Source organism: Allostigmatella hybrida (genome assembly GCF_020103775.1).
Classification (GTDB): domain Bacteria; phylum Myxococcota; class Myxococcia; order Myxococcales; family Myxococcaceae; genus Hyalangium; species Hyalangium aurantiaca.
Genome location: NZ_JAHXBH010000036.1, coordinates 1 through 55,966, shown reverse-complemented (window position 1 = coordinate 55,966; position 55,966 = coordinate 1). Strand labels below are relative to the sequence as shown.

General features: G+C 69.6%; 47 protein-coding genes, 7 tRNA genes, 1 other RNA gene and 4 pseudogenes (1 of these 59 cut by a window edge). 34 read left to right on the top strand and 25 right to left on the bottom strand.

From position 1 onward, the window contains the following. Positions 1–1,990, bottom strand: partial view of a tetratricopeptide repeat protein gene (locus KY661_RS33135; protein ID WP_225413995.1) — the 5' portion only. Its footprint begins 1,595 nt before the window's first position; 1,990 of the gene's 3,585 nt are visible here — the first part of the coding sequence; it begins with the start codon at positions 1,988–1,990; its stop codon lies beyond the left edge, outside the window. 95 nt (positions 1,991–2,085) lie between these two features. Between KY661_RS33135 and KY661_RS33130 the strand changes: the two genes are divergently transcribed. Next, the gene (locus tag KY661_RS33130) at positions 2,086–2,505 is read left to right on the top strand and encodes a hypothetical protein (protein ID WP_225413994.1); all 420 of its coding nucleotides are present in this window, start codon (positions 2,086–2,088) and stop codon (positions 2,503–2,505) included. Positions 2,506–2,774: 269 nt separating this feature from the next. On the opposite strand, the gene KY661_RS33125 is transcribed toward KY661_RS33130, so the two are convergent. The 5 genes from KY661_RS33125 to KY661_RS33105 all read right to left on the bottom strand — a co-directional run bounded on the left by KY661_RS33125 (position 2,775) and on the right by KY661_RS33105 (position 7,743). Next, positions 2,775–3,698 carry an SDR family oxidoreductase gene (locus KY661_RS33125; protein ID WP_075004721.1) on the bottom strand — a complete coding sequence of 308 codons (924 nt, stop codon included), beginning with the start codon at positions 3,696–3,698 and terminating at the stop codon, positions 2,775–2,777. A 31-nt stretch (positions 3,699–3,729) separates the two neighbouring features. Beyond that, positions 3,730–4,584: a lysophospholipid acyltransferase family protein gene (locus tag KY661_RS33120; RefSeq protein ID WP_225413993.1), complete on the bottom strand. Its 855-nt coding sequence runs from the start codon at positions 4,582–4,584 to the stop codon at positions 3,730–3,732. An 83-nt stretch (positions 4,585–4,667) separates the two neighbouring features. Beyond that, positions 4,668–5,609, bottom strand: a complete 942-nt coding sequence (locus KY661_RS33115; RefSeq protein WP_225413992.1) for a polysaccharide deacetylase family protein — start codon at positions 5,607–5,609, stop codon at positions 4,668–4,670. A 14-nt stretch (positions 5,610–5,623) separates the two neighbouring features. Next, positions 5,624–6,334, bottom strand: a complete 711-nt coding sequence (locus KY661_RS33110) for a glycosyltransferase family 2 protein (protein ID WP_225413991.1) — start codon at positions 6,332–6,334, stop codon at positions 5,624–5,626. Between the two features lie 92 nt (positions 6,335–6,426). After that, positions 6,427–7,743 (bottom strand): protoporphyrinogen/coproporphyrinogen oxidase, encoded by a 1,317-nt coding sequence (locus KY661_RS33105; protein ID WP_225413990.1) that lies wholly within the window; start codon positions 7,741–7,743, stop codon positions 6,427–6,429. A gap of 228 nt (positions 7,744–7,971) precedes the next feature. On the opposite strand from KY661_RS33105, the gene KY661_RS33100 reads away from it, so the two are divergent. The 9 genes from KY661_RS33100 (at position 7,972) to ffs (ending at position 14,572) form a co-directional block, all read left to right on the top strand. After that, positions 7,972–12,000, top strand: coding sequence for a tetratricopeptide repeat protein (locus tag KY661_RS33100; protein ID WP_225413989.1), 4,029 nt, complete (start codon positions 7,972–7,974; stop codon positions 11,998–12,000). Positions 12,001–12,090: 90 nt separating this feature from the next. Next, the gene (gene serS / locus KY661_RS33095; RefSeq protein WP_225413988.1) at positions 12,091–13,371 is read left to right on the top strand and encodes a serine--tRNA ligase; all 1,281 of its coding nucleotides are present in this window, start codon (positions 12,091–12,093) and stop codon (positions 13,369–13,371) included. A gap of 82 nt (positions 13,372–13,453) precedes the next feature. Continuing rightward, positions 13,454–13,540, top strand: a tRNA-Ser gene (locus KY661_RS33090). Between the two features lie 51 nt (positions 13,541–13,591). Next, positions 13,592–13,681 (top strand) — tRNA-Ser (locus KY661_RS33085). 29 nt (positions 13,682–13,710) lie between these two features. Further along, positions 13,711–13,784, top strand: a tRNA-Arg gene (locus KY661_RS33080). A gap of 27 nt (positions 13,785–13,811) precedes the next feature. Beyond that, positions 13,812–14,276, top strand: coding sequence for a tRNA adenosine(34) deaminase TadA (gene tadA / locus KY661_RS33075; protein WP_225413987.1), 465 nt, complete (start codon positions 13,812–13,814; stop codon positions 14,274–14,276). Between the two features lie 5 nt (positions 14,277–14,281). Then, a tRNA-Ser gene (locus tag KY661_RS33070) sits at positions 14,282–14,368 on the top strand. 13 nt (positions 14,369–14,381) lie between these two features. Further along, positions 14,382–14,468, top strand: a tRNA-Ser gene (locus tag KY661_RS33065). 11 nt (positions 14,469–14,479) lie between these two features. Next, positions 14,480–14,572: signal recognition particle sRNA small type (gene ffs, locus KY661_RS33060), an RNA gene on the top strand. Positions 14,573–14,640: 68 nt separating this feature from the next. On the opposite strand, the gene KY661_RS33055 is transcribed toward ffs, so the two are convergent. Beyond that, complete coding sequence (locus KY661_RS33055; protein WP_225414013.1) at positions 14,641–16,083, bottom strand: glycosyltransferase family protein; 1,443 nt, start codon at positions 16,081–16,083, stop codon at positions 14,641–14,643. A gap of 110 nt (positions 16,084–16,193) precedes the next feature. Between KY661_RS33055 and KY661_RS33050 the strand changes: the two genes are divergently transcribed. From KY661_RS33050 to recR, 5 genes are all read left to right on the top strand, one after another. Further along, positions 16,194–17,732 (top strand): phytoene desaturase family protein, encoded by a 1,539-nt coding sequence (locus tag KY661_RS33050; RefSeq protein ID WP_225413986.1) that lies wholly within the window; start codon positions 16,194–16,196, stop codon positions 17,730–17,732. 131 nt (positions 17,733–17,863) lie between these two features. Continuing rightward, positions 17,864–19,078 carry a DNA polymerase III subunit gamma/tau gene (dnaX, locus tag KY661_RS33045; protein ID WP_225413985.1) on the top strand — a complete coding sequence of 405 codons (1,215 nt, stop codon included), beginning with the start codon at positions 17,864–17,866 and terminating at the stop codon, positions 19,076–19,078. 133 nt (positions 19,079–19,211) lie between these two features. Continuing rightward, on the top strand, positions 19,212–19,994 hold the full coding sequence (locus tag KY661_RS33040) for a DNA polymerase III subunit gamma/tau (protein WP_225413984.1): 783 nt from the start codon (positions 19,212–19,214) through the stop codon (positions 19,992–19,994). A 107-nt stretch (positions 19,995–20,101) separates the two neighbouring features. After that, positions 20,102–20,419, top strand: a complete 318-nt coding sequence (locus tag KY661_RS33035; protein ID WP_075004712.1) for a YbaB/EbfC family nucleoid-associated protein — start codon at positions 20,102–20,104, stop codon at positions 20,417–20,419. A 6-nt stretch (positions 20,420–20,425) separates the two neighbouring features. Continuing rightward, complete coding sequence (gene recR, locus KY661_RS33030; RefSeq protein ID WP_225413983.1) at positions 20,426–21,019, top strand: recombination mediator RecR; 594 nt, start codon at positions 20,426–20,428, stop codon at positions 21,017–21,019. A gap of 6 nt (positions 21,020–21,025) precedes the next feature. Here the strand turns inward: recR and KY661_RS33025 are convergent, their stop codons facing one another. Genes KY661_RS33025 through KY661_RS33015 form a run of 3 tightly spaced genes read right to left on the bottom strand, consistent with a single transcriptional unit; the run spans position 21,026 to position 26,336 of the window. Further along, positions 21,026–22,762 (bottom strand): protein kinase domain-containing protein, encoded by a 1,737-nt coding sequence (locus KY661_RS33025; RefSeq protein ID WP_225413982.1) that lies wholly within the window; start codon positions 22,760–22,762, stop codon positions 21,026–21,028. 11 nt (positions 22,763–22,773) lie between these two features. Next, a complete protein-coding gene (locus tag KY661_RS33020; protein WP_398577282.1) occupies positions 22,774–24,750 on the bottom strand; it encodes a hypothetical protein in 1,977 nt (658 codons plus the stop codon). Continuing rightward, a complete protein-coding gene (locus KY661_RS33015; protein WP_225413981.1) occupies positions 24,747–26,336 on the bottom strand; it encodes an MSCRAMM family protein in 1,590 nt (529 codons plus the stop codon). The genes KY661_RS33020 and KY661_RS33015 overlap by 4 nt, the downstream gene beginning before the upstream one ends. Positions 26,337–26,438: 102 nt before the next feature. On the opposite strand from KY661_RS33015, the gene KY661_RS33010 reads away from it, so the two are divergent. The 12 genes from KY661_RS33010 to KY661_RS32955 all read left to right on the top strand — a co-directional run bounded on the left by KY661_RS33010 (position 26,439) and on the right by KY661_RS32955 (position 40,874). Continuing rightward, positions 26,439–27,401, top strand: a complete 963-nt coding sequence (locus tag KY661_RS33010; protein WP_225413980.1) for a tetratricopeptide repeat protein — start codon at positions 26,439–26,441, stop codon at positions 27,399–27,401. 182 nt (positions 27,402–27,583) lie between these two features. After that, on the top strand, positions 27,584–28,063 hold the full coding sequence (gene mglB, locus KY661_RS33005) for a gliding-motility regulator GTPase-activating protein MglB (RefSeq protein ID WP_013375379.1): 480 nt from the start codon (positions 27,584–27,586) through the stop codon (positions 28,061–28,063). A gap of 11 nt (positions 28,064–28,074) precedes the next feature. Beyond that, positions 28,075–28,662 (top strand): gliding-motility regulator Ras-like GTPase MglA, encoded by a 588-nt coding sequence (gene mglA, locus KY661_RS33000; RefSeq protein ID WP_002613100.1) that lies wholly within the window; start codon positions 28,075–28,077, stop codon positions 28,660–28,662. Positions 28,663–28,766: 104 nt separating this feature from the next. Continuing rightward, positions 28,767–29,537, top strand: coding sequence for a dihydrolipoamide acetyltransferase (locus KY661_RS32995; protein ID WP_225413979.1), 771 nt, complete (start codon positions 28,767–28,769; stop codon positions 29,535–29,537). 10 nt (positions 29,538–29,547) lie between these two features. After that, positions 29,548–31,890, top strand: coding sequence for a tetratricopeptide repeat protein (locus KY661_RS32990; RefSeq protein ID WP_225413978.1), 2,343 nt, complete (start codon positions 29,548–29,550; stop codon positions 31,888–31,890). Next, entirely contained in the window at positions 31,890–35,219 is a 3,330-nt protein-coding gene (locus KY661_RS32985; protein WP_225413977.1) for a tetratricopeptide repeat protein, read from the top strand. Before KY661_RS32990 ends, KY661_RS32985 begins: the two co-directional genes overlap by 1 nt. After that, positions 35,216–36,517, top strand: coding sequence for a tetratricopeptide repeat protein (locus KY661_RS32980; protein WP_225413976.1), 1,302 nt, complete (start codon positions 35,216–35,218; stop codon positions 36,515–36,517). The genes KY661_RS32985 and KY661_RS32980 overlap by 4 nt, the downstream gene beginning before the upstream one ends. Positions 36,518–36,528: 11 nt before the next feature. Next, entirely contained in the window at positions 36,529–36,783 is a 255-nt protein-coding gene (locus KY661_RS32975; RefSeq protein WP_075004704.1) for a hypothetical protein, read from the top strand. 21 nt (positions 36,784–36,804) lie between these two features. Beyond that, a complete protein-coding gene (locus KY661_RS32970; RefSeq protein WP_225413975.1) occupies positions 36,805–38,154 on the top strand; it encodes an AgmX/PglI C-terminal domain-containing protein in 1,350 nt (449 codons plus the stop codon). An 87-nt stretch (positions 38,155–38,241) separates the two neighbouring features. Next, positions 38,242–38,781: a hypothetical protein gene (locus KY661_RS32965; RefSeq protein WP_225413974.1), complete on the top strand. Its 540-nt coding sequence runs from the start codon at positions 38,242–38,244 to the stop codon at positions 38,779–38,781. A 205-nt stretch (positions 38,782–38,986) separates the two neighbouring features. Then, on the top strand, positions 38,987–40,252 hold the full coding sequence (locus KY661_RS32960; RefSeq protein WP_225413973.1) for a hypothetical protein: 1,266 nt from the start codon (positions 38,987–38,989) through the stop codon (positions 40,250–40,252). 10 nt (positions 40,253–40,262) lie between these two features. Further along, a complete protein-coding gene (locus KY661_RS32955; protein ID WP_143101274.1) occupies positions 40,263–40,874 on the top strand; it encodes a polysaccharide biosynthesis/export family protein in 612 nt (203 codons plus the stop codon). Here KY661_RS32955 and KY661_RS32950 read toward each other — a convergent pair. The 6 genes from KY661_RS32950 to KY661_RS32925 all read right to left on the bottom strand — a co-directional run bounded on the left by KY661_RS32950 (position 40,871) and on the right by KY661_RS32925 (position 47,077). Continuing rightward, positions 40,871–41,689, bottom strand: coding sequence for an inositol monophosphatase family protein (locus KY661_RS32950; RefSeq protein WP_225413972.1), 819 nt, complete (start codon positions 41,687–41,689; stop codon positions 40,871–40,873). The genes KY661_RS32955 and KY661_RS32950 overlap by 4 nt on opposite strands. A 16-nt stretch (positions 41,690–41,705) precedes the next feature. After that, positions 41,706–42,269 carry a TlpA family protein disulfide reductase gene (locus tag KY661_RS32945; RefSeq protein ID WP_225413971.1) on the bottom strand — a complete coding sequence of 188 codons (564 nt, stop codon included), beginning with the start codon at positions 42,267–42,269 and terminating at the stop codon, positions 41,706–41,708. Between the two features lie 2 nt (positions 42,270–42,271). Then, positions 42,272–43,738, bottom strand: a complete 1,467-nt coding sequence (gene mpl, locus KY661_RS32940) for a UDP-N-acetylmuramate:L-alanyl-gamma-D-glutamyl-meso-diaminopimelate ligase (protein WP_225413970.1) — start codon at positions 43,736–43,738, stop codon at positions 42,272–42,274. Next, positions 43,731–44,909, bottom strand: coding sequence for a serine hydrolase domain-containing protein (locus KY661_RS32935; RefSeq protein WP_225413969.1), 1,179 nt, complete (start codon positions 44,907–44,909; stop codon positions 43,731–43,733). Before KY661_RS32935 ends, mpl begins: the two co-directional genes overlap by 8 nt. Next, positions 44,906–45,817 (bottom strand): S66 peptidase family protein, encoded by a 912-nt coding sequence (locus tag KY661_RS32930; protein WP_225413968.1) that lies wholly within the window; start codon positions 45,815–45,817, stop codon positions 44,906–44,908. The genes KY661_RS32935 and KY661_RS32930 overlap by 4 nt, the downstream gene beginning before the upstream one ends. A 72-nt stretch (positions 45,818–45,889) precedes the next feature. Further along, positions 45,890–47,077, bottom strand: coding sequence for an RsmB/NOP family class I SAM-dependent RNA methyltransferase (locus tag KY661_RS32925; protein WP_225413967.1), 1,188 nt, complete (start codon positions 47,075–47,077; stop codon positions 45,890–45,892). Between the two features lie 138 nt (positions 47,078–47,215). Here KY661_RS32925 and KY661_RS32920 point away from each other — a divergent pair. Continuing rightward, positions 47,216–47,288, top strand: a tRNA-Asn gene (locus KY661_RS32920). Between the two features lie 207 nt (positions 47,289–47,495). On the opposite strand, the gene KY661_RS32915 is transcribed toward KY661_RS32920, so the two are convergent. Both KY661_RS32915 and sitA5 read right to left on the bottom strand, forming a co-directional pair. Beyond that, a complete protein-coding gene (locus KY661_RS32915) occupies positions 47,496–47,720 on the bottom strand; it encodes a DUF2283 domain-containing protein (protein ID WP_225413966.1) in 225 nt (74 codons plus the stop codon). Continuing rightward, a complete protein-coding gene (sitA5, locus tag KY661_RS32910) occupies positions 47,720–49,039 on the bottom strand; it encodes a SitA5 family polymorphic toxin (protein ID WP_263437562.1) in 1,320 nt (439 codons plus the stop codon). The genes KY661_RS32915 and sitA5 overlap by 1 nt, the downstream gene beginning before the upstream one ends. 290 nt (positions 49,040–49,329) lie before the next feature. Here sitA5 and KY661_RS32905 point away from each other — a divergent pair. Together KY661_RS32905 and KY661_RS37925 are read left to right on the top strand one after the other, a co-directional pair. Then, positions 49,330–49,397 (top strand) — tRNA-Arg (locus KY661_RS32905). Between the two features lie 352 nt (positions 49,398–49,749). Continuing rightward, positions 49,750–49,905, top strand: a pseudogene (locus tag KY661_RS37925) (transposase zinc-binding domain-containing protein); the annotation flags it as partial. 100 nt (positions 49,906–50,005) lie between these two features. Here KY661_RS37925 and KY661_RS32895 read toward each other — a convergent pair. Then, positions 50,006–50,464, bottom strand: a pseudogene (locus tag KY661_RS32895) (transposase); the annotation flags it as partial. A gap of 116 nt (positions 50,465–50,580) precedes the next feature. Between KY661_RS32895 and KY661_RS37850 the strand changes: the two are divergent. From KY661_RS37850 to KY661_RS37845, 3 genes and pseudogenes are all read left to right on the top strand, one after another. Continuing rightward, a pseudogene (locus KY661_RS37850) lies at positions 50,581–50,709 on the top strand (aromatic-ring hydroxylase C-terminal domain-containing protein); the annotation flags it as partial. A gap of 348 nt (positions 50,710–51,057) precedes the next feature. Next, positions 51,058–51,696, top strand: a complete 639-nt coding sequence (locus tag KY661_RS32890) for a glutathione S-transferase family protein (RefSeq protein WP_225413965.1) — start codon at positions 51,058–51,060, stop codon at positions 51,694–51,696. Positions 51,697–51,813: 117 nt separating this feature from the next. Beyond that, the gene (locus KY661_RS37845) at positions 51,814–51,969 is read left to right on the top strand and encodes a zinc-binding dehydrogenase (RefSeq protein WP_225414010.1); all 156 of its coding nucleotides are present in this window, start codon (positions 51,814–51,816) and stop codon (positions 51,967–51,969) included. Here the strand turns inward: KY661_RS37845 and KY661_RS32880 are convergent. From KY661_RS32880 to KY661_RS32860, 5 genes are all read right to left on the bottom strand, one after another. Next, complete coding sequence (locus KY661_RS32880) at positions 51,966–52,508, bottom strand: hypothetical protein (protein ID WP_225413964.1); 543 nt, start codon at positions 52,506–52,508, stop codon at positions 51,966–51,968. The genes KY661_RS37845 and KY661_RS32880 overlap by 4 nt on opposite strands. A 188-nt stretch (positions 52,509–52,696) precedes the next feature. Then, positions 52,697–53,017 (bottom strand): hypothetical protein, encoded by a 321-nt coding sequence (locus tag KY661_RS32875; RefSeq protein WP_225413963.1) that lies wholly within the window; start codon positions 53,015–53,017, stop codon positions 52,697–52,699. Then, entirely contained in the window at positions 53,008–53,403 is a 396-nt protein-coding gene (locus KY661_RS32870) for a hypothetical protein (protein ID WP_225413962.1), read from the bottom strand. Before KY661_RS32870 ends, KY661_RS32875 begins: the two co-directional genes overlap by 10 nt. Positions 53,404–53,460: 57 nt before the next feature. Further along, positions 53,461–54,204 (bottom strand): SDR family oxidoreductase, encoded by a 744-nt coding sequence (locus KY661_RS32865; RefSeq protein ID WP_225413961.1) that lies wholly within the window; start codon positions 54,202–54,204, stop codon positions 53,461–53,463. Beyond that, entirely contained in the window at positions 54,201–54,389 is a 189-nt protein-coding gene (locus KY661_RS32860; protein WP_225413960.1) for a hypothetical protein, read from the bottom strand. The genes KY661_RS32865 and KY661_RS32860 overlap by 4 nt, the downstream gene beginning before the upstream one ends. Positions 54,390–54,526: 137 nt before the next feature. On the opposite strand from KY661_RS32860, the gene KY661_RS32855 reads away from it, so the two are divergent. After that, on the top strand, positions 54,527–55,423 hold the full coding sequence (locus KY661_RS32855) for an AraC family transcriptional regulator (protein ID WP_225413959.1): 897 nt from the start codon (positions 54,527–54,529) through the stop codon (positions 55,421–55,423). Between the two features lie 213 nt (positions 55,424–55,636). Here KY661_RS32855 and KY661_RS32850 read toward each other — a convergent pair. Continuing rightward, positions 55,637–55,837: pseudogene (locus tag KY661_RS32850) on the bottom strand (IS4 family transposase); the annotation flags it as partial. Positions 55,838–55,966 lie beyond the last annotated feature (129 nt).

Here is a 55,966-nt window from a genome sequence, read left to right as displayed (position 1 = left end):
CCTTGTTCTTGCCGAGCGACTCCATGTCCGCGAGCGCCAGGCCCAGGTCCTGCTCGAGCACCAGCTGGCTCTCTGCCATGCCGATGCGCGCCAGGGGGTGCTCCGGCGAGAGCTTCCGGGCGTTCGCGTACATCTGGTGGGCCTTCGCCGCGTCGCCGAAGTCCTGGTAGTAGCGGCCCAGCGCCACCAGCGCGCGGACGTTCTCCACGGCCCGCTTGAAGCGATCCAGGGCCTTCTCTTGCTGCTTCATCTCCAGGAGCAGGCTGCCCGCCAGCGCATCCAGCTCCACGGAGTTCTGCACGCTGGCGTTGAGCAGGGCGCGGCGGGCCGCCTCCTTTCCCTTCTCGTCGGCCACCAGCACATCCGTGGCGAGGCTGAGCCCCGGGTGCTCGGCGCGCACGCCCGGGCGTTCCAGGGCCGCGAGCGCCTGCTGCCGGTCCTCGGGCGTGCTGCCGTGGTCGGCGAAGAGGAGGGCATGGGTGTAGGCCGTCAGCGCCCAGACCTTGCTGCTGCCCTCGTCCATCTCGCGCGCCCGGTCGAGCAGCGTGAGCGCCTCGTCCAGGGAGGTGCTCGTGTCGAGGGCGATGACGCGCTCGGTGCGCGCCAGCACCTCCACGAGCGTCCGGCCGCCCTGCTCCGCGCGGTGGGAGAGGTACACCCACGCGAACACGGCCAGCACCACCACGGAGACCGCCCCCGCGATGAGCTTCACCCCATGGCGGGAGAGGAACGAGGCGTCCGTGGCCGTCTTGGCGAGCTTCTCGCGCAGCTCCTTCTCGTAGGCGGCGGCGCTGGCCGCGGCATCCACGCCGTTGGCGCGGGCCGCCCGGGGGGCCGCGGCGGCCCGGGGCTCCGCGGCATCCGGAATGTCATCCAGCAGCGCGCGCTTGGGGGCGGCGGCCGTGCGCTTCCGGGAAGCGGACGCGCTCCGGGCCTGCTCGGAGACGCGCGCCGAGGAGGGCACCGCGGGGAGCTCATCGGGAGGCGGCAGGTCTCCCAGCAGCCCGCCTCCGGAGGACGGGGCCGCGGGCGGCTCGGGCTCGAAAGCCCCGGCGGGCGGCGGTGCCCCGGCGGCGGCCTGCGCCTCCTCGTCCTCCGCGGGCGCGGACGCCTCGTGGGGGGGAAGGTCCTCTTCCTGCGCCGGGTTCGGATCGAACTCGGAAGTGACCCGGTTCGAGTACGGCGGGGTGTCCTCCAGGTCGTCCTCGGGCGGCGGCTCCAGGCCAAACCCCGGCGGCGGCGGCGGCGCCACGGACGCCATGGTGCCCGAGGGCCGCTTGGGCGGAAACATCACGACTTCCACTTTCTTCGACTGCGGCGAGCCGCCGGCACGCGCGGCCAGCGGCTCCCCGGACTCGGAGGGCGGGAGCGGAAGCCCGTCCAGGTCCCGGTCGTCCACCAGCGGGACGATGGGCAGCCGCATCACGCCCGTGACTTCGGGCTTCTCCTCGTCCGGTGGCTCCCCGGCGGCGAGGGCCCCAGGCTCGGAGGGCGTGGACTCCGAGGGCTCGTCCTCCGGTTCCTGCGCCATGAGCGCATTGGCGGTGATGCCCGGCAGGTCGGCGACCACCGGCGGCGGGCCCCCGGACAGCGACTGCTGGGTCTGCTCCAGCCACAGGCGCACCCGCGCATCGTTGGGCTGGAGCGCGGCGGCCTTGCGCAGGATGGGCAGCGCCGAGCGGAACAGCCCCCGCTGCACCAGCACCTCGCCGATGAGGTTGTAGGCGTGGGGGTTTTCCTTGTCGATGGCGACAGCCTGATCGAACTGCTCCATCGCCTGTGCGGGCCTGCCCTGCTGCAGCAGGGCCTTGCCCCACAGCACGCGTCCAATGATGGACTGGGGGTGATGCACCACGCCTTGCTCACACGTGGTGATGGCGCGCGTGACGTCTCCCTTTTCGAGGAGGGCTTTGGCGAGCTCGACGAAAACCGCGGAACTGGGGTCTTGCGCCAACAGCTGCTCGTAGCGCTCCACCATCGACTTGGCCATGGACTTTCGGTACTCCGGTGCGCAGGCGGAGCCGAGACGATAGCACTGGGATCTTCTTGTAGGTCCACTTCCAGGTGTTACCGTCACCCACCACCATGCGCCTGCTTGTCCCCCTCGTTCTGCTGGCCCTGTTTTGTGGGGCGTGTGCCCACACGCCAAAGAGCACCGGCCTGGAGGGGCTCCAGCCCGTGGTGGACGACTTCTACAAGCGGCTGCGCTGGAAGGACTTCCGGGGAGCCGCCCGGCACCTCGTCCCCGAGCACCGCGAGGCCTTCCTGAACGCCCGGCGCGAGCTCCACGACGAGAGAGACCTCTCCATCACCGACTACGAGGTTCTCGAGGTGGGCCTGGCGCCCGACGGTATGCGCGCCACGGTGACGAGCCGCATTCAGTGGATGCGCCTGCCCTCGCCCTCGGAGCAGACGGCCACCACCACCTCGGAGTTCGTCTACCAGGGGGGCGTGTGGCTGCTGGAGCGTCAGCTCGAAGGGCCCTTCGCGGGCGAGCTGCCGTAAAAAAATCGCCCGTCGACTCGGGGCCGGCCGAGGCGACGGGCGTCGAGGGTTCCCCAATGGAACCCCCTACCAGTTTTACTTGCCGCGCTTACAAAGCAAGGCGAGTGCCACGCCGCCAACCCCGGGGGCATGCCCCAAAAATCAACATCTTACGGGGATGCGGGGGCCCACCCGCCCCTCAGGGCCCGGGCGGGACACGACAGCCCTGTCAGGGCCCCTCGGGGAGACGGCACCGGGGCCTCTGACATGGGTGTCAGGCCCCCCTCAGACTACTCGCCGAGGACGGAGCGAATGGTCTCGCGCATGGAGTGGCGCGGCTTCCAGGCCAGCTCGTTCCGCCAGCGGTTGCCGTCCACGTTGCAGAGGAACTGGATGTGGTCCAGCTCGGGCGGGGGGAAGTTCGCCAGGCGGTACTTGAAGAGCATGCCCAGCACGGGGCGGGCGATGGGGTGCGGCACGGGGATGGGCGTGTGGCCCAGCTCGCGCAACACCGAGGACAGGGGCACCTCGCCCGGGCCGACGACGTTGTAGACGCCCTTGGGCTCGGGGCGCAGCGCCTCCACCATGGCGCGCGCCGCGTCCTCCACGTGGATGAGCTGCACCATGGGGTCGAACCCGGCCAGCGTCCACGGGTGGCGCAGCCGCAGGTAGTTGGAGGGCGCGTTCTTGATGGTGGGGCCCACGATGTGGACGGGCCGGAGGATGACGGTGTTGATGTCCGGGTGCCGCCAGAAGAAGCCATGCGCGAGCATGTCCACTTCGATCAAGTCCCGGACCCCCGAGAAGCGGCTGGCCGCCATCAGGGGCGCGTCCTCGGTGAGGAAGTTGGAGTTGTCGGGGCTGGGCCCGTAGACGTTGGCCGAGGAGAGGACCACGACCTTCTTCACCCCGTACTTGGCGCAGTACTCCAGCAGGCGCGTGGTGCCCACCACGTTGAAGGAGTGGTGCTCCTCCTCGCTCATGCGCGGGTCGTGCATGATGCCCATGTGGATGACGGCCCGGATTTCGTTCTTGCGGAAGACGTCCTCGGCCTTCTTCTTGCGCAAGTCCAGCTGGTACATCTCGACATCCTTCGGCTTGCCCAGGAAGGGGCGCCGGTCGATGCCAATGATGCGCTCGCTCTTGTGCAAGAGCTTGGCGAGGGTACGGCCCAGGTTGCCACTGATGCCCGTGACGACGATCGCCGGTCTCATGGAGCCCGCCTCTTAGCATGTGCCCCGGGGCTCACCAGAAGATGCTCCGGCGCTCCTTGAGGCCCTGGTGAATCATCGCCTGGATGGCGGCCCGCACGGTGCGCACCTTCTTGTCCAGCTCGCTGTCCTCGTCATCGGCGCGGCCGGTGAAGTGCAGGGGCTCACCGAAGTAGAGCCGGTACTTGGTGGGCAGGGGAATGGGCAGCCCGGTGGCGGTGATGGGAAACGCGGGGAAGCCCAGCAGCTTCGCCAGGGGCTTCAGGTCCATCAGCGCGGGGGCCTGCTCCTCGGCGCCAATGACGGCCACCGGCACGATGGGGGTGTCCGTCTCCAGCGCCAGCCGCATGAAGCCCAGGCCGAAGTCCTGGAGCTGGTAGCGCTGGGGCCACAGCTTGGAGATGCCGCGCATGCCCTCGGGGAAGACGAGGATGGCCTCGCCCGCGTTCAGCAGGCGGCGGCAGTTCTCCGGCGTGCCGACAATCTGCCCCACCCGGGCGAAGAACGCCGAGATGTACGGCAGGGTGGGAACCCACTTCTCCACCATGCTGCGGATGGCGCGCGGGGGCGAGGCCTCCATCATCAGGGCCACGCCAATCATGGCGCCGTCCATGGGCAGCTGGCCGGAGTGGTTGGAGACGAGGAGCACGCGGCCCGCGGGCACGTTCTCGATGCCGAAGGTCTCCACGCGGTGGTAGTGGCGGTAGAGCCAGAGCAGGGGCGCCACGGCGGCGAGGCTGAAGTCCAGGTTGAAGCCGAACGGGTCCACCCCGTACTCGTTCTCCGTCCGGGCGAGATCCTGGAGGCGCTCCTTGCGCTCCGGGCCCGCCATCTGTTCCGTCCACCCCTTCAGCTGCTGCCGGACCTTGTCACCGAGCTGCTCGAACATGGCCCATTCTTTAACACTCCCCTCCCCGGGCTGGGAGGGTTCGTGGGCGTGCCGCCGCCCAGGCGTTTTCCACAGAACCTCCGCTACAGGCCGGGCGCCAGCCGCTCCGCGGCCACCCGCAGGGGCACGGGGTCCGCATCGGCCTTCAGCCACCGGAACAGCGTGGCGAGCCGCTCCAGCTTCCGGGCCGCGGGCACCTGCAAGTCCCGCTGCTGGCGCACCAGCACCTCGGGGATGCCGTCCGTGGCGTCCAGGACGTCCACCGCGTGCAGCTCGAAGTTGAAGAACGCCCGGCCCAGGCAGGCCTTGTACGCCGCGCGGATGAGGGGCAGCGGCAGCGTGGCGGCGAACGTCCCGATGAAGGGAAAGCGCACGCCCGGCGTCACCGTCATGGGCAGCTCCAGCACCGCGCCCGTGCCGCGCCGGTAGGGCTGCGCCGGGTCTGGCCGGTAGGGCTCGCACGGGGCCAGGAGGACCGCCGGGCTGTCCAGCACCGAGCGCGAGGGGCGCTGGGCCAGGGCAAGCGCCCCCATGACCGTGGCCTTGGCCGCGTAGTACGGGGCGGCCGGGAAGGCGGACGAGCCATACCGGTAGCCTCGCGCCTCCGTGGCCGCGTAGAGGGCCGCGTTCAGGGTGTAGCCGGGGGCCCGGAAGCCCACCGGCCGCGTGCCCGTGGCGGCCCGGATGGCCTCCTCGCCGCGGACCAGGTCCTCGTGAATGGACTCGGGGGCGCGCCGGCTCAGGGCGTAGTCATGCGAGAAGCTGTGGTTGGCGATCTCGATGCCCGCCGCATGGGCCTGCCTCAGGGCCTCCGAGGCATCCGCGTCCGCCAAGTCCTCGCCGATGGCGAAGAACGTGCCGGGTACCCCCACGGTGGCCCAGAGCTCCCGGAAGCGCGGCACGGCCTTCGCGTACACCAGCTTCCGGGCGTGCGCGTCGAGCACCGTCTCGGGCAGGCCGTGGATGCGGCAGTAGTGGTGCAGCGAATCGAGGTCGACGGAGAGGGAGGCGAGCCGGGAGGCCATCCGCGTCCCCTCCCTCAGGTGCCGCGAATGCGGATGACGTAGACGAGCTTCCCCACGTTCCTCAGCACGTTGGGCACGCGCCGGAAGAGGTGGATGGAGGGCTGGCGCTTCTCATGGAGCTGGATGGGAATCTCCATCACCTTGCGCCCCTCGCGCCACGCGCGGATGACGAACTCGCTGGCGAACACGTCCATGTCCACCACGCACCGGGCGATGACGGGCAGCAGGGCCTCGCGCCGGAAGGCCTTGAGGCCGTGCGTGTCGGTGCCCCGGAAGTCCAGCATCACCTTCAGCAGCTTGTTGTGGACGCGCGTGGCCACGCGCCGCACCAGGGGCCGGTGGTCACTGGCGCCCTTGGCCGCCTTGGAGCCGACCACCATGTCCGCATCGCCCCGCTCCAGCCGGGGCAGCGCCGCGTCGTAGAAGGTGAGATCGCACAGGTCGATCTCATCGCAGACCACGTAGGTGCCCCGCGCCCGGATGATGCCCGCCTTCAGCGCCGCGCCGTAGTTGGGCCGCTCCGAGTGGAACCAGTGCAGGCGCGGGTTCTGGGCGCACAGCTTCTCCAGCAGCGCCGGCGTCGCGTCCCGCGAGCCGTTCTCCGCGAAGATGACCTCGTAGTCCCACCCGCGCGCGTCCAGCCCCTGGCACAGCTCCGCCGCGGCGGAGGCGAGGATGGAGGCCTCGTTGTAGACGGGAATGACGACGGACAGGTACGGGGCCATGGTCGAACGGATGCCAGAGGGTCAGAGGCCGGGGCCTAGCATGCTCCCGGCGACCCGTCGACAGCCGAGATGCGCCCCCTGCCCTCCAGCGTTCACCGTGCGTTGATGGCCTGGGCACAGGCCCGGCCGCCCAGGATGGCATCCTCCATGGAGGAGTACTCCCACTGGCCATAGCGCCCGGCCGTCAGGATGCGGGCGTGCTCCAGGAAGCGGAGAATCTCCGCCTTCGCGGCGCCGTAGGCCTCGTCGTAGAGCACGTACGCATGGGGAATCTCCACCGCCCGGGTGAAGAGGATGTCCCCGGCCGCGTGGACCATCTCGGAGCGCACTAGGTCCTCCAGCGCCAGCTGCTCGCAGCGGGCGGGGGACAGCTCCCCGTGGTGGCTGTACTCCACGTAGAAGGTGGCTGTCTCGGGCGGCGCCAGGGGCGCGTAGACCGCCGAAGGCGACCCGATGCGATAGGTCGCGAACTCTGGCTCGGGCAGGTAGATCCAATGCCAGGGCTGCCGGTTCGCGCCCCGGGCCCCCACGCACACGTAGGTGACCGTGGTGGCGCGCAGGCGGCCCGCGGCGGCCCGCACCTCGTCCGGCACCCCCGAGGCGCCCTGCCCCAGCAGACGTACCAGGTAGGGCAAGGGCAGCGTGGACAGCAGCTCCGAATAGCCGAGCGTGCGCCCATCGGAGAGCGTGAGCTTCCGGGCCTGCCAGTCAATCGCGGTGGGCTCGGTGTGGACGCTCACCTCGCCCCCCTCCAGGCCGTGCCGCATGGCCCGGGCGAGGCTCTCGATGCCGCCCTCGCGGGGGTACAGGAAGGAGGCGTTGTAGCCCAGCGCATCGCTGCCCACCCCGAGCGCCCCGTCCACCACCTCCTTGAGGCTGGGCCGGGGCACGAAGCGGCCCACCCAGGCCGCGGACAGCTCGCGCGGGTGCACCGTCCAGAGCTTCTGGTTGTACGGCACCATGAAGTTCTTCGCGAAGCCCTCGCCCATGTAGCGGAGGATGAACTCCTCGAAGTTGCGCGGATCCCGCTCTCGCAGCGCGCGGCCCTTGTCGCCGTAGATGGCGTCCACGTAGCCCACCAGGTTCTCCGCGACGACCTCGGGCGGCAGCCCGTGGGTGTTCACCTGGTAGGGGAAGCGCGTGAAGACGCCCCGGGAGAAGACGGCCGCCTTGCGCTGGATGCTCACCATCTGGCCAGGCAGCCAGCGCGTGTTCACCAACTCGCGAATCTCCGGGTCCCTCAGGTGCAGCCAGTGCCCGGTGGGATCGAAGTAGCAGCCGTCGATGACCTCGGTCTTGATGAGGCCTCCCACGCGATCGCTCTTCTCGATGAGGCGCCAGGGGCGCTTGAGAAAATGGGCGGCGGACAGGCCCGCAAGGCCCGCGCCGAGAATGACGGTGGGATCCATGGTTGGTGGGTCTACCACCTCTCGCGGCAAGGTGGGCAAAACCCGTTCGCCCTGCTTGGACCGGGCACCCGGCTCCCTGCCCCCTCTCCGGGAGGCCAAGGGCGTTCGGCCGCCCACACGTTCGCCTTCTTTCCGCCGTGGAAAGCCCTCTGATAGCGTGCGCGCGTCGCGGGACGGATCCGGACCCGCCCGCGGGCGCTCGCGCCAAAAGGTTCTCGAAGGAAATCCATGAAAGTCTCGTGCCCGTCTTGCCAGACGAACTACAACATCGATGACAAGCGGATCCCCGCCGGCGGAGCCAAGCTGAAGTGCGCCAAGTGCCAGGCCACCTTCCCCATCAAGCCCGCGGACGCGCTGCAGACCCCAGTGGCCATTCCGCTGCCCGGCGCTGTCGCCATGCCGGTGCCCACGGCCATTCCGCTGCCCGGCGCCGTCGCCATGCCGGTGCCCACGGCCATTCCGCTGCCCGGCGCCACCCCGGATCCCTTCGCGGGCTATAACAGCGAGGACTTCAACCCGCCCGAGCAGGAAGAGTCCACCCGCATCATGTCCCTGTCGTCGCTGCCCAGCGCGGCCTTCCGGGACACCACTCCGGCCGCGCCCGCCTACGGCGAGGTGCCGGAGCCGGACAATGCCTTCGACTTCTCGAACGAGCCTCCGCCCCCCGCGGCCGCCCCCGCGTACAGCTTCGACGCGGGCGCGGTGCAGGATGATCCCTTCGGCTCCTACAGCGATCCGGGCCTGAATCCGCAGGCTGCCATTCCCCTGCCGGGCACCCCCGCGCCCCAGGCGTTCGCGCTGCCCCCGGAGCCGATGTCCTTCGATGCGGCCATCCCCCTGCCGGGGGCGGAGGCCGTGGATCCGAATGATCCGTTCTCCCTGCCGCCGCCCTCCGGCGAGGAGCACGGCTACGCGCAGCAGACGGTCCTGCCCGAAGAGGATCCGTTCGCCCTGCCGCCCCCGCCCGCGGCGCCCGAAGAGGACCCGTTCGCCCTGCCCCCTCCGGAAGATCCGTTCGCCCTGCCTCCACCTCCAGACGCGGGCATGGACTTCCCCGCCATGGATGTGTCCGAGCCGCAGAGCGCCACGGGGTTCGAGTTCACCGAGCCCCCGCCCGCGGAGGCCGGCGGCGAGCCGGACCCGTTCGCGGTGGATCTCTCGACCCCGGCGCCCGTGGCCTCGACGGACTTCAGCCTCGACTTCTCCAGCCAGCCGCCCTCGGCCGCCCCGGCCCCGGCCATGAACATGGCGCCCGACGTGGGCACGGACTTCGGAGACGTCAGCTTCGATGATCTCCCCCCGGCGGGCCCGCCGTCCGCGGGGGGCTCGGCCGACTCGCTCGAGTTCGACCCGACGGCGCCGAGCCCCGCCTCGGATGACCTCGAGGTGGACCTCTCCGCGCCCCTGCCGCCCCCGCCCTCCACCGGCAGCGCGGACGGGCTGGAGATGCTCAGCTTCATCGACACCGCGGCCAAGGAGAACGGGGCCAAGCCCGCGGGCAAGGTGAAGCGCTTCCAGGTCCGGCGCCGCTCGGGCAAGGTCTTCGGCCCGTTCGAGGAAGGCGTCATCGTCAAGATGCTCGAGGACGGCCAGCTCCTGGGCAACGAGGACGTCTCGGAGGACTCGGAGAACTGGGCGCCCATCGGCACGGTGGCGGCGTTCGCCGCGGCCATCCAGAAGCTGATGGAGGGCCCCGCGGTGAAGGGCCCCGTGGCCCCTGCGGGCGCCGTGGTGGAGGCCTCCCGGACGGACGCGGCCCCAGCCTCGAGCCCCTCCGTCACGCTGGACCGGATGAACCAGCTGTACGAGGGCCGCATGGCCGCGGTGTCCGTCGTGGACCGCAGCGGCACGTACGAGAAGTGGCGCAAGCGCGTGCCCTTCCTCGTCGCCGGAGGCGTGGCCACCGTCCTGCTCTCCATCGGCTTCAGCTTCCACTTCTCGCGCTACGGGGCCTTCGGCCACCGCAAGCTGTTCCCGCCCACCGTCTCCTCGGGCTCCACCGCCGCGGCGGACGTGGAGAAGGCGCGCCAGGAGCTGCTCAAGGACACCTTCGCCAGCTACCAGCAGGCGCGGGACTTGAGCGCCAAGGTGCTCGCCACCAAGGAGTACCCGGAGGTGCGCGCGCTCTGGTGCCAGTCCATCTTCTACCTGCAGCGCCGCTACGCCGCCGCGGAGGCGAAGGACACCACCCGCTGCCAGGCGGCGAAGGAGGATCTGGAGCTGCTGGGGGAGAAGAACCTGGAGGTCATCAAGGCCTTCGCGGGCTCGGCCCTGGCCCGGCGCCTGCCGGATGAAGTGCTTCCGGCGCTGAAGGACGCGCGCAGCCGCGACGCCAACGCCAAGGACCTGGAGCTGTCCTTCCTGCTGGCCGAGGCCCAGGGCCTCAAGCGCCAGGAGAAGGAGGCCATCGCCACCCTGGAGCAGGTCCTCAAGAGCCACAAGGACTCCGCTAAGGCGTACCACATGCTGGGCAACCTCCACCGGGACGCGAACCGCCCGGACGAGGCAGTCAAAGCCTATGAGCAGGCGCTCCAGGCGGACCCCACCCACGCCATCTCCGCGGTGGAGCTGGCCGCGGTGGAGCTGCTGCTGCGCAAGGGGGACGCCGCCAAGGGCCTCCAGGCCGTGGAGCAGGCGCTCGACGAGAAGGCGCTCGCGGGGCTGGGGCCCGCGGAGATCGCCCGCGCCCGCAGCCTCAAGGGCGTGGCGCTCGCCGGGCTGTTCCGCTTCAAGGAGGCCGAGGCGGAGCTGAAGGACTCCCTGCAGAAGGACCCGAACTCCATCTTCATCAAGGCCCAGCTGGCCCGCGTGCTGCGCGCCAACCGGGACTTCGCGAGCGCCCTGCCCCTGTACGAGGAAGCCACCAAGGAGGAGAACGGCGTCATCGAGTACGCGGAGGGCTACATCACCTCGCTGGTGATGCTCGGGAAGATGAGCGATGCGCTTAAGGCGGTGGAGGCGGCCAATGCCCGCTTCACCAACGACGCGCGCATCGCCCTGCTCTTTGGCCGCATCGACGACTCGCGCGACCAGATCGCCTCCGCCGAGGGGCACTACCTGCGCGCCATCAAGGAGGACCCGGCCCTCTTCGAGGCGAACCTCTACCTGGGCCGCTTCTACCTGCGCCTGCGCCGCACGGGCGAGGCCCGGACTCAGCTCGAGGAGGCCGCGAAGAAGTCCCCCAATGACGCCGGCGTGCGCGCGGGCCTGGGCGAGCTGGCCCTGGCGGAGAACAACGTGCGGCTGGCCGAGGAGGAGTTCCTGCGCGCCGCCGAGCTCAACCCCAGCCTCGCCGACGCGCAGCTGGGCCTGTCGCGCGTGGCGCTGCTCACCGGGGACCTGGAGACGGCGCGGGCCAAGTCCACACGCGCCCTGGAGCTGGACCCGTTCCTGCTCAAGGACGGGCGGCTGCAGCGCGGCACGGTGCTGTGGCGGCTGGGCCAGCTGGACGAGGCGAGCGTCGAGTTGGAGAAGGCCAAGGAAGAGGACCCGCGGTCCATCACCATCCCTATCACCCTGGGGGCGGTGCTCTTCGAGAAGGGTGACCTGGCGGGGGCGGAGAAGAACCTCATGCTCGCGCTCAACCGGGAGCCCTCCAACCACGAGGCGCTCTATTACGTCGCCATGGTGAAGGCCAAGCGCGCCGAGTACACGGGCGCCATCGACCAGATGAAGAGCGCCGTGGAGAAGGCGCCGCACCGGCCCGACTACCACTACGCCCTGGGCAACATCTACCGGGACGCGGACCGGCTGCCCGAGGCCATCGTGGAGTGGAAGGAGACCATCAAGCGGGATCCGAACCACGCGGACACCTACGAGCAGCTGGGCAAGGCCTACCTGGAGACCAACAACACGGGCGAGGCCATCCCCGCCTTCGAGTCCGCGCTCGCCGCGGACCCGAAGCGCAAGCGCGTGCTGGGCGCCATCGGGGACGTGTACTTCTCGGAAGGCCGCTGGGACGAGGCCATCCGGCGCTACGAGAAGGCGCTCAAGGAGGCCCCGGACCTCACCTACATCTATTACAAGATTGGCCGTGCCTGGTCCGAGCGCGAGCAGCCCGGCCGCGCCATCGACTGGTACAAGAAGGCCGTCACGGCCGAGCCCAACAACGCCATGGCCCAGTACTACCTGGGCTTCGCCTACAAGGCGAAGGGCCGCCGCAAGGAGGCCACCGCCGCCTTCCAGCAGTACCTGAGCCTCAAGCCGAACGCCGAGGACAAGCGGGACATCGAGGACGAGATCGCCGCCCTCGAGTAGCCGGAGGCCCCCCCGCGGCGCCCGGTAGCGGACGCCGTGGGGCAGGACTGGCTTGCCCGCTGGGGCCAGGGTGACTAGAAGTCGCCCTCCATGCTGGATCTCCGATACGTCGCGCAGAACTTCGATGCGGTTGTTGCCCGGCTGAAGGCCCGCAGCGGCAACCTGGACCTCGGTCCCTTCCAGAAGCTCTTCACCGAGCGGCGGGAGCTCTACGTCTCCATGGAGGGACTGTCGGCGCGCCGCAACACGGCCAACGACGAGATGAAGCGCAAGGCGAAGGAGGACCCGTCGGCGCTGGAGGCGCTGCGCGGGGACCTGCGCGCCGTGTCCCAGGAAATCAAGGAGAAGGAGGGGCGCCTCAAGGAGGTGGAGGAGGAGATCAGCCGCATCCTGCTGCTCATCCCCAACATCCCCCACGAGTCAGTGCCCACCGGCACCAGCGAGCAGGACAACGTGGTGGCCCGCACCTGGGGCGAGAAACCCAACCTCCCCTTCACGCCCCGGCAGCACTTCGAGATTGGCGAGAAGCTGGGGATGCTGGACTTCGAGCGGGCGGCGAAGGTGTCCGGCAGCCGGTTCACCTTCTACAAGGCGGCGCTGGCCCGGCTGGAGCGGGCGCTCGTCACCTTCATGATCGATGTGCACACCCAGAAGGGCTACACGGAGCTGCTGCCGCCCTACCTGGTGCTGCGCGAGACGATGATGGGCACCGGCCAGCTGCCCAAGTTCGAGGACGACGCCTTCAAGACGTCCGGCGAGCCCGAGCGCTTCCTCATCCCCACCGCCGAGGTGCCCGTCACCAACTACCACTCGGACGAAATCCTGGAGGGCGCCCAGCTGCCCCTGAAGTACTGCGCCTTCAGCCCCTGCTTCCGGGCCGAGGCGGGCGCCGCGGGCCGGGACACGCGCGGCCTGATTCGCCAGCACCAGTTCCACAAGGTGGAGCTGGTGAAGTTCGCCACGCCGGACACCAGCCTGAGCGAGCTGGACGCCATGACGGACGATGCGTGCGACATCCTCCGGCGCCTGGGGCTGCACCACCGGGTGATGCTGCTGTGCACCGGGGACATGGGCTTCGCGGCCCGGAAGACGTTCGACATTGAGGTGTGGCTGCCGGGCCAGGGGGCCTACCGGGAGATCTCCTCGTGCTCGGACTGCGGCGACTTCCAGGCGCGCCGGGCCAAGATTCGCTTCCGCGCCCAGAAGGGCGACAAGCCCCAGCTGCTGCACACCCTCAATGGCAGCGGCCTGGCCGTGGGCCGGACGAGCATTGCCATCCTGGAGAACTACCAGCGCGAGGACGGAAGCGTGGCCATCCCGGACGCGTTGGTGCCCTACATGGGGGGTCTCAAGGAGATCCGTCCGCTCTAGGCCACATCCCCATTGCAATGGGCGAAGAATGAGGTAGAAGGGCGGCCCCGCGCATTTGGGCGGGCCGTGCGGTCCTTGAAGTGGAGGAGTGGCCGAGCGGCTGAAGGCAGCGGTCTTGAAAACCGCAGAGGGTGAAAGCCCTCCGTAGGTTCGAATCCTACCTCCTCCGAAGCTGTTGATTTTGTTCTTGCCTTACGCGGTTCTTTGACAGAGAAAAGTTGGAGAGATGGCCGAGAGGCTGAAGGCACAGGTTTGCTAAACCTGCATACTCGAAAGGGTATCGAGGGTTCGAATCCCTCTCTCTCCGCCACTTATCGTTGTAGCGGCGTCGAAAGACATGCTCCCTTAGCTCAGCTGGATAGAGCGTCGGACTACGAATCCGAAGGCCGGAGGTTCGAATCCTCCAGGGAGCGCACTCTTTCTCGCGGCACCTCACCACCATGAGTGACGAGGCTTTCATGCAGCAGGCGCTTGCGCTGGCGCGGGAAGCCGAAGCCTTGGGAGAGGTCCCCGTGGGCGCGGTCGCGGTACACCAGGGCCAGGTCATCGGCACGGGCTTCAACCGCCGGGAAATCGACCGCCACCCCTTCGCACACGCAGAGCTGCTGGCACTGGATGCCGCGGCCCGGACGCTGGGAGTCTGGCGGCTCACCGGTGTTACCCTGTACGTCACCTTGGAGCCCTGTGCGATGTGCGCGGGCGCGATGGTTCAGGGACGGGTGACCCGGTTGGTGTTCGGGACGCTGGATCCGAAGGCGGGCGCGGTTGGCTCGCTCTACAACCTGGCCGAGGAGCCCCGGCATAACCACCGGCTTCAGGTGACAAGTGGCATTCTGGCGGACGAAAGCCGTCAGCTTCTCAAGGGCTTCTTTGGGCGGTTGCGAGAGAAGAAGCGCGACAAGTGAATATTGGAGAGCTGGCCGAGTGGTCGAAGGCACCTGACTCGAAATCAGGCGTACCGGCAACGGTACCGTAGGTTCGAATCCTACGCTCTCCGCTCTCTGTGTCTTGGAGGGGTGGCCGAGCGGTTGAAGGCGCACGCCTGGAACGCGTGTATATCTTAACGGGTATCGTGGGTTCGAATCCCACCCCCTCCGTAGTTGTTGGTGTTGTGGTCGGGACAACGTGGGGACGTGAACCCCGCCAGGTCCGGAAGGAAGCAACGGTAGCGCACCTTCGCGTGTGTCCCGGCCGTTCTTATGAAAGAGCCGATACCCTCCCGGGTGTCGGCTCTTTCTCTTTGCGGGCCCTGGCTCCCCTGCCCCGGGCTCAGTCGCGGGCGAGGATCGTCTCCCGCCCCACCTGCCCCACCACCCGGAAGCCGGCCGCCTGCAGCTCCTTCAGGGCCCGGCCCTGGAAGGTCACCGCCCGGTTGATGTCCCTGTGGCGCATGGCGGCCTGGAAGTTCCGGTCCCGGGGCCAGTCGCAGGTGAGCCAGGGGATGTTCTTGCCGATGTAGAAGAAGCCCCCCGCGCCCCACAGCCCCTCGTTGACGATGACCAGCCCCCGGACCCCCTCATCCCGGGTGGCGGCGACGATGGCCCGGAACTGGTCTCCCCGGAGGTCATTCGGCGGGTAGAAGGCCGCGGGGAGCAGGCTCGCCGCGAGCGCCAGGGCCACGCCCCCCTTCCGTAGCCAGGCCGGCCGGGCCTCCTCCAGCAGCCATGCGGCCAGCGGCGGGCCCGCGGCCAGCAGGAGCAGCACGAGCGCCGGGTACAGGAAGCGCTCCTCCTTGTGCGCGGTCACGGTGATGGCCCCCACGTACACCCCCGCGCAGAGCAGCGGCAGGGAGAGCCCTCGGCGGCGCGTCAGGAGCGCCAGCCCCCCCGCGCCCCACACCCACAGGGGAATCGCCCCGAGGAGCACCGGCACATAGAAGCCGGGAGGGTGCGCGCCGAACTGCTGGGCCGCCCCTCCGGACAGGACGTTGAAGCGCACGTAGGCGAGGAACGAGTGAAAGGGAGTGCCCCAGGTCACCGCATCGAGGGCGCCCAATGCCGCGGCCACGAGGATGCCCCCAGCACAGGTGAAGGCCAGCGTCCGCCACCGGGCGGCCAGCACCAGCCCCACGAGCGCTGCGGCGACGAAGACGGCCGAGCCATAGCGCGTCACCACCGCCAGCCCCAGCGCCAGTCCGCCCAGCAGCCCCGCCTGGCGCAGGCGCTCCTTCCGGTCGAGCGCCTCCAGGCCCACCACCAGAAAGGCGGCCGACAGGGACTCGCCCAGGGTCCGGCCCGCGAAGACGAGCACCGGCCCGTACAGGCCCACCAGCAACGTGGTGAGCCGCGCGGCCCCCTGCCCCCCCCGGCGCCAGGCGAAGCGGTACGTGGCCCAGAGCATCCACGCATGCAGCGCCATCTGGGGAAGCGCCAGCAGGGCCCGGTACGCCCGGGGGTGGTTAATGCCCAGCAGGTCCGCCAGGCGCAGCAGCCAGGAGGCCAGCATCGGCACCGCCCAGTTGCGCAGGCCATCCCGCCACTCCCAGGCCAGAACCCCGTACCCATGCGCGCGGAACCACGCCGGTTCGAGCAGTTGGTACACCTCGTCCGGGTGGATGCGGCCCAGCTGCGCCACGGCGATGACCGCCGGGGCCAGTGCCACCGCCCCCAGGAGCAGGCGCCCCCCCCGGCCCTCGGCGGGCGCCGGGGCCTCCATCACGTCGGCGGGCGGTGGCGCGGCAGGTTCGCTCGAAGGGGTCGGGAAGGAGGTCATCACGGGCGGTGGCCGCCCGACTCTCACCGTCCCGGCTTCAACACGCAAGCCAAGGGAGGTTTGTCCCCCCACCCCGGGCTCGGCTAAGAGCAGGGTCCTGGGGAGGCAACATGCCGGATGTCATCATCGTCGGGGCTGGCCACAATGGACTCGTCACCGCGGCGCTGCTCGCGCGGCGGGGGCTGAAGGTCACCGTCCTGGAGGACAAGGACACCGTGGGCGGGGCGTGCAAGACGGAGTACCCGTTCCGCTCCGCCCCCAAGCTGGGCGTCTCCACGGGGGCCTACCTGCTGGGGCTCATGCCGCCGGAGATTCTGCGCGAGCTGGAGCTGGAGCTGCCCCTGAAGCGGAGGGATCCGCACTACTTCCTGCCCACCACCGACACGCGCTACCTCCTGTTCGGCTCCAACGAGCGCGAGATGCAGCGCCAGTTCCTCGAGTTCTTCTCCGAGGCGGACTGGAAGGCCAACCAGGCCATGAACACCGAGCTGGCCGCAATGCGCGATGACCTGGCCCCCGCTTGGCTCCTGCCGCCGGTGTCCCTGGAGGAGACCGCCGAGCGCTACATTCGCCCCGCCCTGCGCGAGGCCTTCATCCGGCTGTGCCGGGGCTCGGCCCACGAGTACCTGGACCGCTTCGGCTTCGAATCGGACTTGGTGAAGGCCATGTACGCGGTGACCGATGCCTTCTCCGGCCTGGATGCAGGCTACGACACGCCGGGCGCGGGCATGAACCTGCTCGTCCACAACATGTGCCGGCTGCCCGGCGCGGGCGGCACGTGGATGATCGTCAGCGGCGGCATGGGCACCGTCACCCAGGCCCTGGAGCGCGTGGCCCGCAAGCACGGCGCGGAGATCCGCACCCGGGCGCCCGTGGCCTCCATCCGCACGGACGGGGGCGTGGTGAAGGGCGTGGTGCTCAAGAGTGGCGAGGAGCTCTCCGCCTCCGTGGTGGTCTCCAACGCGGATCCGTTCCGCACGCTCGGCCTGCTGGAGGCCTCCGCCGTCCCCCAGGACTTCCGCCAGCGCATCGAGGCCATGGCCGCCCCGGGCACCACCCTCAAGGTCAACCTGTGCCTCAAGGGCCTGCCCACCTTCACCTGCCTGCCCGAGGACCGGGGCCAGTTCGGCCCCACCATCCACCTGCTGCCGCAGGAGAAGGACGTGCTCGGCGCCCTGGCGCGCGCCTACGCCGACACCCAGGCCGGGCGGCTGTCGGAGTTCCCCTCCATCGAGTGGTACTTCCACACCCCCATCGATCCGTCGCTCCGCGATGACCAGGGCCACCACAACTCCGCCCTCTTCGTGCAGTGGGTCCCCTCGCAGCCCGCGGGCTCCACCTGGGAGAAGGAGGAGGCGCGCTACGTCCAGCACCTCCTGTCCATCTGCGACCGCTTCGCCCCGGGCACCAGTGATTTGGTGGTGGAGACCTTCGCCCTCACCCCGCCACGCATCGAGTCCCACTTCGGCATCACCCACGGCCACATCCACCACGTGGACAACAAGCGCGGCTTCACCGACCGGCTCCCCTACGAGACGCCCATTGCCGGGCTCTACTTCTGCGGCGCGGGCTGCCACCCGGCCGGCAGCGTCATCGGCGCCGCGGGCCACAATGCCGCGGGCGTGGTGCTCAAAGCCCTGGAACACTGAGCGAATCCCGGAATTTTCCTGCCCCGGAGTCCAGAATGTGGACGCATTGGGGCCTCCGGGGGAGCGAAGGGGCGGACTTTCACGGCGGGCGCATGGATCCTTCGCGCCCCCGTGTTTAGATGATCCTACTCATGAGTTACCTCGTCCTCGCGCGGAAGTGGCGGCCTCAAACCTTCGACGACATGACCGGACAGGAGCACATCGTCCGGACCATCGCGAACGCCATCAAGATGGACCGCGTGGCCCACGCCTACCTGTTCTGCGGTCCTCGCGGGGTGGGCAAGACGACCGCCGCCCGCCTGCTCGCCAAGGCCCTCAACTGTGAGCAGGGCCCCACCGCGAGCCCCTGTGGCACCTGCCGGGCCTGCACCGAAATCACCTCCGGCACCTCCGTGGATGTGGCGGAGATCGACGGTGCGTCCAACAACGGCGTCGAGAACGTCCGCGAGATTCGCGAGAACGCCAAGTACCTGCCGCAGCGCGACCGGCACAAGATCTACATCATCGACGAGGTCCACATGCTCTCGGGGGCGGCGTTCAACGCGCTCCTGAAGACGCTGGAGGAGCCGCCCGGGCACGTGAAGTTCATCTTCGCCACCACCGAGGCGCACAAGCTCCCAGACACCATCCTCTCGCGCTGCCAGCGCCACAACTTCCGCCGCATCCCCGCCGCACGCATGCTCCAGCGGCTCAAGCAGATCTCCGACGCCGAGGGCGCGGGCATCTCCGACCGCTCCCTGTCGCTCGTCGTCCGTCAGTCCGAGGGCGGCATGCGCGATGCCTTGAGCCTCCTGGATCAGGTGCTCGCCTCGTGCGGCGCCAACCCCACCGATGAGTCCGTGGCCGAGGCCCTGGGCGCCATCGACCGCACGGTGGTGCAGGAGTTCGCCGAGGCGCTCGTGCGCAAGGACGCCCGCAAGGTGCTGGAGCGCGTGGAAGAGATTTTCAACCGCGGCCTGGACCTGAAGCGGCTCGCGGAGGAGCTGGCGCTCCAGCTGCGCCACCTCTTTGTCACCAAGGCCGTGGGCGAGGCCCCCGCGGAGCTCGCGGAGTCCGAGCAGAAGGCGCTCCTCGCCCTGGCGCAGGAGGCGGACTCGGCCCAGCTCGCGCGCCTGTTCGACGTGGTGCACGGCTGCGTGTGGGACGTGGCCCGCGCCGCCCAGCCCCGGCTCGCGCTGGAGATGGCGCTGCTCAAGGCCATCCAGCTCTCCCCCGCCAGCAGCATCCCGGACCTCCTGGCCAAGGTGGACCGGCTGGCCCAGGGCCTCACCGCCGGCGACGGCACCGCGAAGTCCCAGTCCGGAGCGCCAGGAGGTCGCTCCGGTCCCACGAACTTTCGCGTCTGAGCGCGCCCCCGAGCCGCCCCGCCCCGTCCCCGCTCTGGCGGCGCCTGTCCCGGCCCCACCGGTTCAGGCCGCCCCCGTCCAGGCCCCCCCTGTCCAGGCCGCTCCGGCCTCCCGGAACGGTCATGGCCCCCCCGTGCCGCCTGCCCGGCCCTGGGGTCCACCCCCCAACGAATCCCTTCCCCCCCGCGCCCCCCCGGGGCCCGGGGCGCCGCCCTCCCCTGCTCCCGCCGGGGCCACGCCGCTGTCGCGCGTCACCACCCCGGCCCCCGTGGTGCGGGTCACCAACGTGCGCAAGCCGGAGGTGGCAGACGACAGCGTCGACGAGCGCCTCTTTCCCGAGGAGGGCTCCGCCGAGGGCTGTGCCTCCGGCGAGTGTTTGCCGGAGCCAGAGCCCGAGCGCGAGGCGGAGCCCGAGGTGGCCCCGCCGCCCGTGGCCCGGGGGCGGGACAACCCCACCCAGCCCCTGATCGAGCGCTGGCGCGCGGCGGTGGAGACCGTCCGCACCGCGAGCATCCGCCATGGCACCGCGCTCGCCAACGGGCGGCTCCTGTGGCTGCGCCCGGGAGAGGTCGGCGTGGCCTATGTCCCCAAGGCCGCGTTCCACCGCACCACCCTCTCGGCGTCCGGTGGCAAAGCCGTCGTGGAGAAGGCGCTCGCGGAGCACTTCGGCCGGCCCATGAAGCTCACCGTGGAGGAGGCCACCGCCGAGATCGCTGCCTCCACGGTCAGCCTCGCCGAGCAGGACTCCCAGGCCCGCGCCGCCCACACCCAGAGCACCGAGGGCAAGGTCCGCTCCCACCCCGCGGTGCGCTCGGTGCTGAAGCTCCTGGGGGGCGAAATCGAGCACATCCAGGTCCTGGAGCCCGAGCGCCCCGCCGCCAGCCCGGCCCCCGAGGTTCCCGAGGACAGTGCCTGAGGACAGAGCCTGACAATGCCCTCGCGCAACGCTAGGGTGCGCCTCGCGTTCTTCCGGTCCCGCGGCCCCTGCCAAGCGGCCGCTCCCACGCTCGAAGAGGAAGTCCCATGCCCGGCATCGACCTGAACTACTTCATCCGGCAGGCCAACAAGCTCACGGAGAAGATCGAACAGCGCAAGCAGGAGCTCGCCAACGAGAAGGTGGAAGCCGCCTCGGGCGAGGGCCGCGTCAAGGTCGTCGCCAACTGCATCCAGGAAATCCAGAGCATCAAGATCGACAAGTCCGCCATCGATCCGAACGACACCGGGATGCTGGAGGACCTCATCACCGCCGCCGTCAACGCTGCCCTGGCAAGCAGCCGTCAGCACATGCAGAAGGAGCTGGCCAAAATCTCCGGCGGCGTGAAGATCCCCGGGATTACTTAACCCCGGATGACGCCCGATCCCCTCAATCGCCTGGTCGCCCAGCTCGCGAAGCTCCCGGGCATCGGTGAGAAGACCGCGCAGCGCCTCGCCTTCCACATCCTGCGGGCGCCCGGCGAGTACGCCACGGAGCTGTCCCAGGCCATCCGCGAGGTGAAGGAGAAGGTGCACCTGTGCACCCGCTGCTTCTCGCTCACGGACACCGAGCTGTGCGGCTTTTGCCGGGACGGCCGCCGGGACGATCGCGTGCTGTGCGTCGTGGAGACGTTCGCGGACCTGATGGCGCTGGAGCGCACGCGCGAGTTCAAGGGCCGCTACCACGTGCTGCACGGCGTGCTCTCGCCGCTGGAGGGCGTAGGCCCGGACCAGCTGCGCATCCGCGAGCTGCTGGAGCGGCTGGGCGACTCCAAGGTGGAGGAGATCATCCTCGCCACCAACCCGGACGTGGAGGGCGAGGCCACCTCGCTCTACCTCATGCGCCTGCTCAAGCCGCTGGGCCTGCGCGTCAGCCGCATCGCCCAGGGCCTGCCCATGGGCGGCGACCTCGAGTACGCGGACCAGGCCACGCTGGCCAAGGCGCTCAGCGCCCGGCGCGAGCTGTAGCACCCGCTACCGCGCCACCCGGTAATCGAACGGCAGCACCACGTTGACTTCCTGGTCCCGGTGGGCGGGAAAGCGCAGGCGCTCGGCCTGCGTCTCCAGGCACCGCCCCACCGACCGGGAGGCCAGCGGCCCCTGCGTCTGCGCCTTCACCTTGCCCGAGGAGGCAATGGTGAGCCGCACGCTTACCTTGCCCGCGTCCGCGGGGAGGTCCGCCTTGTACCGCTCGAAGCACGTGGCGATGCGGGCGCTGGCCCGGGACACCACCCGCTGCACGTCCTCCAGGCCCAGCGACACCGCGCGCGCCTTGGCCCCCTTGGACGAGGCCTTCGCCGGGGGCGTCTTCACCGGCTCCGGCTCAGGCGCCACCACGGCCGCCGCCGTCTGCGGCTCCGGGAACGCTTCGGGGGCCGGGAGCGCTTCGGCCACCGGGGCCTGCACCGGCGGCTCGGCCGCCACGGCGGGGGGCGGTTCGTTCGCGGCGGGAGGCGGCGCCTCGACGCGGGCCGTCACCACCGGGGCCGCCGACAGGCGCCACGTGGTGAACGCCGCCCCGAGCAGCAGCAGGCCCACCGCCGTGCCGAGCGCGAGCACGCGCTTGCCGCGGCCCGCTTTGCGAACCCCGGCCTCGCGCGTCACCTGCGCATTGCCCGCCCCCTCGACGAAGGTCTGCGCGGAGACCACCGAGATGGTGACGCTGCTCCGGGGCGGGGGCGGCGGGGTGGCCGCCGCCTGGGCCTTCAGGGTGGCCAGCGGGGGGATGCGCGTCTTCTCCGCGAAGCGCTCGTCGCCGAACTGGCCGCGCAGGTACTCCACGAGCTGGGCGTGCGTGGCCAGCGCCACCTGCCCGGCCAGCTCCCGCTCCAGCGCGTCCGCGAACTCGCCCGCCGTGGCGTAGCGGTCCTGGGGGCGCGGCGCCATCGCCTTGAGCACCACCGCTTCCAGCGCCTTGGGAATCTCCCGGCGCAGCGTGGTGGGCGGCGCGAAGTCGCCCTTCAGGAGCGCGTTGAGGATGGCGAGATCATTCTCCCGCGCGAACGGGCGCACGTTGGTGAGCGACTCGTAGAGGCTCACCCCCAGGGAGAAGACGTCCGAGCGCCGGTCCACCTCATCCCCACGGGCCTGCTCGGGGGCCATGTAGATGTACTTGCCCTTCACCACGCCGGTGCGCGTCTGGGACAGGCGCGACTCGGCCTTGGCGATGCCGAAGTCCAGCACCTTCACCTGCCCCTGGTAGGTCAGGTAGAGGTTCGACGGGGAGATGTCCCGGTGGACGATGTGCAGGGGCTGGCCCAGCTCGTTGGTGAACTCGTGGGCGTAGTGCAGCCCCCGGGCCGCATCCACGAGCACCCGCAGGACGATGGGGATGGGCGTGTACTGGCGCTTGCGCCCCGCCTGCCGGAGCGTGGTGGAGAAGTCCTCCCCCGCCAGGTACTCCATGCAGATGTAGTAGCAGCCCTCGATGAACCCCAGCTCGTGGATCTGGATGATGTTCGGATGGGACAGCCGCGCCGCCAGCCGCGCCTCGTCCCGGAACATGTCCACGAAGTCGGGCATGTTCGACAGGTGCGAGAGCATGCGTTTGATGACGACGTTGCGCTCGAAGCCGTCGGCGCCCAGCCGCTTGGCGAGGAAGATCTCCGCCATGCCGCCCTCGGCGAGCTTACGCACCAGCACGTAGTTCCCGTACGGACGCAGGGGCTGGGCCAGCATGGCGGGCTCATGGACCGTCTGGGACTCGTTCATTCCGAAGGACCTCACTTCAAGGTACGCACCACGTAGACGTCCGGACCGCCCGCCCGCTGCATCTTAAACAGCAGAAGGGGGGGAGCGCCCACCGGCTCGGCCCACGTGTTGAAGCGGTGCTTGCTATCGAGCGTTACGGGACGTCCGTTGATGGACAGCCGCGTGCCCACGGGGGCCACCCCTGCCGCCCGGACCCGCGCCCCCCCCTGCTGGCCATGACGCGGCGTGTTAATCACCAGGACGGGGACCGAGTTGTCGTACACCAACTCCAGCTTGTTCATGCGCCCACCCCGGAGCGCCTTGCCCGCCTGGGACAGGGGCGTCACCGACCAGAGGAAGCTGCCTTCGCCCAGCACGCCGGACTCGACGGAGGCGCGCGTGTCGGACACGGTCCGCTCCGCCACGGGCTTGCCCAGCGCGCCGCTGCGGTACACCTGGACGCGGTACTTCGCCGCCTGGGCCTCGGCCGCATAGGTGAAGGACACCGCCGGGGGCTTGTCCTGGTAGTAGATGGTCGTCTTCTCCAGCCCCTCGGGCACCTCGTTGGTGATGCGGGCCAGCGCCTTGGTCGCCCGCTCCGGCGCGAAGCTCGCGCTGCCCCGGGCCACCTCCGTGCCGTCCGGCCGCCGCACCCGGACGTGCAGCGCGCCCCGTGCGGGCACGGGCACCCGGAGGAAGGGCTGATGGACGGCGCCTCGGAGGACAAGGCGCTGGAGGTCCGCATCGGTGGCCACCTCCACCACCGCGTCACCGGCCTCCTTCCATTCGAAGGTGACGTCCGAGAGCCCCCGGTGAAACACCTGCAAGCGCGGCGCGACGGGCAACACGAGGGGGCCGCGCGCCAGGGGGACAATCTTGGCCGGGCCGCCGCCCTCCACGGACGCGTGCTCGCCCGCGCGCAGGGGCTGGCGGCTCTCCCCCTGCAACAACACCACGTCTCCGGCGATCGAGGCCACGTCGAGCCCCTGGGAGGTGCGGCGCACATCCACGTGGGCCGCGTCCTTCGACTCCACCGTGAGGCCGGGCATCACCACGCGGCTGTCCCGCCCCTCCGCGAGCCGCAGCGACAGCTGGCCCCGGCGCAGGTCCACCCGGGCCTCATCCGTGGCGCCCTGCTGCCCGGCCCCCTGCATCACCAGCTCGCCCCCCGAGGAGAGCGCGAGCGTCGAGGCCGAGCCTTCCAGCCCCAGCACGGCCACGCCGCCCTTTACCCGCACCCCATCTCCCGGCGAGAGCGGCTGCGGGCCCTTGCTCACCGTCCACCGCTCGCTGCCCTGGGCGCGGACCTCCACCTTGCCGCTGTCGGCGCGGACGGTGACTTGAATGGGGGCCAGCTCGAAGACCTTGGCCGGACGGGCCACCAGCTCCGCGCGGCCCGCCGTCACCGACACCGTCTCGCCCGCCCCGGCCTGGAGCGCCTCGCCATCCTTGCCCACGAAGGCGATGGTCCCCAGCCGCACCTCGACACGGCCCTCGCCAGCCCCCTCACCGGCGCCCACGCTCACGCGGACTTCACTCGCCTCCTGCGCGCTCACCCGCGTGAGGCCGTAGGGGGTCAGGATGCGCAGCTCGACCTTCGGTGCAGGGCGCCCCGGGGACGCCGCGGGCACCCGGCTGAGCACGATGCCGCGGTCCACCCGCAGGACCACCCCGCCATCGTCCTCCTCCAGCACGAAGCGCGCGTTGGGCCCCACATCGATCGTCCGGCCATCCTCGAAGCGGACCGTGACGGAGCCATTCGCCCCGGTCTCCAGCGCCGCCCCGCGCGCGAGCGGCCCCTCTTGGGCGGGCCCGGTCTTCCCGTCCTGCTCCCACCGCACCTCGCCCTGGATCGCTTCGAGGCGCGCGAGCGAGCCGGGGTTCCCGGCGGGCGCGCCCTGCGCAGGGGCGGTGGAGGACGGGGCCTGCGGAGGCGGCGAGGCCTCCTGGTCACACCCGGCCAGCAGGACCCCCAGGAGCACGGCCAGACGCATGCGAAGCGGACTCACCGGGACCTCGCCCTCGGGAAGAGGTCAACGTTGAAGATGGCCTGCTCCCCATCGCGCACGGTGACGGACTTGGTCTGCGTGAGGTGGCCCTTGGCGGAAATAATGATGCGGTAGGTACCAGGCTTCAATTTCAGGGAGAAGGTTCCCTGGGCATTGGTGCGGGTGCGCACCTTCGTCGTGGGAATGACGAGCCGGGCCACGAGGGCGCGCCCCTGGGTGCTGCGCACCCGCCCCGCGATGGTGGCGTGGCCCACGCGCCGGACCGGCAGGAGCTGAACGGGGAGCACGGCCTCCTGTCCCGCGACGACGAACGCGGCCTCTTCCAGCGGCTGGAAGCCGGGCGCGGAGACCCGGACCGAGACGGGCCCTGGCTCCACATCGTCCAGCCGCACCTGCCCCGCGGCATCCACCCGAAGCTCCCGCGTCCCCACCGAGAGCACGGCGTCCAGCACGGGCGAGCCATCGCGCTTGTCGGCCACGGAGATCTGCAGGCGGCCCACCTGGGGCGGAAGCTTCTGGGCGCGGACCTCCAGCGTGGCGCGCGCGCCGGCCTCCACCGTGACGCTCGCCTCGGCGAGCTGGTAGCCCTCGGCGCGGACTTGGGCCACCACCTCGCCTGGCTCGAGCTCCGGCACCAGGAGCAGCCCCTCGGGATCCGCCACCTGGGACGGCTGGGCCTCGCCCGCCACCACGAGCGTCACCGGGGCTCCCCCCAGGGGCGCTCCGGTCTGCGCATCGGCCACCTTCAGCGCCAGCGCGCCCCACGCGGGCGGCGGCGGCACTTCGGAAGCGGCGGCCCCGCGCGAGGCCTCCGCATCGAACCAGGAGAGCTCCAGCGCCGCCCCAATCCGCTGAAGCGTCTGCTCCGAGGAGGCCCGGGAGGCCGACAGCCGGTCATGAAGGTACTGGTAGTCGAGCGCGAGCGCGCCCGACCAGCGGCGCGCCTGAACCAGGGGAACGCGCAGCGCGGCCCCCAGCTCGAAGCCCCGGGAGCTGGCCTCGGCCCCCGCCGCATCCTTCGCGGAGAGGACCACGGGGTACTCTCCGCGCACCTCGCCCTGGAGCTGGAAGAGCAGCGGAAAGCGCAGCCGCCCGCCCACGAGCACCGCATGCCGGTCTCCGGACTGGAACGCGGGCGCCCCCGGAATCGCACCTCCAAAGAGCGGCAACTGGGCAAAGCCGTACCCGGCGTTCAGCTCCGCCCGGACGGGCCCGAGCCGCACCCGCCCCACGAGCCCTCCGGCCGCCCGCAGCAGGCTGCCCTCGGACAGGAGCGCCGACTCGCGCCGGAGGGAGAAGCCCTCGCGCTGGAAGCCCGCCCAGGCGCCGAGCCCCGGCCACCCATACACGGTGGCCCAGGCCGCCATGTCGTTGGGGGTCATCCCCGAGTAGCGGAAGCCGGGACTGGGGGCCACCTGCTGCCCATCCCGGAGGGCCAACCCGTAGCGCAGGCGCAGCGAGGCGCGCTCCCAGCCGTGCACGGCCCCGTCCGCGCCCATGCCCTGGGCCATGCCGCCACGCGGCAACCCCACGAGGGCGAGCACGGCGAGGGCAAGCAACGAAGGGCAGCGGCACGAGGAGGCCAAGGCCCCCAGGAGTATATAGGAAAGAGCGGAGCTTCCCCCAAACCCAGGATGAAGAATCCCCTGGATTGTCAGCCCCCTGTCTCATCCCGTAAATGGCAGGCCATGCGCTCCCTGCTGCTGATGACCCTGCTGTCCGTCAGCGACCCACGATTGGACTCCGGCGAGAAGCTCCTGGCGGCCCGGGATTGCGAGGGGCTCCAGGCGCTCTTCGCCTCGCCGGACAGCCCCGCCACCGGCAGCCGTGTCCCCTCGGCGCGGCTGCTCGTGCGAGGCGCCTCCGCCTGTCGAAAGCAGGACACCGTGCTGGCCTTCGCGCTCACCGAGCGCGCGCTGGCGCTGGCCCCGGAAGACGCGGGCGTGCGCACGGCCCACGCGGAGAGCCTGCTGAGTGTGGAGGAGCGCACAGACGCGGCCCGGTTGCTGGACGCGATTCTGCGGGAGCACCCGAAGGACGCCGCCCGGGCGCGGATCCTGCGCGCCCAGCTCGCGGGCCAGGAGTCCGAGAACGCCCTGGCCGTGCAGCTCGCCTCCTCCCTGGCCCACCACCCCGAGTACGGCGAGCAGGCCCGGGCTCTCCTGGCCCGCCACCAGAGCGCCCTCCAGTCGGACGCCGAGGCGCGCGAGGCCCTGGCCCACGAGGAGCGCGCCCTGGCCGAGCGGGCCGAAGAGGCCGCCCAGACGCCCTCCCACGCCCCTCGCCCGGGCAGCGAGGCCTGGAGCACACGCGGCACCCTCAAGAGTGGTGGCCAACGGACGTTCCGCACCCGGAACATCCAGGCGGGCTTCACCTACATCCTCCACGCCACCGGCACCTGCACGCCCCCGGCCCGGCAGGGCCGCAAGAGCAAGCTGGCCCCCCCGGTGGACCTGTTCGGCCAGGACTTCCGGGTGCGCATCGGCGCCCAGGAGCCCCTGCACCTCAAAGTAGGACTGGAGCCGGAACGCAACGCGCTGACTTTCCGGGCCCCCGAGGACAACCCCCAGCTGTTCCTGGAGGACCGGACGGGCGCGCGTTCCGGAGGGCCGCATTGTACGATCAGCGATGTAGCAGTGCGGGTTCCTTGAACCCAACCGCTGATCTCCGAGAAAGAGCGGTCACGTAGCTTGCTGGACAGGGAGGTGTCTGCTAAGCATCCGCCGGTCGGGAGCGACGCATCTAACCTCCGGGATTCACTCCGGAAACCCCGGAGGCCGCTAACACGCGGGGAGAAGCGAACGCTGAGGAGCGTAGAGGAGCGGATACGCCCATGGGCACGCAATTGGTGATGTACGAAGAGGAGTTCACCAAGATCAACGCGGTTTGCGACCGGCTGACCAAGGACGCGAACGCGAAGGTGGTGTTCCTCGTCGACAAGAACGGGCAGCTCATCTCCTCGGCGGGCCAGACGCAGAACATCGACACCACCTCGCTGGCCTCACTGACGGCCGGCAACGTGGCGGCGATGGGCGGTCTGGCCAAGCTGATTGGCGAGAACGAGTTCCCGAACCAATTCCACGAGGGGGCGAAGGACTCCCTCTACATGACCATCGTCGGCAGCCGGGTGGTGCTGGTCGTCATCTTTGACAACCGCACCAGCCTCGGCCTCGTCCGCCTGCGCATCAAGAAGGCCAGCGATGAGCTGGCGAAGATCTTCGAGAGCCTGGTGAAGAAGACCGACACTCCGGGGATCGGTTCGCCGTTCGCCGAGATCTCCGACGACGATATCGATAACCTCTTCAGCGAATAAGCCGGGAAGCCATGTCCTTCATCAACTACTCCTCCCGCGAGATCAACTGCAAGATCGTCTATTACGGGCCGGGGCTCTGCGGGAAGACGACCAACCTTCAGTACATCTACAACAAGACCGCCGCGGACACGAAGGGCAAGCTCATCTCGCTCTCCACCGAGACGGACCGGACGCTCTTCTTCGACTTCCTTCCGCTGTCGCTCGGAGAGATCCGCGGCTTCAAGACGCGCTTCCACCTCTATACGGTGCCCGGCCAGGTGTTCTACGACGCCAGCCGCAAGCTCATCCTCAAGGGCGTGGACGGCGTGGTGTTCGTCGCCGACAGCCAGATCGAGCGCATGGAAGCGAACATGGAGTCGCTCGAGAACTTGCGCATCAACCTGGCTGAGCAAGGCTACGATCTGAACAAGATCCCGTACGTCATGCAGTACAACAAGCGGGACCTGCCCAACGCGGTGACGGTGGAAGAGATCCGCAAGGCGCTCAACCCGCGCAACATCCCCGAGTACCAGGCCGTGGCGCCCACCGGCGTGGGCGTGTTCGACACGCTCAAGGCGGTGGCGAAGCTGGTGCTCACGGAGTTGCGCAAGGGCGGCTAGCTCGCGGAGCAAGCAGCCGCTCATCCGCTCCCCTCTGATGCCTTGAGGGGAAAGGGTGTTATGACCGGGCGCCGGTCAGGCCTGCTTCTTTGTCGAGGTTGCTCGTGCGTTGCGCTTCCTCCACCCTCTGCCTCTTCGCGCTGCTGGGCATCGGCCTGAGCTTGCCGGTGTCCGCCCAGGAGGCCCCCGCGGCTCCTGCCCCCGAAGCCCCCGCCGCCGCGCCTGCTCCCGAGGCCCCTCCGGCCCCGGCTCCCACGAGCCCTGAGCCCGCGGTCTCCGCCCAGACGGCCGAGGAGTCCTTCAACACCCGCGTCAAGACGCTGGAAGAGCAGGTCGTGGACCTGAAGGAGAAGATCTACCGCTCCAAGGCACGGCTGATGCTCTTGCAGGAGACGGTGCTCGCCGGGGACATCGCCTCGGGCGCGCGCGCGGTGCTCATCCACAAGAACACCATGGGCAGCTCGTTCGTCCTGGAGTCGGTGAGCTACTCGCTGGACGGCGCGCCCATCTTCACGCGCGTGAACGAGAACGGCGAGCTCGACAAGCCCGAGGGGTTCGAGATCTTCAACGGCCGCATCATCCCCGGCCAGCACCAGGTGTCCGTGCGGCTGACGTACCGGGGCAACGGCTACGGCGTGTTCAGCTACCTGGACGGCTACAAGTTCAAGGTGCAGTCCAGTTACACGTTCAGCGCCGATGCCGGCAAGCGGACGGCGTTGACGGTGGTCGGCTTCGAGAAGGGGGGCTTCACCACGGATCTGAAGGACCGGCCCGCGGTGCGCTACGACATCGAGGTGTCGCGCGAGCCCGGCAAGGCGGCCGCCCCCGCCCCCGAAGCGCCCCTGGGCCCCACTTCCGCCACCGGCACTCCGTAAGGGCTCTCCGGTGAGTACCTCGCGCGTCCTGGCCTTCGCCGCAACGGCCCTGCTGTTCGCCACCGCGCCGGGCCGTGTCCACGCGCAGGCGGCGGACGCCCTGCCGCTGAAGCAGGTGGAGGAGCAACTCCAGAACGCGGATTCCCACATCCGCTTCGTCGAGACGCAGTTCACCCAGCGCCCCGAGCCCACGGACGACGGCAGCCACCTGCGGCGCTTCTCCGATGGAGAGATTCAGTACCTGCTGGGCGACTGGGCCTCGGCGTCGGTCCTCTTCTACGACTTGGTGAGCGAACCGGCCTTCAAGCGCCATCCGCGCTACGCCGATGCGCTCTTCTATCTGTCCGACGCGCTCTACCAGCAGCAGAACTTCATCGGCGCGCGGCTGTACCTGCGCCAGCAGCTCTCCCTGCCCCCCACGGAGCGCTACAAGGACGGCCTCTCGCGGTACCTGAGCGTCGCCAGCCGCCTCAACCAGTTCGAGGACATCGACTCGTACATCGAACAGGCCCGGCAGTTGTCCGGAGGCCAGCTCCCGCCCGAGCTGGCGTACGTGTACGCCAAGTGGCTCTTCAAGCGCGCGGACCTGCCCCCCGCGGAGCGCATCCGCAGCGCCCGGGCCGCGTTCGAGCCGCTGACGCAGGCCCCCAACGAGCTCATCCCCCGCCAGAGCGCCTACCACCTGGGCGTGCTGTCCGTGCAGGCCGGGGAGTTCGCGGACGCCATCGAGCGCTTCCGCGCCGTGACGGCCCTGCCCGCCAGCAGCCGGGAAGAGCGGCGCATCCGCGAGCTCGCCAACCTCTCCATGGGCCGGTTGCTCTACGAGAGTGGACGGCTGGACGAGGCGCTGGACCGCTACCAGGAGATTCCCCGGGACAGCGACTACTTCGTGGACACGCTCTACGAGATTGCCTGGACGCAGGTGAAGCGGGGCCGCTTCGAGCCCGCCAAGAACGCCGTCGACCTGCTGCTGCAGATGGCGCCCGAGTCCACGCGGGTGCCCGACGCCCAGCTCCTTCAGGCGCACCTGCTGCTCAAGATGCGGCGCTACGACGAGGCCACCGAGAGCTACCACCAGGTCATCACCGCCTACCGGCCGGTGAAGGACCAGCTCGACGAGCTGCTCACCCGCACGAGCGATCCGGTCGTCTACTTCGACAACCTGCTGTCCGAGAGCAGCCGCACGCTGGAGCTGGGCACGCTGCTGCCCCCGGTGGCGCTGCGCTACGCCACCACGCAGCAGGAGATTTCCGACGCCTCGCGGCTGGTGGGAGACCTCGCCAAGGGCCAGCAGGGCGTGACCGAGGCCCGGGCGTTGGCCACGCGCGTCCTCGACACCCTGGCCAAGCAGGGCTGGGAGGCCTTCCCCGAGCTGCACGAGGGGTACAACCGGGTGGACGCCGTGGAGAGCGGGCTCATCCGGATGGAGCAGGTGCTGGTGCAGCTCGAGGCGGCCATGGTGCTGGAGCACCTCACGCCCGAGGAGCGCCAGCAGTTGGAGGCCCTCCGCCGGGAGCGCGAGCCCGTGGCCGAGCGCTTCGCCCTGCTGCCCACCACGCTGGAGGAGAAGGAGACCCGGCGCCAGCGGATGCAGGCCCGCGTCGACACGCTGGACCGCGAGGCCTTCCGGCTCATCTACGAATTGCAGAGCCAGAATGCCGTGACGGCCTCGGTGCTCAAGTGGCTGGCCGACTCGCGCGACCCGAAGAAGCCGCCGTCCGAGGCGGAGATCGACGTGCTCGGGAAGATCCAGATCGAGACGGACCTCCAGGAGGAGCTGAAGGCGGAGCTGGCCCGGACGCGCGCCCAGCTCTCCGACGAGCGCACCCGCGTGGCCTCCTTCGTCGCGGGCGAGGAGACCATCCGCCAGCAGTTCTACGGGGTGCTCCAGCGCGAGCACCTGCTGCTGGCCTCCATCTCCAGCCGGCTGCCCGAGGACGTGGCCCGGCAGATGGCGCACGTGCAGGAGGTTCGCGAGCGCGCGGACGGGCTTCGTGCCCGGGTGGCCGCCTCCAAGGGCGTGCTCCTCGCCCAGCGGGAGCGCCGCGTGCGCATCATCCAGGACAAGGTCCGGGCCGAGGAGGCACTGCTCACGCGGTATGACGCGGAGACGGCCACCGCCTCGGCGGACGCGCGCAACCTCGTGGGCCGCATCGCCTTCGACAGCTTCCGCCGCGTCCGCCAGCACTTCTACGAGCTGGTGCTCAAGGGGGACCTGGGCCTCGTGGACGTGGCCTTCACGCGCAAGCAGGACAAGACGGAGCAGATCCAGGCGCTGTCCGTCCAGAAGGACGAGGCGGTGCGCGCCCTGGACAAGAGCCTCCAGGACTCCCTCCAGGACACCGGCGAGTGATGCGGCGCCTGCTCCCCATGCTGCTGGCGCTGGTGCCCTGGGTGGCCTCCTCCCAGCCGCCCTCCCCTGCCCCCGCGCAGGGCCGCTACCTGGAGGGCATGGGCCGCACGCCGGAGGATGAGGCGCTGCTCCAAGAGCTCAGCCGCGCCCTCCAGGCCTATGAGGCCGAGGCCCGCGAGTACCGGCTCGAAGCGCGGCGGCTGATGGAGCGCCGGTACGAGGCGCGGCGAGGCGAGCTGACCACCTCCTATGAGGAGAACCTGGGCACGCTGGAAGCCGTCGAGCGCCAGGAGCGGCTGGCGGCCATTGCCCAGTTCGAGGCGTTCCTGGAGCGCTATCCGCGCGAGCCCCGGCACACCCCGGACGTCATGTTCCGCCTGGCGGAACTGTACTACGAGCGCTCCAGCGACGAGCACCTGACGGCCCTGAGCGCCCACGAGCAGAAGCTCCAGAGCCTGCCGGACAACGCGCAGCCGCCCGAGGAGCCCGCGGTGAACTTCGGGCTCTCCATCGCCCTCTACCAGCGGCTCATCCACGACTTTCCGGACTACCGGCTCAACGACGGGGCCTGGTACCTGCTGGGCTACTGCCAGGAGAAGCAGAACCAGTTCGACGAGAGCCACACCACCTACCAGCAGCTCATCGCGCGCTACCCGAAGAGCCGCTTCGCCATCGAGGCCTGGGTGCGCATCGGCGAGCACTACTTCGACGCGTACAGCGGCCCGGAAGTGCTGGCCAAGGCGGCCCAGGCCTACGAGGCCGCCACGAAGGACCCCACCCACCCGCTCTACGACAAGGCGCTCTACAAGCTGGGCTGGACGTACTACCGCATGGACCGCTTCGGCGATGCGGTGGCGCGCTTCCTGGACCTGGCGGACTTCTACGAGGCCCAGAAGCAGGCCCAGGGCAAGGGCTTCGGGGGCGGAGACCTGCGCGAGGAGGCGCTCCAGTACGTCGCGGTCTCCCTGGCGGATGACACCTGGGGCGGCCTGCCCAGGACCGAGGCCATCCTCGCCCAGCGGGGCCCCCGCCCCTACGAGGCCGACCTCTACCGGCGCCTGGGCAACGTCTGGTTCGACCAGACCAACCACCCCGATGCCATCACCGCCTACCGGCGGGCGCTCCAGAAGGAGCCCCTGGCGCCGGATGCGCCGCGGCTCCAGCAGCGGATCGTCGAGGCGTACGAGCGGGACCGGAAGCTGCCCGAGTCCTTCGCCGAGGCGGAGGTGCTGGCGCGGCTCTACAGCCCGGGAAGCGACTGGTACAAGGCGAACGCGCACTCGCCCGAGGCGCTGGCCACCGCCAACGCCATGGCGGAGAAGAGCCTCTACAGCGCCGCCATCTACCACCACCAGCAGGCGCTCGCGCTCAAGAAGGAGGGCTCGCCCGAGCAGGTCCGGGCGGGCTACCAAGTGGCCGCGGCGTCCTACGGCAACTACCTGGAGCGCTACCCCCACAGCCCGAACGCGTACGAGATCCGCTTCTACTACGCCGAGTGCCTCTACCACTCGCTCCAGTTCTCCCTGGCGGCGGCGAACTACGAGCAGGTGCGCGACTGGCCCAAGGACACGCGCTTCCTCAAGGACGCGGCCTTCAGCACGGTGCTCGCCTGGCAGCAGCAGCTCACGCGGGATGTCCAGGAGGGCAAGGCGAAGCAGTACAAGGCCCTGCGCGCCAGCGAGCTGGCCGAGGCGCAGCAGATCGAGCGGCTGCCCCTGTCGGACGCGGAGACGCGGCTGGTGGCGGGCTCGGACGTGTACGTGGAGAAGCTGCCCCGGGACGAGAAGAGCCCAGGCATCGCCTACAAGGCCGCCGAGCTGTTCTACGCCCACAACGACTTTCCCGAGGCGCGCCGGCGCCTGGAGGCCATCGTCCAGAACTGGCCCAAGCATGAGGTGGCGGGCTTCTCCACCAACCTCATCGTGGAGAGCTTCCTCATCGACAAGGACTGGCGCAGCGTCGAAGAGGTGAGCGGCCGGCTCATCGCCAACAAGGACGTCATCGACCCGTCGAGCAACCTCTACAAGGAGCTGGTGAAGTACAAGCTCTCCGGCCGCTTCAAGCTGGCCGACCAGCTCCTGGCCGCGGGCCAGTATGACGAGGCCGCCCGGAAGTACCTCCTGCTGGTGGAGGAGGCCCCGCGCCACGAGTTCGCGGACAAGGCCCTCAACAACGCCGCCATCGCCTACGAGAACACGCGCCGGTTCGACTCGGCCCTCAAGCTCTACGAGCGCATCTACCGCGAGTACCCCACCTCGAAGCTGGCGGACGCGGCGCTGTTCCGCGTGGCGGTCAACGCGGAGAAGTCCTACGACTTCGACAAGGCCGTCGCCAGCTACCAGAAGCTGGTGAAGGACTACCCCGACTCGAAGGACCGCGAGGCGGCGCTCTTCAACGCGGCGCGGCTGCTGGAAGCCCAGCAGCGCTACCCCGAGGCGGCGCGGGCCTTCATGCGCCTGGTGGAGCTGTTCCCCAAGTCCGAGGACGCGCCGCGCAACCAGTACCGGGCCGCGCTCATCTTCGAGAAGCACCAGGACTGGTGGCGCACGCTGCGCGAGCTGAACGCCTTCGTGCGGACGTTCTCCAACAAGCCGGCCCAGGCGGAGCTGGTGGTGGAAGCCCACAAGCGCCTCGGGGAGGCGTTCCTGAAGGTGGACAAGGAGCGCGACGCGCGGCGGTCGTGGACCCGGGCGGCGGACGAGTTTAACCGCCGGGGCATGAAGCCCGACACCCACCCCCGGGCCGCCGAGGCCGCCGCCTTCAGCCGCTTCCAGCTCGCCGAGCTGGAGCTCAAAGAGTTCGACACGCTGAAGATTGGCGGCCGGGGCAAGGCGCTGGAGCGGAGCTTCGAGGCCAAGCGCAACGGCGTCAAAGCCGTGAACAGCGCCTATGACAAGGTCTTCCCCTTCAAGCGCCTGGAGTGGTCCCTGGCGGCCTCGTACCGCAAGGGCTACGTGCTGGAGCGCTTCGCCAACACCATCATCGAAACGCCCGTGCCCGCGGACGTGAAGCGCCTGGGCGAAGAGGCCGTGGTGGCCTACCAGGACCTGCTCGCCCAGCAGACCGCGGAGGTGGAGGACAAGGCCGTGGAGAAGTACGCGGCCACCCTGCAGGAGGTGCGCAAGAGCCACGTGTCCAACGAGTGGTCCCGGCGCACCCTGGAGTCGCTCAACCGCTTCCGCCCCAAAGAGTACCCCGTGCTCAAGGAGCCCAAGCAGTCCATTGCCTCCGCGACGGCCTACCCCGAGGGCCTCGTGGGCCAGCTCTCCGGCCCCGCGCCCGGCGCCAGCGAGCCCACGCAGAAGCTGAGCACGGGAGGTGGCAAGTGAGGCCGCTCCGGCTCTGCGCATGTCTGGGGTGGCTGCTGGGCGCCGCCTGTGCCTCGGCCCCCGCGCCGCGCCCTCTCCCCGCGCCTCAGACGGAGGACACGGCCGCTCCGGACGCCCAGGCCCCCCAAGCTCCGGAGACGCCCCTGGCAGAGGCCGCCCCCGAGGCCCCCGCCCCGGCCCCGCCCGCCAGCGTCCCGCCGGATGCCCAGTCCCGCGCGGACTTCGAGCAGGCGGTGGGGGTCGCCCAGCGGGGCGAGTGGGAGACGGCGGAGCGCGGCCTGGAAGCGCTGCTGAAGACGAACCCCACGCTCGACTATGCCTGGACCAACCTGGGCGTGGTGCGCGAGCGCAAGGGCAAGCTGGAGCAAGCCGAGCGCGCCTACCGCAAGGCCCTGGAGCTGAAGCCGGACCAGGAGGCCGCCTGGGACTACCTGGCCCGGCTCTTCTGCCGCACCGGCCGGGCCCCGGCCATCGAGGCGGAGCTGCGCCAGAAGCTGGAGGCCCGCCCGGACGCGGTCACCCTCCGCGCGGCGCTGGCCTTTACGCTGCTCCACCAGGGCAAGCTGGACGCGGCCTCCGCCGAGGCCAAGCGCGCCCTCAAGGTGGACGAGCGCCACGTGAAGTCCATGCAGGTGCTGGCCCAGGTGTACTCGCTCGAGAAGAAGCACGAGCTGGCCCACATGGTGCTGGAGAACGCCCTGGCCATCGCGCCCCAGGATGCCGCCACCCACAACGCCCTGGGCGTGGTGCAGCTCACGCTCAACGCGCGCGCCCTGGCCCTGGAGAGCTTCAAGCGCGCCGTGCAGCTGCGCCCGGACTTCGCCGAGGCCCGCAACAACCATGGCGCCCTGCTCAACGAGACCCAGGACTACCCCTCGGCGGTGAAGGAGCTGGAGGCCGCCGTGAAGTCCGCCGCCGACTTCGCCTCCGCGCGGCTCAACCTGGGCAATGCCTACCGGGGGCTGGGGCAGTTCGCCCAGGCCCGTTCCGAGTACGAGCAGGCACTCAAGCTCCAGCCCACCCTGGCCGATGCCCTGTTCAACCTGGCCATTCTCTACTTGGATCTGGAGCCCGAGGGCCTGGACACCCTGGAGCGCTTCCAGACCTCCATCGCCTTCTTCGAGAAGTACCGCGCCCAGGGCGGCAAGGACGAACGGGTGGACCAGTACCTCAAGGATGCCCGCAAGGGCATTGACAGGGAGGAGCGCCGCCGGGAACGCGAGAAGCGCGCCCCTGTGGGTAACTCCCTGACATCTCCCTCCAATTCGGGTAAGCTGGCCACCGACAGCCAGAAATAGCGCCTGGGCCCATGAAAACCCTTCTCTCCCTCCTGCTGATGACCGCCGCCGTCCCCGCGCTCGCGCAGGACAAGGACAAGCCCGCCGACGAGGGGGCCAAGAAGAAGAAGGTCATCCGTTTGGATGCCCTCACGGTCGAGGGCAAGATCCAGAAGCCCCAGGCCTTCTACATTCTTCAACGCTCGAACCTGAACTTCGAAGACCTCAACCGTCCCGAGAGCTTCGTGCCCCAGGTCGTCGAGAGCGTGGACAAGCAACCCTTCTAGGACGGCCTTCTCACGGACTCCATGGCGTCTCCTCAGCCTCAGCACAGCAAGGTGTTGCGCGTCGGCCTCATCCAAGGCGGCCGCATTCTCGACGAGCGGCACGTCCAGCGTGAGGACATCACCATCGGGCACGATGGGAAGAACACCCTCATCCTGCCGCCGCACGACGACCTGCCCGCGAAGTTCGCCCTCTTCGAGAACCGCAACAACCAGTACCAACTGGTGTTCGACGACACGATGCAGGGCCGGGTCCACCAGGGCAAGGACGACCTGGACCTCGCCCGGGTGCGCCAGCAGGGGCTCGCGCAGGAGCGCGGCAGCGTCTACGTGCTGCCCTTGGAGGACACCGCGCGCGGCAAGGTGGAGGTGGGCGGCGTCACCCTCTTCTTCCAGTTCATGCCCCCGCAGGAGACGGAGAAGCCCGCGCTTCCCCCCGGCGTGAAGGGGGGCGCCTGGAAGACGATGGACCGCGCCTTCTTCGGCATCCTCGCCGCCTCGCTCCTCCTGCACATGGCGTGGGGCATCTTCATCGTCTCCTCGGCCCCCCCGGTCGAGCCCGAGCTGTCTCTGGACGAGCTGGAGGACCGCTTCGTCCGGGCGGAGATCATCCCCCAGCAGCGCCTCCAGGAGCAGCCGGTGGCCGAGGCGGCCCCGGCGTCCAACGACGAGGCGGCCGAGAAGCCCGCCGAGAAGAAGCCTCCCACGGAGGCCAAGCCCGAGTCCCCCCGCCCCGCGAACTCCGCCCAGCAGCGCGCGGAGCTCGCCAAGAAGGTCTCCAGCAAGGGCCTGCTGAAAATCCTCGGCTCCTCGGGAGGAGGCAGCGGCGGCGCGTTCGCGGACATCCTCGGCAGCGGCACCGGCGGCAATGAAATCGCCGAGGCGCTGGCGGGCGCGGGCGGCGTGGGCGTGGCCACCACGGAGTCCCTGGCGGCCGGCGGCCCCAAGGGCGGCGGCACCGGCAACGTGGCGAGCATCGGCGAGGTGGGCACGCGCGGCGGCGGGAACGTGGACCTGGGCACCAAGAAAGAGGTGGCGGTGGTGGGCCGGGTGAGGGACGCGGCCCCCGAGGTAGACAGCTCGGACGTGGACCGGGAGGCCCTGTCGCGCTACGTGAAGGCGCGCCTGAAGGCCATCCAGAACTGCTACGAGAAGGAGCTCAAGCGCAATCCCAACCTCAAGGGCAAGGTGGTGGTGCGCTTCAACATCAAGCCCTCGGGCCGCACGAGCGACATCGACGTGGAGGAGAACACGCTGGGCAACGAGGCGGTGGGCAGCTGCATCCGCACCGTCATCCGCAGCTGGGTCTTCCCCTTCAAGCCGGACGATGAAGTCCCCGTGGCCTACCCGTTTGTCTTCTCCCCCGCGGGCTAGGCAGGGAGGGTTTGACACCCCCCCGGGCCACTCCTACGCTCGGCACCCATTTCCCTTTCTGGGTTGGAGTCACGGTTGAGCCGCCCCTTGCGCATCCTTGGATCCCTGGCCGTCCTGCTCGCGGCGGGAGCCCCCCTCGCGCAGGAGGCCCCGGCGCGGCCCCCCGTGGAGCGGGCCAGTGAGGTGCCGGACGCGGAGAAGCTCCAGCGCAGCGCCCAGGCGCTTGGCGTCATGCGCGGGGTGTTGACCGAGGTGCAGGCCAAGCTCGTCGAGGCCCGGAGCACCAAGGACGTGGTGAAGCTCAACTGCGTCAACGAGAAGCTCACGCAAATCAAAGGCCTGCTGCGCATCTCCGAGCAGGCGGACGTCGCCCTCCAGGAAGCCGTGGCCCGCCGGGACAGCACCTCCAGCGAGCACGAGTACACCAAGGTGACGATCGCCCGGCAGAAGGTGTCCCAGCTCAACGCCGAGACCGAGGAGTGCGTCGGCCAGCTCCTGTTCCGCACGGACGAGAACCTCTCCGTCGACGTGGAGGAGCCCCGGGACTTGCCCGGCGGAGACCCCACCCAGCCCCGGCCTCCCGGCAACGTCATCGCCCGTCCGCCGCCCGCGAGCCCGACCCTCTGAGCCTGTGAGCGCGCTCACAGCGCCCGGGATACGGCCACAGCCGATAATTGCAACCTGATCAGCCGTTACCACAGTGGCCCCCGCTTCCGGGGCAGCAGGGGTTTCAATTTTCCTGGGGGCCTCGACGCTGCGTGTTATGACGCGTCGCAGGTCTCTTGCCAGGGAAGGAAACGGGGAAGCGTTTCCCGGAATGTTCGTCCGAGCCATGATGCAGCCTGGACACATCCGAGGAGCCGTGTGCGCGCTGCTGGCGATGCTCCTGCCCATCGCCGCTTCGGCGCAGGTCCCCACCAGCGCCCCGGGAGGCAACGGCTTCAAGGTGGGCGAGGGGCGGGTGCACCCCTTCCTGGAGCTGGAGACCCGGCTCGACACCGGCGTGGGCTACTTCCCGGACACCGCCACCGCGGATCCGAATGACGTCTCGGACAACCTCGCGAGCGAGCTGGTCCTGCGCGTGCGGCCCGGGGCGAAGCTGGAGCTGCCCTCCTCGCGGATGTCCGTCAACGCCACGGCGTTCCTGGAGTACGTGCGCTACACGGGGCTGCTGACGGCCCCGTCGGTGAACGCCTCGCACCTGGAGGGGGCCGCGGACCTGACGGCCACCTTCAACCCGGATGCGCCCCTGCAACTGGTGGTGTCCGACCGGCTGCTGCGCACGGACCAGACGCGCAACGTGGCGCTGGGCGCGGGCGTCCTGTCGCTCTTCAACGAGCTGCGGGCCAGCGTCCCCATCAAGCCGGGCGGGGGCGCCTTCGAAATCACGCCCGAGGCGGCCTGGGCCGTGGAGTTCTTCTCCCCCGTGGGAGAGTCCATCCCGGTGGGGTGCGAGGAGGACGTGTGCAACCCGCTGGAGGTCGACAACTTCGACAACAGCACGCTGCACGCGGGGCTGGATGGGCGCTGGCGCTTCCTGCCCAAGACGGCGGTGGTGCTGGACTCGGACCTGGACTACCGCAGCTACTTCCGGGGCAACTCACCGGATGCGCTGCTGCTGCGCGTGTCGGCGGGCCTCGCGGGGCTGGTGTCTCCGAAGATCAGTGCCACCGCGAAGCTGGGCTGGGGCTACGACTTCGCGGACTCGGGCGGCAGCACGCTCATCGCCCAGCTCGACGGCACGTACATGTTCAGCCCCACGATGACCTTCAAGGCAGGCTACTTCCGGACGCTGAGCCCGGTGGCCGCCTACGGGCTGTACCGCAACGACCGGCTCTTCGCCGAGGCCCGGACCCTGTTGGGGGGCAAGCTGACGCTGCACGGCCTGGTGGCCCTGGACCTGCTGGGCTTCTATGACGAGGCCGACCCGCGCTCGGACACGCTGGTGAGCCTGGATGTGGGGGCGGACTACCCATTCAAGCCGTGGCTGCTCGGCGCGGTGGGGTACCTGCTGGGCTCACGCTCCTCCTCGGTGGACGGCACGGGCCTGAATTACACGCGCAACGAGGCGTACCTTCGGGTGTCCCTGGTGTACTGAGCCCTGACCGATGCGCCTCTCCCCTGCCCTCCTATTGCCCTGGATGCTGACCGCGGCCCTGGCGTGCCGCTCGGCGCCCCGCGTGCCGGACCTCCCCTTGCCCACGGAGCAGGAGGCCCGGGCGTCCGCCAGCACGAGCAACACCCTGGGGGCCGGGGACGTGGTGGAGGTGCGCGTCTTTCAGGAGCCGGACCACTCGGGCATCTGGCTCGTGTCGCCGGAAGGCACCATCGACTACCCGCTGTGCGGCAAGGTGGAGCTGGCGGGGCGCACCTCCAGCACCGCCGCGGACGCGCTGCGCGGCTGCCTGGCCCGCTACCTGCGCAACCCCCAGGTGGCGGTGCTCATCCGCGAGTACAACTCCAAGAAGATCTTCGTCTTCGGAGAGGTACAGAAGCCCGGCACGTTCCCCTACGACGGGGAGATGAACATCATCCAGGCCATCACCCTGGCGGGCGGCTTCACCAAGCTGGCGGCGAAGAACAGCACCAACGTGACGCGGCTGGTGGACGGGCAGGAGCGGAAGATCCGCGTGCCGGTGGAGGACATCGGCGTGGGCCGGGAGAAGAACTTCCTCCTCCAGCCCGGCGACATCATCTTCATCCCCGAGAGCTTCTTCTAGACGCGCGGCAGGCGGCCCAGTTCCTGGAGGAACAGGTGGCACTCGCGCTGGAGCTCCGTGGCCAGCCCCGGCGCGCTCGCCAGCACATCCCCGCGCATCACATCGAAGGGCTGCCCGTCGATCTGCGCCATCAGCCCGCCCGCCTCCTGCACCAGGAGCGAGCCCGCGCCGATGTCCCAGGGCTTGAGGCCAAACTCGAAGAAGCCATCGAAGCGCCCAGCGGCCACGTAGGCCAGGTCCAACGCGGCACTGCCCGTGCGGCGGATGCCCTGGGCCCGGCGGACGATGCGGCTGAAGAGCCCCAACGGGCCCTCGGGCCGCTCGCGCAAGTCGTAGGGGAAGCCCGTGCACAGCAGGGCCCGCTCCATCTGCGTGGTGTCACTGGTTTTCAGGGGCCGGCCGTTGAGCGTGGCCCCCTCGCCCCGGGCCGCCGAGAAGAGCTCGTCGAGCATGGGGTCATACACCACGCCGGCCCGCACGCCATCCGGGCCATCCACGGCCAGGCTGACGCAGAAGTGCGGGACGCGGTGCGCGTAGTTCGTCGTGCCGTCCAGCGGATCGATGAGCCACCGCAGGCCCGTGCCCTGGGAGGCGCCACTCTCCTCGGCCAGGATGGCGTGGTGCGGGTAGCGCGCGTGCAGGAACTGGAGCAGCGCGGCCTCGGACGCCTTGTCCGCGTCGGTCACCAGGTTCGAGGGGCTGCCCTTCAATTCGATGGTGCGCTCGCCCAGAAAGCGCTCGGCCAGAATCTTCCCCGCGAGCCGGGCGGCCTCTTCCGCGATGCGGCGCAGCGCCGCGGGCGTCTCCTGTTCCATGGACGGGTCCTCCTTTTCACTCCGCTCGCTCGGCGAGGAGCTGTTCGATTTCCGTCTGGTACTTCTGGAGGAACTCCTCCGTGAAGCCCTCGTGGACGAAGCGCACCACGCCCCGGCGGTCCACCAGGAACGTGGAGGGCATCATCCGCACCTTCAGCGTCTTCTCCGCCACGGCCGCGTTGGCGTCCACGAGGATGGGCAGCGCCACCTTCGTCGCCGCCACGAAGGCGGGAATGGCGCGCTCGTCCTCATCCACGTTCAGCGCGTACACCTTGAGGCCGCGGGGGCCGTACTCCTTGGCGAGCTGCTCGTAGAGCGGCAGGGAGTCCCGGCACGGCTCGCACCAGGTGGCCCACACATCCAGCAGCACCACGCTGCCCCGGTCGCTCGCGACACTGTAGGGCTCGCCGCCCGGGTAGCGCTTCACCTCGAAATGCAGCGGCGCCCCTTTGTTGGAGGTGCCTTCCCCGGAGAGGGCCGAGCGCTGGGTCTGCCGGTCCTCGACGAGAGACGGCAGCTCCGAGTTCCGCGCGCACGCCGTCAGCACGAGGAAGGCACAGGCTCCAAGCACGGTGCGCATGGCTAACCTTCCCCGCCCTGCGCCTGGAGCGCGGCGAGCACCTTGTCGATGAACCCGCCGAAGGAGCCGTTGCTCATCACCAGCAGCACGTCCCCCTTGCAGGCGTCGCGGGCCACGCGCTCCAGAAGCGTGGGCACGTCGGCGGCGTGGTCGGCCTCGATGCCCTGGGCCTTCAGGGCCTCGCAGAGCTGGGGCACGTTCAGCTCCTCGTTGGTGGGCACCTTGTCATGGCGCTCGGGCACCTTGAGGCTGGCCCGGTTGGCGCCGGTGAAAGCGTGGGCATAGTCCTCCTGGTGGATGTTGCGGCGGCTGGTGTTGGAGCGCGGCTCGAAGATTGCCCACAGCCGCCGCTCCGGGTAGCGGTGGCGGATGGCGGCGATCGTCTCGCGCACGGCGGTGGGGTGGTGCGCGAAGTCGTCCACCACCAGGATGCCGCCGGGCTCGCCGCGCACCTCCTGGCGGCGCTTCACCCCGCGGAAGCTGGCGAGCCCCTGGGCGATCTCCTCGAAGGAGAGCCCCAGGCCCCGCGCCGCGGCGATGACGCTCAGCGCGTTCTCCACGTTGTGGAGGCCCGTGAGCTCCATGCGCGCCGTGCCCAGCACCGTGCCCCGCTCCACCACATCGAAGCGCGCGCCCTCGGCGCCGAAGGAGACATTCCGGGGCGTGTAGTCCGCCTCCGCGCCCTCACGGGCCACATAGGTGACGACCCGGCCCCGCGTACCGCCAGCAATCCGCAGCGCGTTCGGGTAGGCCGCGCACACCACGAGCTGCCCGTCCGGCGGGATGAGCCGCACGAACTTCTCGAAGGTGGCCTCGTAGTGCGGCAGGTCCCGGAAGATGTCCGCGTGGTCGAACTCCACGCTGGTCAGGATGGCGGTGCGCGGCTGGTAGTGCAGGAACTTGGAGCCCTTGTCCCAGTATGCCGTGTCGTACTCATCGCCCTCGACGACGAAGTGCGGCCCCTTGCCCACGCGGTAGTTGCCCGCGTAGTTCTGGGTGACGCCGCCCACCAGGAAGGAGGGGTCCTTGCCCGCCGCCACCAGCACGTGCGCCATGATCGAGGAAGTGGTCGTCTTGCCGTGGGTGCCGGCCACCACCACCGAGTGGGACTGCTTGAGGAACAGGGAGCCGAGCGCCGCGGGGAAGCTCATCTGCCGCAGGCGGCGGGCGCGCACCTCGGTGGCCTCGGGGTTCACCCGGCGGATGACGTTGCCGATGATGGCGAGGTCGGGCTTGGCCGCGTCCAGGTTCTCGGGGCGGTAGGGGGTGACGACGGGAATGCCCCACGCCTGGAGCATGTCGCTCATGGGGGGATAGACGTTCTCGTCGCTGCCCGTCACCTCGTAGCCGGCCGCCTTGAGCATGCCGGCGAAGGAGCCCATGCCCGTGCCCGCCACGCCCAGCAGGTGGATGCGGCGCACGGCACCAGGCTCGATGGTCTCCAGGACGTTTCCGTTGTCGTCAGCCATGATTCCCTTGCTTCGGTTCGTCGAGTCTCTCAAGGCCCAGGGCCTCTATCACCAGGTCGTGGAAGACGGGGCGGAACTCGCGGATGCGAGTCTCCTGGCGGCCATGGGCCACCCGGTTCGTCACGAGCGCCACCACCAACGCACGGCGCAGGTCCACCCAGAGGCTGGTCCCGGTGAAGCCCAGGTGCCCCACGGCACCCGGGGGCGTGTTGCCAATGAACTGGCCCGCGCTGGAGTGCTCCAGCGCGGGGGAGTCGAAGCCCATGGAGCGCGTGCTGCCCGGCACGAGCGGATCCGTGGCGAGCGTGCGGTGCCACAAGGGCCCGGGCGCGAGCGTGGGACTGCCCGCGCACCCCTCCAGCACGGCCTGCCCGAAGCGGGCCACGTCCACCGCCGTGCCGAAAAGCCCCGCGTGCCCGCTCACGCCGTCCATCACCCAGGCATTGTCGTCGTCCACCTCGCCCGGAGCGCTGGCCCGGCGGGGCAGCTCGCCCCACAGGCCCTCCTGGCCGGGAGCGGGCTCGCGGGGACGGGTGGCGCCGGTGGGCGCGACGGTCCCATCCAGGGGCTGCTCCGAGAGGCGGTGGAAGCGCGTCCCGAGCCCCAGCGGCTCGGCGACATGGCGCTGGAAGAGCACCTCCAGCGGCGCCCCGGCCGCCCGGGAGAGAATCTCCCCCAGGAGGATGAACCCCACGTCGCTGTAGGCGGCCCGGGTGCGGCAGGGGGCGGCGAGCGGGGTGCTCGCGGCGGCCTGGACGAGCGCCTCGCGTGCCTGGACCCGGACGGAAGGCGGGCAGGCCGGGTCGAGCAGCTCCGGGGTGGAGGTGAGCACCTGGGCGAAGAAGGGCACGAAGGGAGGCAAGCCCGAGCGGTGGTACAGCAGGTCCGCCACCGTGGCCCCGGCCTCACCCACGGGAGAGCCGGGGAAGAACCGCGCCACCTGCGTCTCGGGGCCCAGCTTGCCGTCCGTCCAGAGCCGCAGGAAAAGCGGGGCCGTGCAGAGCGCCTTGGTGAGCGAGGCCAGGTCGAACCGCGTGCCACCCGTGGCCGCGCCGGCCACGCCGCCAAACACCTGGACGCCGCGGTGAAGCACCACGGCCTGGGCCGCCGGGAAGATCTTGAGCTCCACGGCCTCTTCGAGCACGGACTGCAAGCCACCGATGAGGCTCATTCGCGCACCGCCCCTTCCAGGAAGGAGAGCCGGGCCGCATCCGCCTCCAGCCGGACGGAGACGCCCAGAGGAACGGGAAAGTTCAGCGTCCCATGGCCGATGGGGAAACCCGCCGCGCAGGGCAACCCTTCCTCCTCGGCAAGCGAGCGCAGCACGTCCACGCTTGAGTACTCCGCGCCCTTCTCCTCGCACACGGTGAAGTCGCCCAGGACGATGCCCCGCACCTGCCGGAAGAGCCCGGCCAGGCGCAGCTGGGTCCACATCCGGTCCAACCGGTAGGGGCGCTCGCCCACATCCTCCAGCAGGAGCACGGCGCCCTCGAACGAGGGCAGGTAGGGCGTGCCCACCATGCTCGTCAGGACTGCCAGGTTGCCCCCCAGCAGCGGCCCCTCGGCGGTGCCCGCCACGAAGGTGGCCGTGCCCGAGAGGGGAGGCGCGGGCGAGGGGGACTCCAGAAGGTGGAAGAGCCGCTCATGCACCTCGGAGGGCTGCTTGCCGAGCTGGGTCAGCACGGGGCCGTGCACGGAGACCCGGCCCTGGGCCTGAAGCGCGAGGTGCAACGCGGTGATGTCCGAGAAGCCCACGAGGGCCGAGGCACCGCCCTCCGCGAGCGGAAGCCCGGGCAGCAAGCGCATGCTCCCGTAGCCGCCCCGGGCGCAGAAAATGGCGCGGCACCGGGGGTCCCTCAAGGCCCGGGAGAGCTCCTCCTGGCGCCGCGAATCCTCCCCCGCGAGGTACCGGTAGGACGAGAAGAGGTCCGGGCCGTACACGGGCGAGTACCGCTGCCCGATGACGGCCAGACCCGCTTCGAACCCGGCCCGGTCGAAGGGCCCAGCGGGGGCAACGACGTGGACGGAGTCACGAGGACGAAGGGGAAGCGGCTTCTGCCAGCGCACGGGCGCCTTCATAGCACCCAGCGCAAGAGGGGCACGGGTCTTCGAGGGCGCCGGGAAAGCAAGCGTCCACAACCCCGCCCTCCCCTACCCCGAGCGCTCCAGGACGGCCGCGAAGAAGGCATCCGTGCCCTGCCGGTGGGGCGCACAGAGGAAAAAACCCTCCTGGAGGCACGCATCCGGAAGCCAGCCCGCCCCGGGGCGAATGAGCCGGAAGTCCGGCCGCTGGCGCAGGAACTCGGCAACGCGGTCCTGGTTCTCGGCCCGGTTCACCGTGCAGGTGGCATAGACGAGCCGCCCACCTGGACGTACCTGGGCTCCCGCCTGGGCTAACAGCTCCCGCTGGAGGGGAACGAACGCCTCCAGCACCGCCGGGGTCTTCAGGAAGCGCAGGTCGGGCCCCCGGCGCAGCGAGCCCAGCTCGGAGCAAGGCGCATCCACGAGCACCCGGTCCACGCTCAGCCCCCCGGGGGGTGCCCGGAGCACCTGCACCCGGGACAGTCCGGCCCGGGCACACCGCAGCAAGAGCCGGTCGAGCCGCCCGGCATCCGGGTCATACGCCAGCACCTGGCCCTGGTTCTCCATGGCGGCGCCGAGCTGGAGCGTCTTCCCCCCCGCGCCGGCGCAGAGGTCGAGCACGGTCTCTCCCGGGCGCGCCTCCACGAGGAGGCCCAGGAGCTGACTGCCCTCGTCCTGAACCTCGAAGAGCCCCTCCTGAAGTGCTTTGAGGCCATAGAGGTTGGGCCGCGCTCCCTCGATGTGGAGCGCCAGGGGGCTCCACGTCCCCGGCCGGGTCTGAACGCCCTCGGAGCGCAACTGAGCCGCCAGCGCTTCACGCGAAATCCGGAGGAGGTTCACCCGCAGCGTGATAGGCCCCGGGACATTGAGGTGGGCACAGAAGTCCTCGGCCTCGGAGCCCCACTCGCGGACGAAGTGGTCCGCGAGCCAATCCGGAAGGGACGCCCTCAAGGCGAGCGAGGGAGGCACCTCCGGAACCAGGGGCACCGGCGCCTCCAGCCCAGCCCAGGCAGCAGCCTCGCCAGAGGCCACCCCGGCAAGGCTGTGCAAGAAGGCATAGAGGAGCCAGGGAGCAGGAGCCTCCTCTCGCCCCAGCAGGAAGCCAAGCCGCCGCCGCCACAGGCCGACATTGAAGGTGGCCTCCTTGAGTGCCTGGCGCTGCTCCCGGGAGAGGGACCGGTGCTCCCGCAGAGTCCGGTCCAGGACGCGCTCCGCAGGGGTCCCCGAGAGGACGCGGTCCAGCGCCTCCCCGGCCACAGGGGCGATTCCGGCCAGGGCGGACCAGGGCTGGAGACGCAGACGTGCGAGAGGATCGAAAGGGACTGTTGACAGAGCCGGCTCCGTTTTCTAGAAAGCACCTCGCCGCAGCGGCCTCGGTCGCGGCGGCGGACATATTCCCCGATAGCTCAGCTGGTAGAGCGGGTGACTGTTAATCACCATGTCCGTGGTTCGAGTCCACGTCGGGGAGCAAGATTCGAAGGGCCTTGGGCGAAAGTCCAAGGCCCTCTTCTTTTGCCCTCCCCTCTCCGTGGGCAAAATTTGGGCACTCCCCAAGGGTTTTCCCAGTAGAGGCGCTCATTCGGCCACAAGAGTCCGCGGACGACGATGCGCTTCTACGCGACGCACGCCATCCAAGAGATGGGCGAGCGCGGACACGCTGACAAGCGGCAGGGCATCACGCCAGGATCTCGATTCCGACCAAGACTCCATCCTGGTCGAAGTCGAGCACCACCTCAGGGCCCGTGTAGGAGCCCATGAGTTCGGTCAGCCTGAGCGACTTCGACATCTTGCAGATTTCACCGGGGTGACTTGGGAGGCGCAAATAGGCTACGTCCTGATCGTCCTCGGAGACTCGCAGATCGAAGCGCCCGAGCGTCTTCTTGGAATCCGCCTGCCCCATTACGGCCTCCACTGCAAAACGGTCTTCAGCTTCAATACACCATCCCTGAATTGATAGACGACCGCACCTCCTCGGCCAAAACCAGGAACGATGACGCGGTCCACGTGGGCCGTGTCTCGAATGGTTCCGGGCGGAAGCCCCGACTTCTCGATCTGTCGGCCGAACTCCTGCAAAGCCGCGCGGGCCTCCTGCACGCTTGAGAAACCAGCCCGTTCAACCGCACGTTCCGCCGCGTGCGGCATGTTGCTGTTGACTACCTTTTCGAGGTGAATATCCGATGCGCCTCTTGTCAACTCACCCGAGGCATGATCGTTGTCTTGGCCACCTCCGGCCGACATCGCGACCGCATTGGGGGCGAGGGTGATGGTGACGGTCGCGGCACTCACGACAACCGTCTCTACCTCCCCCACTGCCGCGAGGCTGATTCCCAGCTGCGTCTCCGCCTGCGCAGCCGCCTGCATCGCGCCGGGCAGCGTCGGCACCTTCGCCGCCAACCCCGTCGCCGTGTTGCCGAGAGCCACCGTGGCCAGCATGGCGAACGCACGCGCTGCGTTGCGGCCCATCACCTTGCCGTAGCGCTCCCCGGCCTCGCGCAGTTCGTTGAACCTGGCGGCCCGGTCCGCCTCGTCCATCAGCCGCTTGAAGCCCACGACGAGACCCCAGAAGGAGTCAACGCCCACGTAGGCGATGAGTGTGGCGGTCATCGCCGCCGCGAGGCCCTTGGAGACCGTTACGTCGGGAATGGAGAGGAGGACCATGTACGTCGTCCAGGTCCAGAGAACCGCCGCCACCATGGCGTGTGGATCGGCCATGTCCTTGAACGCTTCCAGCATCTCGTCGAGCACGGCGCCCTTGGCGAGGGCCAGGGCCAGAGCGAAACGGCCGTCCCCGTTGACGACGGGGCTCTCCACCAGCAGACGCAGACAGTCGCCCGTCCTCCCGGTGCGCTCGCACCAGCGCAGATAGGCCCTCGTCAACTCCACCTCTGCTTGCGGCGCGTCGGGCTCCAGTGCGGAGCCCTCCAGCGGAGTCACACGGTGGGTGCGCGGATTGAAGAGGTAGGCACCGCTGCGGGCGTCCACGCCGAAGAGTCGCCGAGCGGCCCCCGGCGGGTTGGCCGAGGGCCGCCTCTCCCGCGCCAGCCGAGCCACGGCCTCCTTGAACTCGCGCCGCTCCAACTCCACCGGCTCGGCCTCGTCACTGCCTGGCTTGAAGACGAGCGGAGGGCCCCGGCCCGTCTCCAGGCGTACCACGCGCCCCGAGGCGCAGCCCGTCACCAAGGCCAGCAGCACCAGCACCACGGCACGATGCACTTTCAAGAAGCCCCCCAGCCGCAAAGGGCTTCATGCTCGGGGGAGCGGCAGGGCAGCGACCAGAACCCACTGGCAGGGGCAGCCGCCAAGACCTTGCGGATAGGGCGCCCGCCCAGGTGAGCACGCCGTGGCCTCCCAGGCAGGCAAGGCGCCCACCTCCTCCACACCGACAGCACCCGCAGTGGCCCGTCCCGCCTACCCTCCAGCGTCAGCTTCGCGTCTTCCACCGTCCACGGCGTCGCGCCCTTCTGGGTTCGTTAGCTCCAGCCACACCGCCATGCGGCCCACGGCGCGGAAGCTCGCAGCGGGAAAGAGCGGTGGTTTCCTAAACCGCAGGCCACTGGTTCGATTCCAGTCGGGGCCACTCGCCCTGCTTCCCAAGTCCGTGGAAGCAGGGCGTTTTTTCTGTCCGGTGGCGTTCAGTGACGTTCAGGCGGGTTCGCTGGATTTGGTACCCGTTTGGTACCGAGTTTGCCCCTCCTGAAGCGCTGTCTCGGTCGCGCCTCGAACCCCCGAGCAGTAAGGGGCTCCACTCAAGCCCGTGGGAGCCCCTCCGTAGCGTGAGCCCTGACGAGGTGTGGCTGGGGAGGGGGCAGGTGGAGAAGCGCGGGTGGGAGTAGCGGCGCAGGCAGCCGGAGGGGACGGTGCTGTACGAGGCGGTGAGGGAGAACCTGGCCACGCTGATGGAGGAGGCGAGCGAGGTGGAGCGCGGCCTGCCCCGGTACGTGGAGCGGGACTTTGCCCGGTACCTGGAATGCGGAGTGCTGGCACACGGCTTCGCGCGGGTGCGCTGTGAGAGTTGCAAGGACGAACTGCTCGTCGCCTTCTCGTGCAAGGGCCGAGGGGTGTGTCCCTCCTGCAACGCGAAGCGGGCGCAGGTGCGAGGCTAGGAGTGTGTTGAGCTAACGAGCCAGGGGCGTCGGGCGGACGGCTCGGCGCCTGATTCCTCCACGGGGAGCGAGCCCGCCGCCACGCAGCGACCGTGGCGCGGTACAGCTTCAGCAGATTGTGGGTCAGGCAGATGAGCGCCCACTCCCCGCGAGCCTTTGCCAGCCCTCGCAGCAGCAGTTGCCGAAAGCCTCTCACCTGCTTGATTTGTCCAAAGGGTGCCTCTGCCACCGCCTTTCGACGCGCGTACACCGCCCGGCCTTTCTTCGTCCTCAGTCGTCGGGCCATCCAGTCTTTGAGGCTCAAGTCCTGGGGCATTCTGCCCCTCACCGGCACGGGCTCTTCGCCGTGTTTCAGCCGCCCCGTGGCCAGGTACGCATCGATTCCCAGGCACGTGCCTTTCACCACATTGTCCTCGCTGAAGTAGCCTGCGTCGGCCGTCACCACCCCGGGTACTCCTGCGCAGTTCTCCACCACCTGCTCCATCAGCGGCACGAAGTGCTCCACGTCCGGTGCTTGGTTCGTCAGTGGGCTTGCCCCGATTTAGTGGCTCTCCCGCACTTCGTGTGGATCCTGGCCAAATCCGGCCGGCCCCCCCAGAGCGCTTGCCTGCTCACCGTTGCTGAAGCACATAAAGTGCGGGAAAGCCCCAAAACCGGGGCAGGCTCACGGCGCGCGTTGCGGTGCTGATTCGACCGGACGGACACGTCGCGTGGGTCGGGGAGGGCACGAACCAGGGTCTGCGTGAGGCCCTGACTCGATGGTTCGGGCCTCCGCGTGCGACGTAGCGTGTTTCGCTTATCTCAGCGGGGTACTACATCTCCCATCTGATTCTAGCTGAGCTGGGACGGCGCGACGAGGATCTGGCGAGGTACGAAGAGCCCATCCTCCAGTTATTGAGGTCCGAGTCCGGGGGCCAGCTGCGGCATGGGTGGGCGAGCCTCCGGTACTTCTACCCACTCGGGCGAAAGCGCTGGCGGACTACAACCCCGGGGCTTCGTCCAAGGAGTGTCGACGACAGGTGGAGGAGGTCCTCACCCTGTCAGCCGGTTGAGCAGGCGCCGGCCGGAATCGGCGGTGAGGTGACACCCAACGAGACCTGCACGAGCCATCTGCGCGCGAAGTAGGATGCGCGCATGCTCAAGGTCTACGGCTTCTCCCGAGTGAACAAGATGGCCCGCGGCAAGACCCGCGACCTGCGCGTGCTGTGGGCGCTGGAGGAGATGGGTCTGCCCTACGAGGTCGTGGGGATGGATCATCCGAAGCACGACCTCGATACGCCCGCGTATCGCGCGCTCAATCCGTTCGGACAGGTTCCGGTGATCGACGACGATGGCGTGGTCGTCACCGAGTCGGGCGCAATCCTGCTCTACCTCGCCCGCAAGAGCGGCAAGCTGATGCCGCGCGACCTCGCCGGCGAAGCGCAGGTGCTGCGCTGGTGCGTCGCGGCGCTGAACACGATCGAAGTCCCGATCCTGACCGCGTGGTTCGCCGACCTGAACGGCGGCAAGGGCACCAAGGCAAGCGATGCGCTTCACCAGTGGGGGGACATGCGCCTGAAGCAGCTCGACGGCTGGCTCGCGGGCAGAGAGTTCGTCGCGACCGACGAGTTCACAGTCGCGGACCTGTTGATGACGCATGTGCTGGGCGCTGGCGTCGACGAGAGTGTCGTCAAGGACTATCCAAACGTGCTCGCCTTCCAGAGGCGCTGCATCGCGCGCCCGGCCTGGAAGAAGACGTTCGACGCCTACTGCGACCGCGTCGAAGCGGACTGAGAGCGGGGCGCAGCGCTTCGGGGCGGACTTGGCGCCGTTTCCCATGCGGGTGCGCATCAAGGCGGCGTGCAACAAGCTGCCCGCGTTCCTGGCGAAGCAGCCGGACGTGCAGCCGGGCTGAGCTTCGCGGTACTGGAGCTGTGGAGTACGGGCCGACTGCGCACGGTGGTGCACGCCACCTTCCCGCTCGCCGAGGCCGCGCGGGCCCACCAACCCCTGGAGGGTCGGGAGAACCTGGGGCGCGTCGTCCTCACCATCGGAGCGGAAGCCTAGGGCCCACAGCCTAGCCACTCGAAGAACGCGGCATGGGCGGTGACTGCTTCGGGGGGGATGTTTCCGACGGAGCGCTGGAGGCAGTAATAGGACTTGAGCTGCTGATCCTCAGCCTTCGTCCGCGGGCCCAGGAGCACTTCGAGCGGCTTCACCCTCAGAATCTCGAGTTCCTCCTTCCGCAGCGGCCGTACGCCCTGGACTCCGTGAGACGTGAGCCGGGTGTCCAGGCGGATGAGCTCCAGCTTCTGGCCGTGCGTCGACCAGGTGATTCTGGCCCAGGTGGGGCCAACGAACTCCCCGTCCCGCAGGCGCATGGGATTCATGCCTCTCGCGTACGCGTAGAAGGCAAACGTCGGCTCCACGAGGGGCCACGTCATGGGAAGCGGGTCGCTGAGGCGGGTATCCCAGCTGATGAACCCGGCGTCGGCTGGATTCTCCCGCCTCGTATCCACGGACTCCTTCCAGGTCTTTTTGGCCGCGGCCTTGACGCTGGCGACGATGGCCACGGTGTCGAAGGGCGGGTGGTCCGGTGGGCTCATGCTCTCTCCATGGGAGCGCGAGTGCGCCGGGGCGCCCTCGTGCGTTGCCAGCGTACCGCAGGCTGTACCGCATCGGATTGATGAGACACCAGGGTGGCTGTCATCAGGCCGCCCGCCGCTGCATCAGCTCCCGCCGGGCCTGACTCGGCGAGAGGAAGTCGTGGCGCTCCCGTAGCCGCAGCACCTCGTCATCCGCTGCCTCCGGCCCCCGGCTCTTCAGGTTGGCCTCGGGTAGCGTGGAGGGCGCCATCGACCTCCGTCACCTCGACGTAGGCGTACCGGCCACGCCGGGCACTCGCGACGCTCCGCACGAGGTACAGCCCCGGCGCCGTCACCCGCACCGTGGCCGTGCCGTTGCCCAGGCTGTTGAGGTCCGCCGTCCCACGCAGCCACCGCACGCGCCACTCAGCGCCTGCGGGCTGGAGCTCGGCGACGTCGCCCCGCCTCTCGTGGACGAACACCCTTACCGTCAGCGCTCGCCGGCCGTCGGCATCCTCCGTCAGCCGCATCCGCGCGGGGGCTCCCCCGTGCGCGCAGTAGGCATCGGGCACGGGCAGGGCAATACCCCGAGGGGGGTAGCCGTCAGCGGAGGAAGGGGTGAACTCAAGCCCAGGGCCTGCAGCGCCACGCGGGTCCGGCATCCCACATCCCCGCGCGCCTGCACCGCGGGCCACACATACCCCGAGGGCAGGAACCACCGCTCCAGCCGCACCACGCCCCGCACCACCAACTCCCCTCCCCTCTCCGGCGGCAGCGAGAGGGTGAACCCGAAACGCTCCACCGAGGTGTTCGCAAGCCGCCAGAGCGCCTCCTCGGGCGCGGACTCGGATAGGCCGATCTGTCCCTGCGCCACCGGGAGCGGCTCCCCGTCAAAAGCCACGCTCACCTCGCTCACACGGACACCCAGAAAGGCGGCGTCGATGAGCCAGCGGCGCAGAGCATCCCCAGTTCCTCACGCCGGCCGGGCCAGCGCAACCGCGTCAGGACCCGCGGGGAAACGGAGCTTCTCCGACGTGTCGTTCGCGGCATGCCACACCACTTCGGCCACGTCGGACTCACGCGTCACCGCGGCCGGCTGCCCGAATGAAGCGAAGATGCGCTGTGCGAACGGCGCATACGCCTCGGGAAACAGCCCTTCCATGCGAGCACCTCCGTTGCTCGTGAAGCGGGTGCTCGGGCAATAGCCCGGCTCGACGAGCTTCACGCGCAGGTTGAAGGCTTCGAGTTCGAACGCGAGCGACGCCGTGAACCCTTCGATGGCCATCTTGCTCGCGGTGTACACGGCCACCAGCGGCATCGGCGCCAGCGTCGCGCTGGACGTCACGTTCACGACCACGCCCGACGTGCGTGCACGAAACTGGGGCAGCACTGCCTGCGTCATCGCCATCACCCCGAAGACGTTGGTCTCGAACACCTCACGCACCGTGGCCATCGGCGTGGCCTCGAAGGCCCCCATGAGCCCGAGGCCCGCGTTGTTGACGAGCACGTCGATGGGTCCGCTCGCCTCCAGCGCCTCCGCGATGCTCTCGGGCTTCGTCACGTCGAGCGGCACCACGTGCAGCCGGTCCGAACGAGGGAGGACATCCTCGCGTGGGGTTCGCATGGTAGCGACTACATTCCAGCCCTGCGCGTGAAAGTGGCGCGCGGTCTCGAGTCCGTAGCCGGAGGAGCAACCCGTGATGAGCACCGTCTTCATGACAACCCTCCCGCGTTGAGCTTGCCGCCGGCGGGCACTTCGTCCTGATACTGCGCCTCGCCAATGACGAGCGGGGCAAGTTCGGCGAGAAGTGCCTGGGCCCGTGGGCTCGCGAAGTTCGTGGCGTGCGCCTCCTTCGTGGCTCCCCCCTCCGTGACATCGCCCCTTCCCGGGAGAGCAGTCATTGTCGCCCGGAATCCGTACGTTGCCCTCATGTCGACTCCCTGCCGCGATTCACGCGGCGTTGATGGTCCCAAGGTACTTGCGGCCGTCAGGACTCTCCACCATGCATGGTCCATATTTCTTCTGTTAGAGTCCGGCCGTGGCCGACCCACTCTCGGAAGTCATCTCCCTGCTTCAACCACGAGCCGTCTTCTCGAAGGGCATCAGCGGAGCAGGCCGCTGGGGGGTTCGCTACTCGGACTTTGGCCAGCCGAGTTTCAGTGCCGTGCTCGAAGGAAGCTGCCGGCTTGCTGTCAACGGCCAGCCCGCCCTCACGCTCGAGGCGGGCGATTTCGTGCTCCTGCCGGCGACGCCGGGCTTCACCCTGTCCGGCTTCGAGCCGGTGGTACCCGAGCGCATCGACGCCAAGGCGACGCCTTCTCCGAAGGGGGAGGTGCGTTACGGCACGCGTGGCGGCCGTCCCGACGTGCGCATGCTCGGCGGTTACTTCGTCTTCGACTCGCCTGACGCGGCCCTGCTGGTGTCGTTGCTCCCGGCTCTTGTGCACGTGCGCGGCGTGGAGCGGCTCTCGGCGCTGGTACAGCTCGTCCGCGACGAGGCGAGCGACCAGCGCTCGGGCCGAGACCTCGTGCTCACGCGTCTCGTGGAGCTACTGCTCATCGAGGCGCTGCGCTCGACACCAGGCGCCAACGCGCCTCCAGGGCTCCTGCGCGGCCTGGCAGATGCGCGGCTCGCTCCCGCGATACGGCAGATGCATGGTCACCTCACGCGGCCGTGGACGGTGGCGCAGCTCGCGAAGAGCGCGGCCCTCTCGCGCTCGGCGTTTTTCGACCGCTTCACGCGCACCGTGGGTCTGCCCCCCATGGAGTACCTGCTGGGCTGGCGGATGGCCGTTGCGAGGGGGCTGCTTCGCCGCCGGGAACTCGCCATCACAGAGGTCGCCGAGCGCGTCGGGTACAGCTCGGCGAGCACCTTCACGACGGCGTTTAGTCGACATGTGGGCCAGTCTCCGGGCCGCTATGCGCGGTCGAGCTAGGCGGGAAGCCCCTGGGCGCCGAGGACCGCGCCCATCGAGGCGTTGTTGACAATGGAGCCGCGTCCCTGCCGGAACACCTACTGCAATTCGTACTTCATGCAGGTCCAGACGTCGCGCAGGTTGATGGACATGACGCGGTCCCGCTTTTCCCCGCTCGGGAGTGAGATCGAAGCGCTTCGATTGCAAGTCACTGGAATTTCTATTCTTCGATAAGGGACGCAATCCCATAGCCACCACGGACTTCAGTTCCACCACGGTGGAGAACAGCAACTCCCGGGTGTACTGCCGCTGCCGATGCGCCTCGAACAATGAGTCCATCCACTCCGTGCTGATGGCATGCTGCAGCACCAGCCGTGCCATGACACTGACAGGGCATTTTTTCACGAACCGCTCAAGGATTGCATCAACGGCCATCACACCTCTCCAGTCGTGGGGGCCTCCTTGATTCGCAGCAACAGCCCTCTATCCCGGATCGATCACGGGTAGAGGGAACACCGCGTAGCGACCGACCGATAAGTGGAGAGTTCTCAAGGCTTTCCATCT

Bases quoted from the DNA above. Each gene is read 5' to 3' on its own strand.
- KY661_RS32950 (WP_225413972.1), bottom strand. From the start codon at position 41,689: ATGGAACAGGAGACGCCCGCGGCGCTGCGCCGCATCGCGGAAGAGGCC.
- KY661_RS32960 (WP_225413973.1), top strand. From the start codon at position 38,987: ATGATGCAGCCTGGACACATCCGAGGAGCCGTGTGCGCGCTGCTGGCG.
- KY661_RS32985 (WP_225413977.1), top strand. From the start codon at position 31,890: ATGCGGCGCCTGCTCCCCATGCTGCTGGCGCTGGTGCCCTGGGTGGCC.
- KY661_RS33035 (WP_075004712.1), top strand. From the start codon at position 20,102: ATGCCCGGCATCGACCTGAACTACTTCATCCGGCAGGCCAACAAGCTC.
- mglA (WP_002613100.1), top strand. From the start codon at position 28,075: ATGTCCTTCATCAACTACTCCTCCCGCGAGATCAACTGCAAGATCGTC.
- KY661_RS33010 (WP_225413980.1), top strand. From the start codon at position 26,439: ATGCGCTCCCTGCTGCTGATGACCCTGCTGTCCGTCAGCGACCCACGA.
- KY661_RS33050 (WP_225413986.1), top strand. From the start codon at position 16,194: ATGCCGGATGTCATCATCGTCGGGGCTGGCCACAATGGACTCGTCACC.
- serS (WP_225413988.1), top strand. From the start codon at position 12,091: ATGCTGGATCTCCGATACGTCGCGCAGAACTTCGATGCGGTTGTTGCC.
- KY661_RS33100 (WP_225413989.1), top strand. From the start codon at position 7,972: ATGAAAGTCTCGTGCCCGTCTTGCCAGACGAACTACAACATCGATGAC.
- KY661_RS32890 (WP_225413965.1), top strand. From the start codon at position 51,058: ATGCTCAAGGTCTACGGCTTCTCCCGAGTGAACAAGATGGCCCGCGGC.
- KY661_RS33105 (WP_225413990.1), bottom strand. From the start codon at position 7,743: ATGGATCCCACCGTCATTCTCGGCGCGGGCCTTGCGGGCCTGTCCGCC.
- mpl (WP_225413970.1), bottom strand. From the start codon at position 43,738: ATGGCTGACGACAACGGAAACGTCCTGGAGACCATCGAGCCTGGTGCC.
- KY661_RS32975 (WP_075004704.1), top strand. From the start codon at position 36,529: ATGAAAACCCTTCTCTCCCTCCTGCTGATGACCGCCGCCGTCCCCGCG.
- mglB (WP_013375379.1), top strand. From the start codon at position 27,584: ATGGGCACGCAATTGGTGATGTACGAAGAGGAGTTCACCAAGATCAAC.
- KY661_RS32970 (WP_225413975.1), top strand. From the start codon at position 36,805: ATGGCGTCTCCTCAGCCTCAGCACAGCAAGGTGTTGCGCGTCGGCCTC.
- KY661_RS32915 (WP_225413966.1), bottom strand. From the start codon at position 47,720: ATGGGGCAGGCGGATTCCAAGAAGACGCTCGGGCGCTTCGATCTGCGA.
- KY661_RS32955 (WP_143101274.1), top strand. From the start codon at position 40,263: ATGCGCCTCTCCCCTGCCCTCCTATTGCCCTGGATGCTGACCGCGGCC.
- KY661_RS33130 (WP_225413994.1), top strand. From the start codon at position 2,086: ATGCGCCTGCTTGTCCCCCTCGTTCTGCTGGCCCTGTTTTGTGGGGCG.
- KY661_RS32930 (WP_225413968.1), bottom strand. From the start codon at position 45,817: ATGAAGGCGCCCGTGCGCTGGCAGAAGCCGCTTCCCCTTCGTCCTCGT.
- KY661_RS32860 (WP_225413960.1), bottom strand. From the start codon at position 54,389: ATGACTGCTCTCCCGGGAAGGGGCGATGTCACGGAGGGGGGAGCCACG.
- KY661_RS32935 (WP_225413969.1), bottom strand. From the start codon at position 44,909: ATGAGCCTCATCGGTGGCTTGCAGTCCGTGCTCGAAGAGGCCGTGGAG.
- KY661_RS32875 (WP_225413963.1), bottom strand. From the start codon at position 53,017: ATGCGGCTGACGGAGGATGCCGACGGCCGGCGAGCGCTGACGGTAAGG.
- KY661_RS33125 (WP_075004721.1), bottom strand. From the start codon at position 3,698: ATGAGACCGGCGATCGTCGTCACGGGCATCAGTGGCAACCTGGGCCGT.
- KY661_RS32865 (WP_225413961.1), bottom strand. From the start codon at position 54,204: ATGAAGACGGTGCTCATCACGGGTTGCTCCTCCGGCTACGGACTCGAG.
- KY661_RS33055 (WP_225414013.1), bottom strand. From the start codon at position 16,083: ATGACCTCCTTCCCGACCCCTTCGAGCGAACCTGCCGCGCCACCGCCC.
- KY661_RS33025 (WP_225413982.1), bottom strand. From the start codon at position 22,762: ATGAACGAGTCCCAGACGGTCCATGAGCCCGCCATGCTGGCCCAGCCC.
- KY661_RS33120 (WP_225413993.1), bottom strand. From the start codon at position 4,584: ATGTTCGAGCAGCTCGGTGACAAGGTCCGGCAGCAGCTGAAGGGGTGG.
- KY661_RS32945 (WP_225413971.1), bottom strand. From the start codon at position 42,269: ATGCGCACCGTGCTTGGAGCCTGTGCCTTCCTCGTGCTGACGGCGTGC.
- KY661_RS33115 (WP_225413992.1), bottom strand. From the start codon at position 5,609: ATGGCCTCCCGGCTCGCCTCCCTCTCCGTCGACCTCGATTCGCTGCAC.
- dnaX (WP_225413985.1), top strand. From the start codon at position 17,864: ATGAGTTACCTCGTCCTCGCGCGGAAGTGGCGGCCTCAAACCTTCGAC.
- KY661_RS33110 (WP_225413991.1), bottom strand. From the start codon at position 6,334: ATGGCCCCGTACCTGTCCGTCGTCATTCCCGTCTACAACGAGGCCTCC.
- KY661_RS32880 (WP_225413964.1), bottom strand. From the start codon at position 52,508: ATGAGCCCACCGGACCACCCGCCCTTCGACACCGTGGCCATCGTCGCC.
- tadA (WP_225413987.1), top strand. From the start codon at position 13,812: ATGAGTGACGAGGCTTTCATGCAGCAGGCGCTTGCGCTGGCGCGGGAA.
- recR (WP_225413983.1), top strand. From the start codon at position 20,426: ATGACGCCCGATCCCCTCAATCGCCTGGTCGCCCAGCTCGCGAAGCTC.